Origin of the sequence: Candidatus Nebulibacter yamunensis (assembly GCF_024208055.1) — a bacterium.
Lineage (GTDB): Bacteria > Pseudomonadota > Gammaproteobacteria > Francisellales > Francisellaceae > Caedibacter > Caedibacter lacustris.
The window spans coordinates 1-57,671 of record NZ_JAMBMW010000010.1 but is presented as its reverse complement, the minus strand read 5'-3'; the positions used below and the strand labels follow the sequence as shown (position 1 = coordinate 57,671).

Sequence of the window (57,671 nt, the reverse complement as noted above, 5' to 3'; positions counted from 1 at the left end):
CCTCTTTAATCGCACGTTTTGCATCTACTTCTGCTGCAATATGTGCGCCACCAATAATATGAACGTTTTTTGCCTCTTTGCTCAATAACTCATCATAAAGCGATTTATCTGATTCTTGCCCTGCACAAACCACTATCTGATCCACACTCAATAATTGAGGTTTATCATCTATCATAATATGTAAACCTTCATCATCAATTTTTTGATAATCCACACCTTTTAACATCTTAACCTTGTAATGCTTTAACATTGTGCGATGAATCCAACCTGTTGTCTTGCCAAGGCGCTTGCCTAATTTTTCATCTTTTCGCTGTAATAAATAAATCTCACATTTTGGCACTGTTGTTTCTATGATATTGATATTTAAGCCCCCTCTATGCTTAAGTGTAACATCTATCCCCCATTCTTTGTAATAAGTTTCACAATCCGCACTCATTTTACGTCCCCCCAATACCAAGAAAGTCGAAACATCAAAACCAATACCCCCAGCGCCAATTACTGCCACTTTTTTACCAGGTGCGACGTCAGAATTGATCAACTGCACATAATTGACAACACTTTTATGGTCTATGCCCTTTATATTTGGGACTCTTGGCACAACACCCGAAGCAATGACAATTTCATCATATTTTTTAGCTAATAGCTCGTCACTTTGGACTTTATGATTCAAGAGACAATTAACCTGAAACTTATTTAATTGATAGTTAAAATAGCGCAAGGTTTCAGTAAACTCTTCCTTTCCTGGTATTTTAGCGCTGAGTTTGAACTGTCCACCAATCTTATCAGATGCTTCGTATAAATCAACTTTATGCCCTCGTTTAGCCAACTCAATCGCTGCTACCAAACCAGCAGGCCCTGCTCCCACTACAGCAATTTTTTTAGCATTTCGAGCAGGTATTGAAATCATAATTGTTTCATTGCAAGCATATGGATTAACCAAACACGATGCTTGTTTGCCAACAAAGACGTGATCTAAGCACGCTTGATTACAAGCAATACAAGTGTTTATCGCCTCACTTTCCCCATTTTGTGTTTTTTTCACAAAATCAGGGTCAGCCAATAAAGGACGTGCCATTGAGACCAAGTCTGCTTTATTTTTCTGCAGAATTTTTTCAGCAATTTCGGGGGTATTAATTCGGTTAACACAAACAATTGGAATATTAATATATTTGCGAACAATTTCAGTAATCGGAACAAATGCGGCTCGTGGCACTTGGGTGCTAATCGTTGGAATGCGAGCCTCATGCCAACCAATACCAGTATTAATAATCGTGACCCCTTTTTTTTCAAGCGCCTGAGCTAATGTAATAACTTCATCAAAAGAACTACCTTGATCAATTAAATCCAACATCGATAAGCGAAACATAATGATAAATTGCTCTCCCACTTTCTCACGAATTGCTCTTATAATTTCTAATGGTAATCGCATCCTATTTTCGAAGGTTCCACCCCACTGATCTTTGCGATTATTGGTGTGTTCAACCAAGAATTGATTAATTAAATATCCTTCTGAACCCATTACCTCAACACCATCATAACCAGCCTCTTTTGCAAGTTTGGCACAGCGAGCAAAGTGCTTAATTGTTCTTTTTATACCCCAATTCGTTAACATATGTGGTTTAAACTTATTCGTTGGTGCTTTGACATTTGAGGCGCTAACACAGAAAGGGTGATAACCATAACGCCCTGCATGCAAAATTTGCATCAAGATCTTACCATCTGCTTTATGTACGGCGTCAGTGATTAACTTGTGCTTTTTCACTTCAATTTTATTAGTTAATTTAATTGCAAAAGGATAAAGCCAACCTCGCATATTGGGTGATACTCCTCCAGTTACAATTAAACCCACGCCACCTTCAGCACGTTTTGCATAAAAAGCAGCCAAGCGCTTAAACCCACCTTTTTGCTCTTCTAAACCTGTGTGCATTGACCCCATAACAATACGATTTTTAAGTGTGGTAAAACCAAGATCTAAAGGAGTTGATATAAATGGATAGATACTTGTTTTATTCGTCATGAATGTAATTCCATAAAAGCTACTAGATAAAAAGTAGTGTAACGATTTTACGAGGATAAAGAAAGTGCGTTAAGAAATGAGTTTAGTGATGAAATAAATAATTCTCGGAATTACATCATATTTTTAAGAACAGTTTGCAAAATGCCACCATTTTTCAAGTAGTCAACGTCAACATCGGCATCTAGACGCGCCAATGCTTCAAATATGGTTTTATGTCCACTTGGATGGATGGCTTCAACAATCACATTTTGGCGTGGTTTAACATTGTCTAACCCCTTAATATTAAAGGTTTCTGTCCCATCTAACTCAAGTGATTTTGCACTTTGACCCTCAATGTATTGTAATGGTAATACACCCATACCGACTAAATTAGAACGGTGAATACGCTCATAGCTTTCAGCAATAACTGCCTTGACACCTAACAAGAAAGTGCCTTTTGCTGCCCAATCACGCGATGAGCCTGTACCATATTCTTTACCTGCTAACACAATAAGTGGTATGTCAAGTGCTTTATATTTCATGGCGGCATCAAACACATATTGAATCGAGCCATCCAGATGATACTTCGTAACGCCACCTTCTATACCTGGTGCTAATAAGTTACGAATGCGAATGTTGGCAAAGGTACCACGCATCATCACCTCATGATTACCGCGGCGAGAACCATAAGAATTGAAATCCTTCTTCTCTACACCATGTGCTTTTAGATATTGCCCTGCTGGATATTTTTCAGGAATGGATCCTGCTGGAGAGATGTGATCTGTTGTAACCGAATCACCCAACATAAGCAAGGTGCGCGCACCAAAGATATCTAAGGAATTTTTGCCAGAACTGGTAAAGTTCTCAAAGAAATTAGGACACTGGATATAAGTTGATTTCTTATCAAATTCATATAACTTACCTGAAGATGATGCCAGTCTCTTCCAATCTGGTGTCCCATCTAGAACAGTTGCATAAGATTTCTCAAACATCTCAGCGTTGATCACGCGAGATTGCAACTGTGCTATATCATGACTACTTGGCCAAATGTCTTTTAAGAATACATTTTTACCATGCTGATCTTGACCAATTGGATCATGCTCTGGATCAAAATTAACCGTACCTGTAATTGCATAGGCAACAACGTGAATAGGAGAAGCCAGATAATTTGCTTTCACATCGGGGTTAATACGCCCTTCAAAGTTACGGTTTCCAGAACCGACAGAAGTAACAACTAAGTTACCCTTGTTAATCGCATCAACAATTGGTTGGTCTAATGGACCTGAGTTACCAATACAGGTCGTACAGCCATAGCCAACTACATTAAATTTTAATTGTTCTAAATATTTTAATAAGCCAGACTTCTCAAGGTATTTTGTGACTACTTGTGATCCAGGGGCAAGCGAGGTTTTAACGTATGGCTTAACGGTTAAGCCTTTTTCTACCGCTTTTTTCGCTAATAATCCCGCCCCTAACAAGACTGAAGGGTTCGATGTATTGGTACATGAAGTAATCGCAGCAATCGCAACATCCCCATGCTTTAACTCACAATTCATGCCTGTGACCTTAACCGATTTTTTTACTTCTTCCGCACTTAAGCCAAAACCATGCAATCCTGCTTCATGCGTCAAACACTTTCCAAATGACGCCTTTAAGTCACGCATAGAAACACGATCTTGTGGACGCTTAGGTCCTGCTAAGGTAGAATCCACCGTTGACATGTCAAGTTCAATGACCGTGGTATATTCTGGTTCTTCTGCTGGATCATGGCGGAACAAATACTGTTCTTCGTAGACCTTTTTAGCCAAATCAACGTATTGAGCACGATTTGTTTGCTTAAAGAACTCTAATGTCACTTCATCAACAGGGAAAAAGCCCATCGTTGCACCATATTCTGGCGCCATGTTGGCAATGGTTGCTCGATCTGGTAAGGATAAATATCTTAAACCTGCCCCATAGTATTCAACAAATTTACCAACCACACCATGTTTACGAAGTAATTGGGTAATCGTCAACACAAGATCTGTTGCAGTCACACCTTCTCGTAATGCTCCTGTTAATTTAACGCCTATGACATCAGGCAAAACCATATAGTAAGGTTGTCCAAGCATCACAGCCTCAGCTTCAATACCACCAACACCCCAGCCCATTACACCAATACCATTGATCATAGTAGTATGTGAATCGGTTCCAACAAGCGTATCTGGATAGGCCACTTTTTCGCCATTTTGTGCTTTAATAAGAATACCTTTTGCTAAATACTCTAAATTAACCTGATGAATGATTCCCATACCAGGTGGTACCACAACAAAATCATCAAATGCTTTTTGTCCCCACTTAAGCAAAGAATAACGCTCACCATTGCGCTCAAATTCCTTGGCAACGTTTTTTTCTAACGAGTCTTTTGAGCCAAAATAATCGACTTGTACTGAGTGATCGATCACCATTGCTGTGTCGACAAGTGGATTTATCTTTTGTGGATTCCCACCTGCATCTTTAATTGCTTGACGCATTGCCGCTAAATCGACAACAGCTGGCACACCTGTAAAATCCTGCATCACTACACGAGCAGGCATATGAGGAATCTCAGGACGCACTTTTGCTTGAGGCTCCCAATTTAATACATTTTCAACGTCTGCAACTTTAACTTTATAGTTGTCGATATTACGTAATTGGTTTTCCACCAACACTCGAATTGAATAAGGTAAACGCGTGATATCTTTAGCCGTTTCTGCTGCCAGCTTCTGCAAACTATAAGCTGTATATTGCTGCCCTTTTGAGTCAATCAGCACTTTAGTTAAACGCTTTAAATCCACCATTAGGATAGCTCCTTCTTCTATGATTTATGAGGTTATTTCGGCGCTCATATTAGCGGAATTGATTACCTTTGTACAGCTGCACTCAAGCACTCATACGGCACTGGCATAAAAAGCTCATTACAGCTGTATTTTTTGGATTTACGATATTATCCTTTAAAAATCACTTTCTCACAAAATCATTTATCAAGTGTTATAGACGTAATCAAATACTCAGGTAACGGATGATTGGTTAGCAAAAAACGCTTAGGCGTTTCACCTAACAAATACCCCTGATACGGCTGACTCTTTTTAAAATAGAGGTTATAGTTATTGGCATCGGTAAAAACAAACACACGTTGATCACTCTTCCAAACGGACCAAAATTGCTCCGCTGTTCTTAGCGTTTTATCCGCACCTGAGTTAGACATTCTTGCTGTATTGGCAAGTTCACCTTCATTTGCCACAATCCAAGTTAAACGATCTAAGTAAAACTGAGCATCATAAAAATAACCATCATAGTTGGCAACAATAGCATTCGGATAGGCTTTTAATAGTGGTGCTACAATATTAGTCAACGGTTTTACTGTTTTTTGTGCAAAATATTGAGAACCTGACCATCCCAAGTTAAGAATAATCATCATTGCTGCAACAAACCATAACATGATTGTTTTCAGGTTATCGCGTTTAAGATAAATACAACCCATAATTGCTGTAATGATTGCCACTACAGCACCCAACCAATAATAAACTGCGATTTTCAAAAAGAACATTGAAAACTGTGGAATAAATGGCAAAATAACAAATGCAATTGCAATAGCTGCAAAAAAAACTAACGCCACAATAACACTTGCTTTAGTTGACTTTTTTAATTTAACGTCATTCAAAATCTTATCGAGTCTACGCGCAATTAAAATTGCAAATGGCACAACAATTGGAATCAAATATCCTATCAAGATGGATTTTGAGAATGCAAAAAACAGCAAAATACTCACCCCCCAAACAAATAAGAACCATTCATTTTCGTGTTCTCTACGTGTTCTCCATTTAGTTAGCACTGATTTAAAAACTTGTGGTAAAAAACCAAACCAAGGGAAAAAACCAATAATGAAAATTCCAAAATAAGCAAACTTGCTCATTTGCCTACCTTGCTCATCGGTGGCATATCTTAAGATCTGCTGCACAACAACATAGTAGTGAAAAAATTCAGGATGTTCGCTGTTAACTGCAATAATCCAAGGAATCGAAATCAAGACCACAATGACTAAGCCAAGGTACAAACGGTAATCTAAAAGTAATCGGAACTTACCAACAATAATTGCCCATAAACCAATAATCATCATAGGAAACACAATGCCAATAAGACCTTTGGTCATCACTGCTAAACCTGAAAAAATAAAGGCATTTAGCAACCACAGATTGTTTGTCCAGCTTTTTTGTTTATATTGCCTTGATGCCCAAAAAGACAACATAGTGACCGTAATAAAAAAAGCAACACCTGCATCTAGATTCAGATAACGCGCACCCCCCAAATACAAAATTGAAGTCCCAGAAACCAATGCTGACCATAATGCCACACGCCTTTTTTGATAGACAATCCGACAAACAACATATACAAATAACACACCAATTATCGATAATATCGGATTTGGCAATCTTGCTGCCCAAATATTAAAACCAAAAAACTTAAGCGATAAAGCCGTTAGCCAATAAATCATTGGCGGCTTTTCAAAATAAATCACGCCATCTAAATGCGGTACGACATATTCATTATTCACAATCATCTCACGTGCAATTTCAGCATATCTGCCTTCATCTGGGGTGAATAAAACAGGCACACCATAAAGGCACAGCGCAACTGCCATAATCAAACTCAATATTAATAAATCACACCCAAAAATACGATCCACTTGCATACGTAAGCGACAATGACTTCCGTGTTTTATCATAACTTTTACCACATTAAACGGGATAACATTAAAATAACCGAAATTATAACATCGAGAAATTATTTTGCGCCATTTTTTATCGGATAGGTTTCTGTGTACATGAAGAAAGGTTTGCAAAGTTTTGACGGAAGCGTTATTTTTTCTTAATTTTCAAAACATGAGAAAAATACTTCAATCAGCTATCGCAGTTAAAGGTTTCAAATTGTGTTTGATAATTATACAAAGATCAGTTTAAGTGCAATTCAAATGAAAAAATTCTACTGTACAGAAAGAAAAGACTAAAAAATAGGGGACAAGCGCTGTACAATGCAAAAGCTTAAATCACAGTAAATGGGGCACAAATCATGCAACATAATAATGAATTTCTTAAATTGGTTAATGACGCCAAAACACGTATTCAAGAATGTGATATTTTTCACATTAAATATTTAATGGACAATGGTACTTTAGATGGTGTATTGATTGATGTTCGCGAAGAATCTGAATATACACACGCACATTTACCAGGAGCCTATCATCTAAGCAAAGGTCTTATTGAAGTCAAAATAGAAACACTTATTCCCAATAAAGAACAAAAGCTTTACCTTTATTGCGGTGGTGGCTTTCGCTCTGCCTTAAGTGCAGATAATTTACAAAAAATGGGATATCACAACGTTATCTCTATTGATGGAGGATTTCGTGCTTGGATTGCTGAACAATTTCCAGTTGTCATTAAAGGTGAATAAGCCATGTTTCGTATTGGTCATGGTTATGATGTTCATAAAATCAGCACTCAAAACAAACCACTAATACTTGCTGGAATTGAGGTTCTCGCCCCTTTTTCGTTAGAAGCACACTCTGATGGTGATATCGTTTTACATGCCTTAACCGATGCACTTCTTGGTGCTGCTGCTTTAGGGGACATTGGACAACACTTCCCTGACACCGATCCAGCACATAAAAACAGAGCAAGCAAAGATTTTTTATTGCATGCGCAAAAGAACGTGGTTAGTTTAGGCTATCAAATTTCCAATATCGATATTACAGTTGTAGCACAAGTACCGAAGCTTGCTCCCTATATCAATGAAATGTGTCAATCGATTGCTTCACTGTTGCAGCTTAAATTAAATCAAGTTAACATCAAAGCCACTACAACTGAAAAGCTTGGGTTTATCGGCAGAAAAGAAGGTCTTGCCTGTTACGCCGTAGCTCTGATCTATCAACCTTAAGGAGAAGTTATGGTAATCGCTCTTATTTTAAGCATGGTTGCTGCTTTATTAATTGGAATCCTTATCGGTTTAAACTTGCGCAAAAACAGTAAAGCTTTAAACACCGAGCTGGAAGAGACAAAAAAATTATTAACGCATTATCAAAATACGGTTAACGAGCACGTCCATAAAACACATGAAATCATGGAAAGTATCTATCAACAGTTTGCTGAGCTCCAAAAGCACTCACAAGAATATAGTGTAAAACTGAATCTAGATCCTTCTAGACAATCTCTTTTGCAACCCAAAGTGTATATTGATAAAAAAACTAATCAGCCACTTTCCGCTCCAAATATACCAAAAGATTATGCAAACGGATCTGATGAAAAATAACGCAATATATAGGTACTCTCAAGCAGGTTTGAAGCTTTTATTTACCAGCTAGTGCCCCTTATACGACTTCTTTAATCAGCACACACGAGTGCAAGCAAAATTAAACGATGGAAAGAACATGGAATCACATTACAAAATTGCCATTATTGGAGGTGGTATTTCAGGAATAAGCTTTGCCCATTTTGCCGCTTGGAAAAATTATTCTTCTATTATCATAGAAGCAAGGGATAAAATCGGTGGCTGTATTGAAACTTATTACAGTACAAAGGCGCACGATTTTTGGTTAGAGCTTGGTACTCATACCGTCTACAACTCTTATCAACACCTAATTGATTATTGCAACCAAAAGGGGCTATTAGAACAACTCCAAAAACGAAATAAATATCCTTTTAAGCTTCTTATTAACAATAAAATCTGTTCGATTATACCTCAGCTTAACCTTATGCGTGCAGGATTGGGTTGGCCATTATTTAAATTCACCACTGCCAAAGATAAAAGTGTTAAGGAATACTTTAGTTTTGTATTTGGCAAACAAAACTATAATACAATCTTACGTTATTGCTTTGATGCCGTGTTATGCCAGAATAGTCGTGATTTTCCAGCTGATTTTTTATTTAAAACACGCAAAAAAAATAAAAATTTACCCAGAAGCTTTACTTTCAAAAATGGCATGTCCAGTTTGTTTAATAATTGCGAAAACGAGGTTTTCACGATTCGTACCAATACCACATGTAACGGTATTTACTATCAAAACAACACTTGGCATATTAAAACTAACCATAGCGAATTAACGGCAGATAAGCTTATCCTGGCAACACCTTGGCATATTACCCAGAAACTTCTTAAAGATATAAACCATCCACTTGCAGACTTGCCACACCAGCCAACATTATCAAACCTCATAACGGTAGCACTTATTGTCGATCAGGATAAAGTGAAACACATCAAGCCGCTTAATGGGTTAATTGGTGTGAATCAAAGCTTTTATTCAATAGTAAGTCGCGATGTTATTGATCATGAAAAATACCGTGGATTTACCATTCACTTTAAACCAGAAAATCACGACATAATAAGTTTGATAACGAAGTTTTTAGCCAAGCTAAATATCCCTAATGATGCACTTATTGATACTTATATCAAAACAAATAGCTTACCATGTTACCAGACTCACCATTCAAGGTTCTTAACCTCTCTTAACAAGCGTCTTGTTCAAGATAATAGCCTTTATCTTACAGGGAACTACTTAACTCGCCTGGCAGTAGAGGATTGTGTTAAGCGATCTTATGAAGAATTTTTGCGTTTAGTATCTAAAAGCTGATTATGTGTGTTTTCGAGATTTTCTTAACACTAGTCCAAATCTGTTGATGAAAATATTCAACAGACCTTTAAATCATCAAAATGTAAGCTATAAATCACGCATAAACCATGCTTCCAAAGCTGCAACCTGTTCTTTTGTCAACCACAAACCAAGCTTACTTCGCCGCCAAATGAGTGCATCAACATCAGTAACCCATTCTTCTTTTACTAAGTATTCCAGTTCCTTTTGGTAAAAGTTATAGCCAAAACATCGTCCCAAATCATCATATGATTTTGCATCTGTTAGCACATCAAAACTCTTCATCCCATAAGATGCGGCAAATCGATAAGCGTGCTTGGCTTCAAGCCACGGGTACGTTTTTTTGAGTTGTTGCATAATTTCGCTAAAAGAATGTGCATTTCCACCTGCTGTTGGAACGCGATCCGTTACACAAGAGCCCATATTAGGGAAATAGGGCTTTAATTTATCAACCACATGTTGTGATAAAGTGCGATAAGTTGTAACCTTACCACCAAAAACAGATAATACAGGTAGCTTACCGTTTTGATCTTCTAACTCAAGATGATACTCCCTTGTGATCTTTGATGGATCAACTGAGTGATCATCATACAGTGGACGCACACCCGCATAACTCCAAATGACATCTTGCGAAGAAATATGTTTTTTAAAATAACCATTAATTAATTTACATAAATAATCTGTTTCTTCTTCACTAATCTCAATATCTCTTGGATCGCCCTCATAATTTAAATCAGTTGTACCAATTAAAGTAAATTCGTTTTCGTGTTCAGAGACAAAACCATACGGCAAGGCAAACACAATTCTGCCATCTTTATTTTGCAAAATATACGCATGATCACCGTTATAAAGTTTAGGCACAACAATATGACTGCCTTTTATTAATCTTACTCCAGATTTTGAGTTCGTTTCCAGCACATCATCAATAATATTGGCAACCCATGGTCCACCTGCGTTAACAATTGCCTTTGCATTAACCAAAACTTCTTTGTTACTATTATCCAACAGCTTGACTTGCCATTTTTTACCTTGCCTTTTTGCTTCTACACAACGATAAGGCATTAAGATCTTCGCGCCATTGTCTTTTGCTTCAATAGTATTAAATACCACCATCCTGGAATCATCAATTCGGCAATCTGAATAAGCAAATCCAACTTTAAATTCATCAACTAATTGCTGACCTTCTTTGCTACCCACAAGCGAGATTTTTTGTGATTTTTTAAGTGACATTTTACCTGCTAGAAAATCATACAAGAACATGCCTATGCGAATCATCCATACTGGGCGCAAATGCTTAGCATGCGGTAAAATAAAGCGAAGCGGATGAATAATATGTGGTGCTTTTTTCAGCAGAATTTCTCGCTCCTTTAATGCCTCTTTAACGAGTTTAAATTCATATTGCTCAAGGTAGCGCAAGCCTCCATGTACAAGTTTACTACTTGCAGATGAAGTGGCTGAAGCTAAGTCTTTTGCTTCACATAGTACAACGCTTAACCCTCTTAAGCTTGCATCAAGCGCAATACCTGTTCCATTAATACCACCACCAATAACCAATAAATCTGTTTCCATCTCGTTATTTTCTTGCAATTGCATAATCACTTCATTAATTTAGACTGTAGACCGCGGTGTATTGTAGCTGATTCCAAATGATTTTTCTAATCATTAAAATCACGGTGTTGACATATCAGCCAAATCAGTTCAAAATGTGCTGCATTTTAAAATTTGACAGTCATTCCTATCCCAGAAAAGCGTGTCCATTTCTTGGTTTAGCGAACTGTAACCTAAAGAATTTAAGAAATAAAAAATAAGCTGGAGAACAACATTGGCTAATACTAAACAGGCTAAAAAGCGTATAAGACAAGCGGAAAAAAACCGTCAACATAACATGGCTCGTCGCTCAATGATGAGAACGTTTATGAAGAAAACCATTAAAGCAATTGAAGCACAAGATCTTTCTTTGGCGAAAGAATGCTTTGCTAAGCTTCAACCTGTACTAGATCGTTATGCGACAAAAGGTCTTATTCACAAGAACAAAGCGGCACGTCATAAAAGTCGTATCCATGCCAAAATAAAGGCTTTGTCACTTGCTGCTTAATAAAAATTTGCTCCTCAAGATTTAAATTAAGCCTAAAAGCTCCTATCATGGGGCTTTTTTTTTAAAATAAAATATAAGGTCTTTTATTGCAAAATAATTTGGTGATCAGCACCTATAACCTCATAAGGATGTAACATGTACTCACTAAAAAAAATTGCCCAAATTCTAGGCGGACATGTACACGGTGATGAAGCCATTACTGTATCTCGCCTTGCAACGCTCAAAAATGCACAACCTGGTCAGCTTTCTTTTCTTGCTAATAGCAAATACCTTTGTGAATTAAAAACTACCCAGGCCTCTGCAGTTTTACTCACTAAGGAAGCACTAGCACTTTGCCCAACTAATGCTGTCGTGCTTGATAACCCTTACCTTGCATTTGCAAAAGTAGCACAGTTATTTGATAAAGCTCCAAAGGCGCAACCTGGTATCCACTTATCCGCAGTGATTGCAAAAACAGCGATCATCGCAAATAATGTAAGTATTGGTGCAAACGTTTTGATTGGTGAGCATGTCGTGATTGCTGATGGAGCTATCATTGGTGCGAATTGTGTTGTTTTAGACAATTCTAGCATTGGTAAATACACCGAAATTAAACCAAACGTTACTATTTATCACGGCGTTGAGATAGGTGAAAAGTGTATTATTCATGCTAATTCTGTCATCGGTTCCGATGGCTTTGGTAACGCTAAAGATGAACAAGGCAACTGGGTCAAAATTCCTCAAATTGGTGGGGTCACCATTGGAAATAATGTAGAGATAGGCGCCAGTACTTCAATTGATCGTGGTGCGATAGATGACACGTTTATTGGCGATGGTGTTAAAATCGATAACCAGATTCAAATTGCGCACAACGTTGTCATTGGGGAAAATACAGCGATTGCAGGTTCATCGGGTATAGCAGGTTCTGTCACCATCGGCAAAAACTGTCTCATTGGCGGACAAGTTGGCATCAGTGGTCATTTGTCAATTTGTGATGATGTGATGCTTGCTGCTGCATCTAACGTTAGTAAAAGTATTGATACACCGGGCTTTTACACAGCAGCCTTCAATGCACGACCACACATGGAATGGAAACGTACCAGCGCACGCATTTTTAGGCTAGATAAACTTGAGAGTCGTGTTAAAATGCTCGAGAAAAAATTGCAAGACGACAAATAAAAAACTTTAAGGCACCTCACTCATGCAGCTTAATATTCAACAAATTAAAGAAATTTTACCCCACCGATATCCCTTTTTATTAGTCGATAAAATCATCGATATGGATATTGGCACAGGTACTGTTGTAGCACAAAAGAACGTCACTGCAAACGAAGAGTTCTTTAATGGTCATTTTCCAAATCAACCTATTATGCCAGGTGTACTAATTGTTGAAGCAATGGCACAAGCGATTGGTATTTTAGGTGTTAAAATGATGGTATCCAACCAAGAGCAACTTGACCATAAAAAGCTATTTGTTCTTGCTGGAATTGATAACGTTCGGATTAAGCGTCCTGTGGTGCCAGGAGACGTATTAAAACTTCATGCTTCTATAGGTAAAATTAAACGTGGCATGTGTAAAAGTCATGCCGAAGCTTATGTAGATAATGAACTTGTTGCTAGCGCTGATTTTATTGCTGCCTATAGGGAAGTGTGAAAGTGATCGACTCAAGAGCAGTTATTCATGAAACGGCAGAAATTGCCGAGAATGTCACCATTGGTCCTTATGCCATCATTGGTGAAAATGCCAAAATTGGAGAAGGGTGTAACATTTCTGCTCATGCAGTTATTGGTAAAAATGCCATTGTTGGCAAAAACAATCGCATATTTCAATTTGCCTCAGTTGGAGAAGAGCCAATCGACCATAGTTTTCATGGCGAATTTTCACAACTGATCTTAGGTGATAATAACATCATTCGAGAATGTGCAACCATCCACGCAGGTACTGCCAAAGAAGATGGAACTACCCGAATTGGTAACAACAACCTCATCATGAACTATGTCCACATTGGTCATGACTGTCAAGTTGGGAACAAGGTCACCTTGGTTAATAATGCTGCTCTTGCTGGACATGTTCGTGTGGATGATTTTGCCACTATCGGCGTCAATAGTGGGGTCCATCAATTTTGCCGAATAGGTGCTTACTCTTTTATTGCACATATGGCACTTATTACTCAAGATGTGCCTCCTTACCTCATGGTTGCTTCCTCTCCAACTTCTCCTTGCGGCATTAATATAGAAGGGCTTAAGCGGGCCAAGTTTTCTACACAAGAGATCCGAGCCATCCGAGAGGCTTATAAAATAATTTATCGCCAAGGTTTACGACTAGTTGACGCCATTGAAAAACTTAAAGTGATGCAAAAAGAAATATCTGCCATTGAACGTTTTGTTACTCTATTAGAAAACTCAAAACGTGGAATTATCCGTTAATGAGAATCATGCTCGTAGCAGGTGAGCTCTCAGGGGATCAACTAGGAGCAGGTGTCGTACGTCTATTAAGACAACATTATCCAAATGCAATTATTGAAGGCATTGGTGGCACTCAAATGCTTGGGGCTGGGCTAAACGGTCTATATCCTATTGAAACTTTATCGGTTATGGGTATTATCGAAGTCATTAAACATTTGCCTTCAATTTTGAAAGTTCGCCGTGGAATATTACAGCATTGTAAAAAGAACCCTCCTGACATTTATATTGGCATTGACGCACCTGATTTTAACTTACCTATTGAAGCAAAACTCAAGGTTTTAGGTGTCAAAACGGCTCACTATGTTAGTCCTTCTGTTTGGGCATGGCGTGAAAATCGTATCAAGAAAATTAAAAAAGCGACTGACATTGTATTTGCAATTTTACCATTTGAAGAAACCTTTTATCAGAAGCACCAGCATAAAGCCATTTTTGTCGGACATCCTTTAGCCAATAAAATCCTTCTCACAGAAGATACACAAAGCGCACGAACCTATCTTGACATTACAAGCGAACACAAAATTATCGCTCTTTTACCAGGTAGTCGCATCCAAGAGCTTATAAGGATTCTACCTATTTTCTTAGAAACATTATCCAAAATTAAACAAAAAGGATATCAATTTAATGCTTTACTCCCAGTTGCTAAAAAAAGTCTTTATACGGAACTAGACAGATATAAAGAACAATTTGATGTGCTAAACATAAGACTCCTTGATGGTCAGGCACACCACGTTTTGCAAGCTTGTGATTTTAGCTTAGTAGCTTCAGGTACCGCTACACTTGAAACGATGCTCTATAAAAAACCAATGGTTATTGGCTATAAAGTATCAAATATTACAGCTACTATTGTAAAGCATATGCTTAAAACGCCATTTTTTGGCTTACCAAACATCCTAGCCAATGAAGAAGTTGTTCCTGAATTTATTCAGCAAAATTTCACCTCTGAAAATTGTGCTGGTGCTTTACAGCGCTATTTTGACGATGAGCATAAAATCAATACAATCAAACAGCGGTTTACTGAACTTCATAAACTACTCATCCAAGATGCAGATTCAAAAGTAACTATTGAGATTATAAAATTATTAAATTCCTAGCGCTTTTGCCTTTTTAATTGAGCATTGATTGATTAGAATAAACTATCGTTGAAGATTGACCTATTAAAATAAAATGACCAAAGTCCAACTCATACTCCTTCTTAGCATCATCATCGTTATCCTGTTACTTATTGACACATTTAGACGAAGTAAGCGTAAAAGATATAAACGTGAAATGGCTGAGCTTACAGCTATACAAGAACAAGAAAAAACTGCCAAAGTAACCACTAAAGAAAAACATAAACAATCAACCAAACTTCATCAAAATCCCAAACAAGGTACTGCCGTTACAAAGGTTGAGTTAGAAGAAGACATCAAAGTCGATCCTAAATCTCCCTTAATCATCAGTGATTTTGAACAAATACAAACAACCTATCCTAAGCTTGAGAAAGGGATTGCTGTTTACTATATCAGTGCACCACGAGGTTATATTTTTAATGGCGAAGACTTAGCTTGGCTTTTCACCCAAAATGGACTCATATTTAACTCAGAACTTAAACGCTTTGAATTATTGACTGAAGATAAAGACGTGCTGTTTTTCATAGAGGCAGATGAAGAAACCCATGGTTTTGATCTAACAAACTATAAAACAACCGATTACACTTGTCTTTTATGTGCCTCAAACTTATTAGAATTATCGCAATACTACGATGTTCCTATGTGCTTTGAGTATTTTAGCAATAGCATTAATCAGATAAATCAACGTCTAGGTGGTACCTTACTAAATGAACACAAACGCCGTTTTACCAGCCATGATGAAAGCGGATATAAAAGCCATTTAAAAAATTTAAAGGTAACTGATCAAGTTACAAAGGATTCACAATAAAAGTAAAATACCTAGCTTAATATGATTTATAATCCACAACCATAATCCCAGCTACAGGTTTTGGCGAATTCATCGTAGTAATTATTGTTTTTTTCAAGGTTTTTAAGATAGTTTCTAAAATTTTGTTGAAACATCGTCTGCTTGAGTCTAGTTTCTAAATCGATAACCCTTGCAGTATCTATATCACTTAATGTCATAATATCCCGTTTAGTGAAATGAATACATGGCTGACATTCTAATGAACGATGCTTAAGTGGAGTTTGAAAGGGTGTTTTTGCAATGAGCTGATCACGCTGTTCTTCAGTCACATTTGCCAATAAATACTGTACTTGACGACTGTCATAACGATCAGATTCTTTGACTCTATCTGGTAAATCTGCTTGAACTTTACTCATGCTACGACGATTTGCCAATAAAATAATCGCATCTAACGTCTCATCGTGTTCTTCTAACCAATTTAATATTGTAATACCTTTTAAAAACCCAGCACACCAGTGAAATTGTTGTGACGGAAATTGTCTACGCGTTTCAACCAATTTACTAAAGCCATGCTCTGCTTTAAGCTTATGATGACTAAACCCTAAAGAAGTTATCCAAGCACTTGCTTTTTCAACGCGCGCTTGCCAACTTTGTGCCTGCCAAGCTGTATCAACTGACAATACTACAACGTCCTTAAACTTTAACTCATAGATTTTTTGAATTAAGGCTATGCTATCATCACCAAAGTTCGCAATAATGCAATACATCATTAAAGACCGCTTTGTTGTTTAAGCTTATTCAACAATGCTTTTGCTTGCAGTCTTGCTTTTTGTGCACCCAACTTAAGATGCTCATCAATAATTTTTTTATTTGCAAGTAGATATTCATATTTTTCGCGCATAGGAGTAAGCACTTCATCCATTTTCTCAAATAACAGCTGTTTAGCTTCACCCCAACTAATGCCTTCATGATAACGTTTTGCTAAAACGACAATTTCAGCTTCAGTTGCAAAATGGCGATATAGTGAGAATATCGTACAATTTTCTGTTGATTTCGGTTCTTCTGGTAATTGAGAATTGGTAATGACCTTCATCACTAATTTTCTAAGCTGTTTAGTTGTTGCAAAAAGCGGAATCGTATTATTATAACTTTTAGACATCTTGCGTCCATCTAAGCCTGGAATCGTTTGCGTTGATTCATCAAACATTGCCTCAGGTGCTTTAAGTAAATTACATTTATAGATATGATTAAAACGATTAGCAATATCACGCGCAATTTCAATATGCTGAATCTGATCTTTGCCAACTGGAACCAAATCAGCATTAAACATGATAATATCAGCAGCCATCAACATTGGATAATTAAAAAGCCCCATTGTAATCCCTGCATCATTATCTTTTTCACCATCTGCAATATTTCTATCTACCGCTGCTTTGTAAGCATGCGCACGATTTAACAGACCTTTTGCCGTCACTGAAGTCAAAATCCAATTAAGCTCCATAATCTCAGGAATATCAGACTGGCGATAAAACATAACTTTCTCTGGATCAAGCCCTAATGCAAGCCATGTTGCGGCAATTTGATAAATATATTGCTCACGCAATTTTTTATCCCAAAGTTTAATAAGAGAATGGTAGTCTGCAATAAAGAAGTAGGCATTAAAGTCTGGGTTTTTTGCCATTTCAAGTGCTGGTTTAATTGCACCAATATAGTTGCCCATGTGTGGCGTTCCAGAGGGTGTAATTCCAGTAAGCACAATTTTTCTATCTGCTTGTTTTATATTTTGCTGCATGATGAATTAGTTATAATTTTAAGAGAGCTATAAGTTTAACAGAAAGCATATATAAGCGTAAATCTTAAATACTTATCTACTTGATCAATAGCTTTTGACTATACTAACAGCGAATTCACAATAAAGGAGTATCAAACATGCCAGGAATTCTAATTACATTTATCTTACTGCTTATCAGCGTGATAAGCTCGTGGTTTTATCGTAAACTCAGCATAATTTTATTTTGTCTGACGCTAATTTTCATGGGGTTTGTATTCTTACATCACGCTACCGACAACCTTGGACTATATTTTTAAGGAGAAAACCATGCAACGTTCACAAATCAATAATGTTGTTAAATGCTTTAACGCCATTGAAATACTAGGAGTTACATTTATTATTGCTATTGCATTTGCGTTTCAATTTATTTTTAGAGAACTGCCTTGCCCACTTTGTTTATTGCAACGCCTTGGACTATTAGGAATTGCCTTTGGCTTTCTTTTAAATGTCCGTTATCATGTACGCCCTGCTCATTATAGCCTGTCTTTATTATCGGCTGTCCTGACTTCTTTTGTCGCATTGCGCCAAATTGCATTACACATCACTGATCCTGATGGCTATGGTTCTGCTATCTTAGGAATTCATATGTATACATGGGTATTCATATTTTGTATTGTTGCTATTATTTACATCGGACTTATTATGACCATCACCCAGCAATATGAAATTGAACAGGATAAAAAAGAAATTGCTGAAGCTAGAGGCAAAAAAATTCGCATTTTTAGCCACATTGCTTTCATTATCTTTGTATTGATCATTGCTGCCAACATCATTTCAACATTAACTGAATGCGGTTTGTCCGAGTGTCCAGATAATCCTGTATCCTATATTTTGCTCTCAAAAGTATAACTTGACTTGTAGCCAAGTAATGGGTCTTTCAATTTCTGATGCTCTTCACCTGCTTATGCTTAGGGTAGCCGATGAACACCGTTTGCTTTTGTTGATGATTTCCTTTGTTTTTAATGAATACCCAAAACAAAGCATTTGTTTCATCTTCACTCAACGTACTTCTCACCTGAATGTAGATAGTCTTTTCACTCTGAGGTACAGGATCAAGAAATATTGTATCGGACATTTTTGAGTTTACTTCAAGATTGCGATGTTTAATTGCCGTACCAATCGCAGCACAGCCTGAAAGCGCTAACAATGATGCTGCCATTGATGCAGTTATTGATAATTTTATGATTTTTCCTTTTTCTTTCATGTTTTTTCCTTATTGGTTGGTTGAGAAATGTATACAAAAACTTGCTAGTATCTCAATTGAGATATATAATAAGACGACACTGCTAAATTGAGATGTTTCTATGGCTAATACTTCGATGCTCCACGTTCGAGTTGATAATGAACTTAAAGCGGATGCAGCAAAAAAACTCGCTAATCTTGGTTTAACCGTTTCTGATGCGGTGCGTATTTTACTCACACGCATTACGAAAGAAGGAGGCATGCCAGCAGGGCTAACAATGGAACCGAAGGAGTATGACGCTTGGTTTCGTACTAAAGTTAAAGAGGCATTAACTGATCCAAATCATGTAATTTCTCATCAAGAAATTATGGATGAGGCTCAAACTTTGATTGATAAAAAACGCCGCCATGTCTGAGGTAAAATGGTCAACCCATGCACGTACCGATCTCTTGGCAATAGTGGACTATATTTCAGACGATAATCCAGATGCTGCACAACGTTTGAAAGACGACATTGAGTTAAAGGTAATAAGATTGCTGGATTTTCTGAAAATGAGACGATCTGGACGAGTAAAGGGAACCAGAGAGCTGGTTACATGGGCAAACTATATTATTGTTTATCAAGAGAATGACAATACTGTAAGAATACTTCGTATATTACACGCAGCACAGCAATGGTCTGAAATTAAGATTTGATTGTGTTTTAAACGCTTTTATGTTAGGTTGCTCAAAGAGCAAAAGTTAATAAAAACAAGGACAATGCTATGAACGATAATCAAAAAGAAAGACTTTTAAAAATCGCTGAAACTCACCCTGAATTGGCTAAGGAAATGTTAGATTTCATGAAAGAAGAAAAACGTTCATCTCAAGAACCCATTGCCGTTAAAATGGTGAAATCAGAAGACGATAAAATAGAAATTACCCCTGAGCAGAAGAAGTATGCAACGTATTTACTTCACACTTATATTATAGGGTTTATCGCTATTGCTGTTTTTTTTGTAACTTCCATTTTCGAAAGGGGAGTTGGAAGGGGACCAGGACCAGCATTTATATGTACATTTATTAGTGTAGCCCTTTTGATAGGCACTTCATGGTATTTTAGTTTAAAGGCTGGTTTGCCAACAGCTAAAGCATTAATGGCTAAACACTTTAAATTATAGACGATATAACCGCTTAGTTTTTGTCTTTACCAAATAAATTGCCCCACGCCTCTTTCCCCAGATCACCCTGCTCTACTGCGGCTTTTTTATGTAATTTATTAATATCGAAAGTTTTATCACTTTTTGGGAACATTGACGCGCCTTCATCAACTTTTTTCTGCATATCACTTGCTAAAATATTCTGATTGCTTATTAATTCACTACTTTGTTGCTGAACTTGCTGATGAATACCATCTATTACCGATATATCTGGTCGGTCAAGATCAAATGGATTCTTAGACTGATCAATCACAGACGCTTGATCAGCAGTTAAACCAAGTCTGCGCATTTCTACCAAGGTTGCCTGATTTAATTGCTCATAGGTGCTAATCGTCGATTGCATTCTTTCACCTCGCCTTTGATGAATATCATATTCAAAGTTACTTTGGTTTATGCTGTGTTCTTTATTAACTTGATGTTTATTAGCTTCATGTTCTGCATTAACCACAGTTTTACCGTGATCAAAGTTTTGACCACTGTTATTAATTTGCGTTTGAGCGCGTGAATCAATGCTTTGTGCATTTTCCTTGTACCAATCCAAGTAAACATCACTATTGGCTTGTACAAAGTCAGCTTGTGCTTGCTTAAACAGTGGATCATTCTGCTTACTTATATCACCCAACCAAGATGTTGCCTGATCTTTATAATTATTGTGAATATAGCTATTGAAATCAGGCATTTTATTTTGACTAAAACCAAAGTCATTATTTTTAGCATAGTTTGCCGCTTCACCTGCTTGTGTTGCTAACTCAAAGTTGCGTTGCGCGGATTCACTATAAGCCTTTGCTTTGTTAAAGTTAGCTTGTAGGGATTGACCATTGTCTAAGCCAATCACTTTATCAAGCGTGGCAAAATCAGTTTTGCTTCCACTCATGACAACGTCTTGTGCTTCACGATAAGCTTTTGCTTGATCTAAAGTTAAACCGACAGAATTATTAATGGTATCTGAACCACTCGAGTTCCATCCTGCCCTTAAGTAACCATTTAAAGAAGCAAACTTAAAAAGCTCTCCAGTACCTAATTTAGCCTCCCCACCCAGTTCGTTACTCCAACCTTCCATAGCACTATTAATCTGATCCTGACTAAACCGATTATGAGTATCCGTCATTGTCGACAGCGCCTTAGCTAACTGTACACTTGATACACTACTATTAGTTGAACCAATATGATCTTTTAAGGCTTTTGATACATTTTGCTGGCTAATATCCGAAATACCGGCTTGATAGGATTCATTAAATGCTTTGGCATCAGATTGACCGAGCTTCTCATACATTGCTTGTGTTTGCGACAACCCAGTAGACACCGTTTGCCCACTTCTAAAATCAAAAGGCTGTTGATCAACAACACCAGCATTATTGTAAGTTATGCCGTTAGCAGTTTGCATTCTTGATCCTCCTGCCATTAACGATTCACGCTCACCGCCATAAGTCGTTGTCGGTTGTAGCATCGTTTGATGACCTGTTACATTATTCATTTGATGTTGCGCAACCGTCGTATTAGCTAAATCAAAACTGCCCTCACTTAATCCTCTTGCACCTTTTTCAGCATCAGTAGACAACTGTGAAGTCATACTTGTCGCAACACCCATCATCGTAGCGCCTGCACCCATAATCAGCATCCTTGATAAATATGGCACAAACATCAGCATCCAGCCAGTCAATGCCGTATATCGCCATGCCAATGCACTTGCGCCATCAATGGTCGATAAGGTTAATCCACCTAAGCCACCTTCTTGCACCCCTAAATGTACAGCCATGATTGTTGTCATAATGAAATTAATGAAAACAAAAAACAAAGGCCATGTGCCTAACCAAATGAAGCTACCAATATATTTACCAATGAGTTTGAAGAAAAACCCTGGAAAGAAGCACATATACACCACAGGGATAAAAGCACAACAAACAATCAACATTAAAATAGTATGCAACATAGGCACATACTCTTGTGCCATAACACCAACTGAAATCCACGAAGCTGTACGAGACATTTCACTTTGTGTTTTTGCATAATTTAATGATGCCGCAGCAGGATTACGACTTATCTTGACATTATCCCAACCATCACGCATGGCATTGATTGCCAAGTTCTGCATCATGATATTTTGTGAGCTTGCCGACATGTTAAAAAAGTGACTATAGACATCTTGAACACTCTGCTGCATCTTAATAACGGTATCTGTCATTGCGTTTGCATTAAACTTATGTATATTAACAAAACTTAGCAGAGATTCTTTTTTAAATTGACTTTCTAGCCAATCAAACGCAGTACCACAACGCGGGTAATCTTCTGCTCCTGTTTCACCTAAATTTGCATTTGGAATGTGAACACGTGCAAAACCACCATTACTACGCCTAGAGCTTTCTTGTTGTTTTAAAAAAGCCAATATATCTGACTGTTGACTTAAATCTTCTAAAGTGTATTTTTTTCTCAACTTAATATCAGGCCACGTAGCAACCTATCCACCAGAAAATCATGCAGTAAAAACTGTCTGTCTATGCCGCTCCTCATGGGCAAGCTCAGGCAAGTAGTGTGGCATAGTCCAAAGATCAAGGCAAAGAGTGCGAGCGTGGATGTTAATGATATATAGAAACTATTGCCCCAAACACAAAGCTAAATAATAGACTACACCATAAACCATTGCGTTGAGACTTAGATCAAAAGTTGGCTCATGTACCATAGAAGTATAGCCTTGAGACTCATTACGTACGCCTAAAAATACGTAGCAAGCGGGGATCTTATGGGCAAAATAAGAGAAATCTTCAGATGCCATCCAAGGAATATTGGAAACAAGAACGTTGCCTTTTCCAAGTGCCGATTGTGCAGCTTGAAATGATTTTTGTGCGCAGGTGCCATTATTACGCGTTTCAGGGTAACCATTATGATAGCGTATTTCCACTTTACCAGCGTAAGTTACGGCAATCCCATTAGCAATTTCATAGAGTCGCTTTCTTACAATTTCGCGAGCATCTTGGCTTAGATAACGAATGCAGCCTTTAAGTTCTGCTTTATCTGTAATGACATTATAAACACTACCAGCGTTTAGAGCAGTGACTGATACAACCGCCGGATCAAAGCTGGATAAGTTACGCGAGACAATGCTTTGCACTTGGTTGACAAATTGTGTTGCCATGATGATAGGATCATTAGTGGTAAAAGGTGTACTAGCATGTCCACCTTTACCTAAAAAGTGGATATCAAACAGATCAACCCCCGATAGCGCAACAGGTTGGCAGATTTGGATCTTCCCTTCATCAATTGTAGGCAATACATGAATGCCATATATTTCAGATACCCCATCAAGAGCGCCATCTTGAATCATGATCGAGGCTCCACCTGGGAGCACTTCCTCAGAAGGTTGAAATAGAAAGCGTATGTTTACTTTAAGCTGATTTTTTATTCTTACTAGAGTATGTGCTGTAGTTAAAACGATTGCACAATGTGCGTCATGTCCACACATATGGGCTTTGCCATCAATGGTGGATCTATACTTACAGCTGTTTTGCTCATGAATGGGTAAAGCATCCATATCTGCGCGTAAGGCGATCATTTTATAGTTTGGATTGATGATTAAATCAGCAATTAATCCTGTTTTACCGATATTGCGTTTCACGCTTAAGCCTAATTTTTCAAGCTTAGAAGCAATAAAGGTAGCTGTATTATACACGTCAAAACCAAGCTCAGGATACATATGAATATGTTCGCGTACCTGTTGCAGATAGTTAGTATCGATTTGATCTATAATAGAGTCTGCTAACATGAAGTTATCCTTATTTCGTAAATTGGTTTAATGTTCTTGCAGTAACGGTTGACGAGACCAAGCAACTAACTAAAATCAACAGAATTGTACTGTTTAAAATGGCATTATCTAGAATTTCGGTTTTATATCCCACTAAAATGATGGCTAACGTTGCAGCTGCATGCGCACTACTTAAACCAAAGATAAGTTTGCCATCAATGGTGCTCAAGCGTAAGCACCATTGAGTAAGTTTGGCTGCTAACCATTTTGATACCAATGCAACAGTAATCAAAGTAATTGCTATGGTAGCAACATTATGGATGTCTGTGAGAACGTGCAAGTTAACAATCATACCAACGCTGATCAGGAAAACAGGGATAAAAAGTGTATTACCAATAAAATGAATCTCAGTTTTTAATTTCTGCTTTTTGGTTACAAAACGATTTAAGGCGAGTCCTGCAAAAAATGCACCAATAATGGCATCAACGCCAATGATTTCGGCAAAAACGGCAAGGACAAAAACGGTTAATAGTACAAAAGTGTAGTGGAGACTTGTTTTGCGTGCAAAAGCATAGAAAAACCTTTTAGCGATATAAGGAATGATGATAAAGGCAATAAAACTAAAAACAATAAAACTAAAGATAAGGGTAATAAACATCGCAATATCATTTTTATCATGGTGTATGCCTGTGATAATTGCTAAAATAAGTAATACTAAGGTATCTGTTATAATTGTTCCACCAACGGCAATAGCCACTGCTGGGCGCGTAGCATAGCCTTTGATACTCACCATTGGATAAGCAACAAGCGTATGCGTTGAGAACATGATCGAAATTAGAATGCTAGCACTTATGCTGTAATCAAAGCCATAATGGAATACTATAAAACCAATACAAAACGGGATAAGGAAAGTAAGTGTCCCAAACAACAAACTTTTGTTTTTGTGTAACTTAAATTCCTTCATCTCTAATTCTAGACCAGCCATAAACATAATGTACAAAAGCCCAGTTGTTGCAAAAATAGTTACAGCCAAATTTTGATCAAGAATATTGAGTGCATGGGGACCTGCTATGACACCAGCAACAATTAGACCAACAATGCTCGGAATACGAAGGTAATGGCAGATGATTTTAGTTGCAATAATCAGGAGTAATACAAAAGTAAATATACTAACAGGGGTGTTTAAAGGTAACTCAGCAATATGTTTTATATTCTCTAATATGTGCATTTATTTCCCTTAGAAGAAACTTGACTTATATAAGTTTTTCGCTTATGTCGTTTTTACCATTTAGCCTTGTTCTTTTTTCTGAGGATTGTTCTATGTGAAGAATATATTACACATAGGTTTTATACTTACCACTTAATTTTACATAAAAGTATAAAGTTATCCCAATACATCAACTCCTTGAGGAGGTGTGAACTCAAAGACACTTTGAGGAATAAGTTGAGTTGATATATTTAAGAGTTCAATGTTGGTAGATTGCCCAGTTTCTGTTTCAATAACCATATGTGTAGGAATATTGCCTTTAAAAGTCATATTGATGTATTTTATTAAGGATTGATCTTTGACTTTTGGCGTTAAGCGATAGGTTTTATCGTTAAGTCGTTCAATAGTAAAAAGCTGATTAAGTGTTTTGCTATCACCTGTTAAAAGTAGAAGATAAGGTGCTTGAGAGATGCTTTTAGGAACTTCGTTAATAGTGATTTGTTCAAGTTCTTCGTCGTAATTCCAAAGTTGTTTACCGTTGGACAATAGCATTTGTTTTTGTGGGCTTAGCACCTGCCATTTAAAGAAGCTAGGTTTACTGACCCAAAGTTCACCTTGGCTTTGTTGTTTAAGCTTTTGTTGTGGGTTAAGTAGAGTTTGATTGAAGCTTGCGTGCATGTTCTTAAGCTTGGCAAGTTTATCAAAAAGGCTTTGTTCAGAATAATTTATCTCAGATGGCTGCGAGACGGTATTATTGTTAGCAAAGCATAAATCAATAGCAAAAATGCTAAATATGATAAAGAGCGTGTCTTTGAGAATATTTTCAAATTTTTGCCTCATTGTTATGACCTTTTGATTAAAACTTCACGCATGCCATTAGACTGCATTTCACTCACAATACCCGCAACTTCCATTTCTTCAATCAGTCGTGCGGAGCGGTTATAACCGATACGTAAGCGTCGTTGGATGTTTGAGATCGACGCGCGTTGTGTCTCAAGCACAATCTTAACGGCCTCATCGTAGAGTGGATCATTACTATCACCTTCAACTTCACCACCTTCAACCTCTTCGTCACTTGCGGTTATATCATCAATATATTCAGGTTCACCCATTTCTTTCCAAGCAGCTACTACGCGATGTACTTCGTCATCATCAACAAAAGCACCATGAACACGTGTTGGCACTCCAGACCCAGGTGGAAGATAAAGCATATCACCATGACCTAATAATTGCTCAGCACCTTGTTGATCTAAGATCGTGCGAGAGTCAATTTTTGAAGAGACCTGAAAGGCAATTCGCGTAGGGATGTTTGCTTTGATTAAGCCTGTGACTACGTCGACGGATGGACGTTGAGTTGCAAGGATCAAGTGAATTCCTGCGGCACGTGCTTTTTGTGCTAAGCGCGCAATAAGCTCTTCAACCTTTTTACCAACAACCATCATCATATCGGCAAACTCATCAGCAATCACGACAATGTAAGGTAGTTTCTCAAGTATTGGTGCATCTTCTTTTGGATCTGGGCGAAGTTTTAACCATAGTGGATCTTTTATTGATTCGCCTGATTTTTCAGCTTCTTGAATTTTCTCATTTAATCCTGCGATATTTCTAACTCCTGCTGCTGCCATGAGTTCATAACGGCGATCCATTTCTTTCACACACCAACGAAGTGCATTAGCTGCTTCGTTCATATCAGTTACCACAGGAGTTAATAAATGTGGAATGCCTTCGTAAATAGAAAGCTCAAGCATCTTAGGATCGATCATAATAAAGCGCAGATCATCGGGTGCAGATTTATATAACATGCTAATAATCATCGCATTAACACCCACTGATTTACCTGATCCAGTGGTACCAGCGACAAGCAAATGTGGCATTTTAGCAAGGTTAACGGTTTCGGGAATCCCAGCAATATCCACTCCAAGCCCCATCGTAAGGGGTGAGCTAGAGTCGATGAATTTTTTATGTGATAACACTTCTTTTAAGCGCACGATTTCACGTTTTTGGTTTGGTAATTCAATACCAACATAAGGTTTGCCTGGAATAACTTCAACCACACGCACACGTGCCGCCGAAAGTGAGCGTGCCAAGTCCTGAGCAAGTCCGCTTAACTTACTCACCTTAACACCAGGAGCAAGTTCAATTTCAAAGCGCGTAATTACAGGACCTGGATAGCTAGCAATAACCTTGACTTGAATACCAAAGTCGGCAAGTTTTTCTTCAACAAGGGTTGCCATTTTTTGTAAAAATTCTTTTGATATCTGCTCCTTTTGGTTTTTGGGATCATCCAAAAGGTCTAAAGAAGGGAGACCTGTGATTTTATCAGTTTTATGTTTTATTTTTTTAGATTTGGAGGGTTTAGTAATAGATGGGGTGGTAATAGGTAGCTCTTCTTCCTCATAAAAATTATCGTCCAAATTTGAAACAAGGGTGAATTGATTATCATGTAGTGTGTATGGTAACGCTATCTTAGGGTCATCTTGGATCAGATTAGGGTCGTTGAATGCTAAAATGTTGATATTATCATCGATATCAAGTTTTTGCTGTTTGTCAGCTTCCTTTTGCTCTTTTTGCAGTTGTTTTTGTTCCTGCTTTTGAGCTCTTAAGACTTCTTTTTCTATTTTTCTTTGAGCACGTTCTTTTGCTTTTTGTGCTTTTTCTTCGGGTGTAGAGGTGAAAAAATTTTTAATCTGTAATGCTAAAAAGCGAATAAGTGCCGCAATAGACCTTAGCCAAAAACCACCCGAGAATAAAGTTAAGCCAAGTGCAAATGCAGCAATTAATGCAAATACACCACCTGTGGTGCTAAGATATAAAACCGTATATTTTGCAACTTCTTGACCTAGAATACCTCCTGAGCCTTCAGGCATATAAACGGTAAAAACAGATAATGTAATTTCGGCGATACCACTACCAGAACCAATTAGTAAAATGATGCCAACAAAGCGAGCAAGCATCAAAAGTGTACTACTTTCAGAAAAATTTTTGCGTTCCAAAAATAGCTGCCATACACCATATACCAGAATAAATGGGATCAGAAAGCCAAATACACCACAAATAGCTAAAATAACATTGGCGGTGTAGGCACCAACAATACCAGCATAGTTGTAAATATGAAGTTGTGATTGAACGATTGTCCAGCCTGGATCGCTACTGTTGTATGAAAAGAGTGATAATAGTAAAAACAAGGCAATAGCCCCCATTAGTATCAACCATGCAATACGTAAACGATCGACTAATAATTGATTAATTTCTTTTTTAGGCTTTGCCTGGTTAGCAGCTTGTTTAGTTGCCTTTTTATCTATTTTTGGAGTATTAGCTTTTTTACTACGCTTAAGCACCACTATTTTTCCTCGTATGTAAAACGTATCAAACCTATGATAACAGGGAAAAGCAAGCGATCAACTCGTTTTGCCAGATTGTTTTGTTCTAAAAGGGTCAAGGTTTAATCTACTTTTTTACTCTAAAGCCGTTGACATTTCTTGTTTATCTGTAAAAACGCCAATAAGATAAATTGGTAAGCCAGGACGTTTGGACTTGTGACTATATTGCTTTGCTTCTACCAAGCGCTTGAGCATCGTTGCCATGCTTTTCATAAAAAGTAATTCAGAGCTTTCATGCGTACGCTTACCAAAATAATAGGCAACAATTTGACTTATCTTATGGCAGATAGCTAACCAAAGCTATCGTTGGTTCTTTTTGTTTCCAAAATATGACCATTACTCATCAAGCTCAAGCATAAGTGGCATCACAACAACTGAGCTTATATTCATTAATAAGTTCCAGTTACATTTCAACAATCTACAGGCTTTTTTTATCGTATTAATCACGGTTTTTGTGCTAACTTTTAAAACACGTACTGTATCTCGTATACCACTACCATTGCTACACATATCAATAATTCTTTCTTTTATCTTGGGCAGCCGACCTAGTGCTTTATATTTCAAGTTGAAAGTATTTGCCACAATCTAGGCAACGGTACCTTTGCGCACCACTTGGACTAGATTTCAATTGGTTTTTACCTGCTTTAACTGTTTTTATTGAGTTGCAATTCCTGCAACATACATCAATTTTCGCCATTTTTGATTGAATATCTTACATATTTTTATGACAAAATAAAACACTATCCATAATAATGAGCCTCTGTAAAGCAGCGAATATTATTTAGCTTGAGAAGTCTAACATGAATATACCATATTTTTTAATTTTGGCTTTGAGCGTAGCACTGCTAATACCTAACACTTCAGCGGTATTAGTAAGATGAAAGCCAGTATAAGCAAGAGTTGCTTCAATTAAGCCACGTTCGACTTCTTCTGTAACAATACTTAATGTAAAGCGTGGTTGATCAGTTGGGTCTTTTCTTGCATTTTCGTAACGTGCTTCAGCTGTAGCGTAGATGAATTTTTCTATGTGACTCATGATAAATATCCTTATTTTCCCTTTTGGTATTTTTAGCATAGTTATTTATTGCATTTTTCTATATGGAGAAAAACGTTTTTTTAATGTAAAAAATACTGAAATAATGTAATCAAATCGCCATGATGATTTTTTAATCAATAAAATGACAAAAATGTAAAAGCTTGGTAATCCAAGCTCAGGAAGCTATAAAATACTTACTAATGTGTTTATTATGATCTGTTTAATATGATTAATTAGATTGTAATGGTACGAAAGAATGGAAGAAGATATAAAAAAAGTATTTAAATTAGTAGCAACTTATCCACCTGCTGGTGATCAACCTAAAGCGATTGCCTCATTAACAAAAGGGTTACAAAATGGTTTGAGGCACCAAACGTTGTTAGGGGTAACCGGTTCAGGTAAAACCTATACCATTGCGAATGTTATTCAAAATGTACAGCGACCTACTTTGATTTTGGCACACAATAAAACATTAGCTGCTCAGCTTTATGCTGAAATGAGACAGTTTTTTCCCCATAATGCTGTGGAGTACTTTGTGTCATATTATGACTATTATCAGCCAGAAGCCTATGTTGCAACATCAGATACCTATATTGAAAAAGACTCATCAATCAATGAACATGTTGAGCAAATGCGCTTGTCGGCAACTAAGTCAATCTTGGAGCGTCAAGATGTGATTATTGTCGCAACAGTTTCAGCTATATATGGATTAGGTGATCCTGAGCAATATATGCAAATGTTATTGCATTTAAAATTGGGGGTGGAAATTGATCAACGTAGTATTTTAAGGCGTTTGAGCGATATGCAGTATCAGCGTAGTGATATGGATTTTACGCGTGGAACTTATCGTGTGCGAGGCGATGTGATCGATATTTTCCCAGCGGATTCAGATAAAGAAGCCGTGCGTGTTGAATTATTTGATGATGAAATTGAGAGCTTAACGATTATTGATCCGCTAACAGGCAAGAAAATTCATTCAGTCTATCGAACAACGATTTTTCCAGGTACACACTATGTCAGTTCAAAAGACAGACAAAAGAGTATGGTTGAAGAAATAAAAGAAGAGCTAAGAGAGCGTATTGCCTATTTTCAAAAGGAAAATCGTTTGATTGAAGCACAAAGAATTGAACAACGTACACTTTATGACATAGAAATGATCAATGAATTGGGTTATTGCACGGGGATTGAAAATTACTCGCGTTTACTCTCAGGGCGTGCGTCAGGTGAACCCCCACCGACGCTGTTGGATTATTTACCTGAAAATGCTTTTATTGTAATCGATGAGTCACATGTGACAATTCCACAATTTGGTGGCATGTATAAAGGTGATCGCTCACGTAAGGAAAATTTGGTAAATTATGGTTTTCGATTACCATCAGCCTTAGATAATCGACCGTTAAAATTTCATGAATTTGAAGCTTTAGTGCGACAGGCGATATATGTCTCAGCAACACCTGCGGATTATGAACAAAAGCATCAGCAAAATATTGTTGAGCAAGTGGTGCGCCCAACGGGTTTATTGGATCCTACGGTTGAAGTACGACCTGTTGCGATTCAAGTAGAAGATGCGTTATCAGAAATCAATAAGGCAGTTGTTCAAGGCGAGCGTATACTGATTACGACCTTGACTAAGCGCATGGCAGAGGATCTAACCGATTATTTAGCCGAGCATGGCATAAATGTGCGCTATTTACATGCGGATGTAGATACGGTTGAGAGAGTTGAAATTATTCGCGATCTACGAATAGGAGTTTTCGATGTTTTAGTTGGAATTAATTTATTGCGTGAAGGTTTAGATATGCCTGAAGTTAGTACAGTACTCATCTTTGATGCTGATAAAGAAGGATTTTTGCGTTCAGAACGCTCATTGATTCAAACCATAGGACGCACGGCAAGAAACGTATCTGGCAAAGCCATTCTCTATGCTGATGTGATTACATGCTCAATGCAGCGTGCAATGGAAGAAACGCAGCGACGGCGTAATAAGCAGCAAGCATACAATCAACAGCACAATATAATACCAACGACTATTCGTAAAGGTGTTAGTGATATGCTGGGGTTCTCTCCTGAAATAAACAAGAAAACAGCTGAAAGTAGTATGCGTAAGAAAGTCAAAGATCTCCTATTAGATGAGGTGCTAGGAGTTAAAGAAGCCTTGAGTCTTGTTAAAAAACTTGAGCGTGTGATGAAAGAGCATGCCCGTAATTTAGAATTTGAGCAAGCAGGTGAAGTGCGTGACCAAATTAAGTCAATTAAAGATAAATACTTGTTTTAATCATTAAGTTGAATGCTTCTTACAATAAATTCATATTATTTCAGTTCTGTATTGGCTGTTAAAGAATCAGAAAAATAATGCTTTAAGGTCATTTTTAAGCTATTATCTATCCATAATTAAGAAAAAGTGTATGTGATTGTGGTTAATCTCTCACAAGATTGTGATACAATCGCCTGTGTCATCAAAACAGCTTGATTTAGGGCAAATATGAAATTGAAGGTTTGGCTTTTTCTAGTCATAGGGTTTTATGCAAATATGGTTTTTGCGGTTGAAAGACTGATTACAGAGGTGTGTGTTCCAAGCACATTATCCTTTGTTCCACAAATTGTAGAGGACCATCCATTTATTTCAGTTGCTATTATCGGTATTGTCGTATGGTACTTAATTATACGGATTCGTCAATTCCTTAAAAGCAAGTGAAAGTCTTTTTTAGTATATGCTTTAGTGCCTTATCCCTTAAATGGGCAATATATTATGATAATTGAAATTAAGGAAGATTTCTTTGTGCTTCGCCGATATATAGCTGGCGTGGACGACCAATTTTCATTTTTGGATCATTGTACATCTCAAGGTATTGAGCTATCCAGCCAGATGCGCGAGCTAAGGCAAAAATAGACGTATACATATAAGTTGGAATGTGTAGTGTTTTTAAGATAATACCAGAGTAGAAATCAACATTAGGGAAAAGCTTCCTATCGATAAAGTACCTATCATTAAGTGCGATTTCCTCTAATTTTTTAGCAATCACCAATAGTGGATTATCGCTATCGCCCAGTTGATTTAAAATACTTTCACAGGCTTTTTTCATAGAAATGGCACGTGGATCAGTATTTTTATATACACGATGACCAAAGCCCATTAATCTAAAAGAATCATCTTTGTTTTTAGCGCGTTCAATAAACTTATCAATATTACTTACATCACCGATTTGTTCAAGCATTTTGACAACAGCTTCGTTTGCACCACCATGTGCAGGTCCCCAAAGGGCGGCAATACCAGCAACAATAGCAGCATATGGATCAGTGCCAGTTGAACCAGCAAGGCGCACGGTTGATGTGGACGCATTTTGTTCGTGATCTGCATGCAGAATAAAAATTGTATCCATCGCACGTGCGGCAATTGAATCAGGTTGGTAATTTTCATTATCTGCAAACATCATGTATAAGAAGTTCTCAGCGTAAGAAAGCGATTTTTTGGGTGCCATAAACGGCAACCCGTTGCGATGACGGTAAGTCATTGCAACGATAGTTGGCATTTGAGCAATCAGTTTTTCAGCCATTTGAGTTTGCTGAGTAAGATCTTTTTTATTCATCGTTTTTTGGTTTTCACCTGCCATTACACTTACCGCTGCCATAAGTGGTGCCATTGGATACACATCTTGTGGAAAAGCTTTGATAGTCTCTTGAATGTGTGTGCATACAGGCATATCATTTAGAATTCGAGTTGAAAATTCAGTAATTTCATTTGTTAAGGCAAGTTTATCATTTAAAAGTGCATAGCATAAATTCATATAATGAGATTTTTCAACCCACTGCTCAATAGGATAACCACGGTGTAATAAAACGCCTTTACCACCATTGATATAGGTGATTTTTGACCAGCATGCTGCTGTGGATAAAAATCCTGGGTCGTAGGTAAATAAGCCTTCTTTAACTAAAGAAGAAACGTCAATAGTTTGTTGTCCTAAAACAGGGGTATAAATAGGTAGCTCTAGCAATAAATTTTTATCTGGAAGGGTTAAGATTGCAGTTTCAGACATGTTGTTCTCCATGATTATCGCACTCTAAAATTTATAAAAAATATCACTCTAAACTAAATAGACCTTAAGTTTTATAAAGTGACTTAAACCCCGTTGAGTGCGGGTAGCTAAAATTAATGTGGCATATTTAAGCCTATATCCCCAGCATTGTCAAACGTAGATAGCCTCGCCTAGAAAAAAGAAGATAAAAGCACGTAAAATACAAACTTAAGGAAACCTGTAAAATGATTTAATTATTGATATATAAAAAATTTTAGTAGTTCTATTTAACGAATAAAACACAGTTAGTGGATAGATGCTAAAGCTATGGTATACTCAACTAACTTTAGTTATAGAACATGAAGTTTTTATGCACACAAATGAAATTGACTCACGCTTAAAGCTTATTTTATCTGCACAAGTAGATACATTGGATGAGCTTGAAAAAATTTGGATGTTTGGTTACGTCCATGGCAAAAAAAACAAGTCAGAAACACTTAACCCTTTTCCAGTAAACACGATTGAACATAACTATTGGGCAGAAGGGTTTGAAGCGGGTGAATTTAATGAGCCACCCTTATTTCCACAATACATCTCCATATTAAGCGAGATTGCCGAAAGTGATGACGCTTTAGAAGTGCAAACACGTAAAAAGTATCACCTGGACAAGGTTGATCGCTTACTTGCCACAGCGGGTGTGAGTGTAGCAACTGCATCTATGGTAGCAGCGGCCTTAATTAACTTTATGGCGTAGTAAGGCATGCATAGAACTAAAATTAAAATTTGTGGTATCCGTAACCTTGAAGATGCCCTTTTTGCGCTTGAATGTGGAGTCGAAGGATTAGGCTTTGTTTTTTATACCAAATCACCTCGCTTTATTACTATTAATGAGGCACATAAAATTATTCAAAAGCTACCACCTTTTGTGACGATTTGTGGACTCTTCGTTAATGCTATGCCAGATGAAATTAAAACTGCAATTGCAGCTGGTATTAGTATGATTCAATTCCATGGTGACGAACAACTTGAATTTTGTAACAGTTTTCAGTTTCCATATATACGCGCTTTACGCATTGAGGACCGCTTAACGCTCAACAAAGCTAAACAATATTATCAAAGCGCGCGTGCCATATTGCTAGATGCTTATGATCGAAATTTCTATGGTGGCTTAGGTAAAACATTTGATTGGTCAATCATTCCTAACGAAATACGAAACAGTATCATTTTAGCAGGTGGATTAACGGTTGAAAATGTAACTCATGCGATTGCTGAAATTCAACCCTATGCGGTTGATGTCAGCGGCGGTGTTGAGTCGCAAAAAGGCATTAAGTCTCATGCCAAAATTAAAGCGTTTTGTGATGCTGTTAAAAGTACATATTAAGGAAATTCATGCGCTATCCTGAAATTCTTGAACATTCAATTGAAAAACGACAAAAGTCTTCAGTTGTGAAGCTTAAGCTGCTGTTTGATGAAAAATTGATTTTTTTTAAAGGTCATTTTACCGATAATCCTATTCTGCCAGGGATTGCCCAAACAGATTTTGTTATTGAGTTTAGCTCTTGTTTTTTAATGCTTGACAAGAAGCAAGTACGTCATATCCCGCAGCTTAAATTCAGCCAAGTGATTTTACCTAATAAGGTGCTCAATTTGCAGATAGAATTATCTGAACATCAGCTGCAATTTGAATATACTGATGATGATCAAAATCGCTATTCAAGTGGAAAAATCCAGTTATGACCAAACCTTGTTTTCTTATTCCAATTTATAATCATGGTGAGACACTTGTGAGTGTTGTTTCTGAGCTTGCAGTTTATGGTATCAATTGCTTAATTGTTGATGATGGTAGTGATCAAAAAACCAAAGCCGTAATTAACCATATATGCCAGCAATACTCATGGGTCAAGTCTATTTCGTTGGCACTTAACTCTGGCAAAGGTGCAGCGATTATGAATGGCTTTCAGTATTTGTATCATCATCACTATACACATGCAATTCAAGTCGATGCCGATCACCAACATGATTTAAACGACTTATCAAAGTTTCTGACACTATTTCAATATCACCCCAATAGCCTTATTTCTGGCAAGTCAATTTATGATAAAAGTGTGCCTAAAGCTCGCTTACACGGTCGCAAAATCACTAACTTTTGGGTGGCGATTGAAACGTGGAGCACAAGACTTGTTGAATCAATGTGTGGCTTTCGCATCTACCCCTTAAATCCTTTACAAAGCGTATTACCAAAAGTATCTGGTAGGCGAATGGAGTTTGATATTGAAATCATGGTAAAAGCTTATTGGCAAGCGATTGATGTGAAATATATTCCAACGCAAATTAACTACCCTAAATCTGGGCAATCTCACTTTCGTCTATGGAAAGATAACGTTCGGATCTCATGGTTGCATACTCGACTTTTTTTTGCGATGTTTTACTATATGCCACGCCTCCATCTAAAAAAATTAATAAATAGACATGACAAATAATCAAGGTCGTAGCCAGCATAAACACTGGTCAAAGTTACCTGAAAAAGGAAGCATAATAGGACTTAAATTCATGCTTATCTGTTTTAAACTGCTTGGTAGACGGGTAACTTATGTATTGATGTTCCCTGCTATAGTTTATTTCTATCTTTTTTCACGTGGTGCGCGTAAAGCTTCTTGGCAATATTTTATACATTTACAACGTTACGCTGCACAAAAAAATATAGTCATAAAACCACAGCCTTTTCGCCATTTTATGAGTTTTGGTAAAAGCTTAATTGACAAGGTTGCAGTATGGAATAAAATCATCACGCGTCATGACTTACACTTTCCAAATCGTGAGCTTTTACTTGATCTGGTTAATAAAAAACAAGGGGCTATTATTTTTAGTGCGCACCTAGGCAATATTGAAGTGATGCGCGCATTGTCTGGTTTGATACCTAAACTTAAAGTTAATGCCTTAATCTTTAATCAGCATGCTCAGAAATTCAATACGTTGTTGACCCAAGTTAACGCTGATTCGCAATTGAGTTTAATTTCAATTGAGCATATCGATCTTGTTTTTGCCATTCAGTTACAACAAAAAATTGACCAAGGTGAGTTTATTATCATAGCCTGTGATCGCATCTCTGTTAATCATCCTAATCACACTATTTGGGTTGAGTTTTTAGGTGAAAAGTGCATTTTGCCACAAGGACCTTTCATACTTTCAGCGATTTTACAAGCACCGGTCTATACGATGCTATGCTTAAAACAAAAAAAGCGTTTTAATGTTGTTTTTGAGTCATTTGCTCAAAGCATTAAGCTTCCTCGTCACAATCGCCAGCTTATATTAAACCAATATGCACAACAATATAGTGATTTTATTGCTTGGCATTGCATACAATATCCAACACAATGGTTCAATTTTTTTGACTTTTGGGGTAGGAATGATCAGTAGCAAAACCATTTCACATTTAACTGAGATACGTGTTCCATTTTATGATATTGATAGCTTACATATTGCTTGGCATGGTCATTATGTAAAGTACTTTGAAGTCGCTCGATGCGAACTTTTGAATGAAATAGGTTATAACTATAATGATATGGCAGCAAGTGGTTATATGTGGCCAATCGTCGATTTACAGATTAAATATATTCGACCTGCTGTATTTGGGCAAACTATTCAAGTTGTAAGTAGTATTATTGAGTATCAGAATCGCCTGAAAATTGCCTATCTTATTGTCGATAAATCAAGCCAACAAAAACTCACCAAGGGACATACTACTCAACTTGCTATTGATCTTAAAACCCAACAACTACAATTTGTTTCACCCTTGTGTTTAATCGAAAAAATAAAGAGTTTTTAACATGCAATTCCGTATACACATCACTTTCCCTACTTTAATTTTTATTTTTTTCTTTAATGGGAGCTTGGCTGCAAGCAAAAACAGTATTTTTTATCATCCTTTATCTGCGAAAAATGAAGTTGCTTTTATGAAAGTGCAAAATGCCCAGGCTAAAATTGATAATGTTTATGGTGATTTTACCCAAACACGTTATATGAAGCTTTTATCAAAGCCACTTATTTCCAGTGGTGTTTTCCATCTTTCCAAAACTGATGGTTTACAATGGTTGCAACAAAAACCCTTTAAATCAATACTGATGATCACAGAAGATAAAATTCAACAATCAATTGAAGGGAAACAGGCAATGGTCATTACTAAAAAAGAACAACCGATTGTATTTTCTTTTACCCATATTTTTTTATCGATTTTTAAAGGCAATACAGAAGCATTAAAACAATATTTTGATATCTACTTTATCGAATGTAATAATAATTGGCACTTGGGCTTAAAACCCATTGACTCACCTTTAAATAAAGCTATTGATAGCATTGAGATTATAGGTGAGAAGTACGTCACGCGTATATTAGTCAATGAAGCACAAGGCAATCACATGTTAATTCAATTTTCGAATATCTCTGACAAGCAAAAGTAAAGTTTATTTTATCGCTCACAAACTATTTTTGCTATACTCCTTACATCAAGGACAGGCGGTATAGGAGTGTGTGTCATCATGCACACAATATATATTTATTTTGGATACAGCTATCGCGCAATAAGTTATGGTATTCGCTGGGTAACGCGCTCTCATTTTTCGCATGTTGAAGTACAAATCGATGGTGAATGCTATAGTAGTAGCGGCTCACTCGGTGTCTATAAACGTTCGTATGAGAAGCTAAGAAAATCACAAGATGTGCTTGAAACATGGGTGACTCAAATTAACGATCAGCAAAAAGCGGCTTTAATTGATTTTCTTATTAGACAGTGGGGTAAAAAATATGACTATATTTCTGCTTTAGGACTTGGGCTTTGGCGACGTAATTGGTTGAATGACCATAATAAATGGTTTTGTTCTGAACTGATTGATGCTGCTTTTAAAAGTGCACAAGCACCATTAACCAACAATGATTTTGCTTCCCATCGTTTAACTCCGAATGACTTAAGGACATCGTTAGCTATTAAACGTGAAAAAGTTGAAAAAACATTCATAACAAGGCTTGGTGGCGCAAGCTTATTTTGTTTGGCTAACTCAAAAGTAACTTTGCCCACTACCACAAAATAATTCGAGATATCCCTGGGCTTGGTATATCTTCTTAAATTTACATAGAAAATTCGATAGTTTATGCCTATACTGAAGCATAAATGGACCATTGATAATACCTATGAGTCAGCACGGAATTAGTAGTTTTCTATTGAGTCAAAATCTTATTGCAAGTGAGGTGCTTGATGAAGTAATCAAGGCTGCCGATAAAGCAGATGAGCGCCTGATTAGTCATTTGGTCAGCAATAAGTTACTAGATAGTAAATTGTTTGCGATTGAAGCTGCTAAGTTTTTCAATCTTACTTTATTTGATTTAAATGCTTATGACTTGGAATTCTTCCCGCGCAAGTATCTAAATGAACGATTAATCACCGAATGTCATTGCTTGCCGCTGTATAAGCATAAAAAAATGCTATTATTGGCCACTAGTGATCCATTAAATTTAAATGCAATAAGAGAATATCGTTTCTTTAGCAATTTGGATATCGAGCAAGTCATCGTTGAAGAAGGCATGTTGAGTAAATTAATTAAAGAGGTCACAGAAAATACAACTGATGATGCGCTTAAAACTCTTGAAGGTATGGAGCTTGAAGAAATTGACCTTGATATTGTCGAAGGGGATGAGTTTAAAGAAGACGATGATTTTGGCGATAATGATGAACCCGTTATCAAGTACGTTAATAAAATTATTGTTGATGCTATCAATAAAGGTGCATCAGATATTCACTTTGAACCTTACGCTACGAATTTTCGCATTCGCTACCGTATCGATGGGATGTTACAGGAAATTGCTTTTCCACCACTTAAAATCTCTGCCCGTACGGCCTCTAGAATCAAGATTATGGCTCAGCTGAATATTGCTGAGAGACGCATTCCACAAGATGGGCGCTTTAAACTCAAAATTTCAAAAACACATGTGATTGATTTTAGAGTCAGTGTTTGTCCAACTGCTTTTGGTGAAAAAATTGTACTTAGGATTCTTGATCAAGCCAAGACATATTTGAGTATAGATAAACTTGGTCTTGAGTCTCATCAACAAAAGATCTATTTATCTGCGCTTAACCAATCTCAGGGTATGATTCTCGTTACAGGACCAACTGGAAGTGGTAAAACGATAACGCTTTATACAGGCTTACATATCATCAACACGGTAGAAAAAAATATCTCAACTGCAGAAGATCCAGTCGAGATTAACGTCAATGGTATCAATCAAGTGCAAATCAATAACAAACAAGGTTTGACTTTTGCACGTGCCTTGAAAGCATTTTTACGTCAAGATCCTGATATTATCATGATCGGTGAGATTCGAGACTTCGAAACGGCTGATATAGCAATTAAAGCTGCACAAACAGGTCATTTAGTGCTATCAACCATTCATACTAATAGTGCTCCTGAAACCCTTAATCGCTTATTAGATATGGGAATCCCGCATTATAATATTATTTCTTCAGTCTCACTCATCATTGCTCAACGCTTGGCTAGAAAACTTTGTCCCCATTGCAAAAGACCAGCCCCTGATGTTACACGTCAGTTACTGCTTGATATGGGTATTCGCCCACAACATCTTGAAAAAGACTTTACTGCTTATCGCAGTAATCCTAATGGTTGTACACGTTGCTTTAAAGGTTATAGAGGACGTATTGCTATTTACGAAGTGATGCCACTGAGTTTGGCCATGAGTCGCTCGATTGTTGAAGGGCGAAGCACACTAACACTAGCTGAGCAAGCACAACGTGAAGGTATCGATAACTTACAGCAATCTGCTTTAATAAAAGTTGTTCACGGTATTACTTCGATAGAAGAAGCGCATCGTGTGACCTCAACCTAGGTTAAAAATAAAATGCAATAAAGGGTTATAATTATGAAGGCAGGTGTTAAATTAAAGAAAAAAACTTTTCTATGGACAGGTTATGATAAGCGTAATATCAAAACTAACGGTATTATTGAAGCCATTAATATTGATCTTGCCAAGGCTCAAGTTGAACGCAATGGATTTAAGGTTTTAAAAATCAAAAAACAACCACTCGAACTTTTTCCACAACGGATTAAAAGTGAAGAGGTCACCCTTTTTTCACGTCAGCTTGCTACAATGTCGCAAGCTGGTGTTCCTATTATTCGTGCGCTTGACACTATTATGGAATCAAGCAATAACAAAAGCTTTAAAAAACTGTTAATTCAGATTAAACAAAGTGTTGAAAGTGGTAATTACTTTAGTGATACATTACGCAATCACCCTAAGTATTTCGATAAATTATTCTGTAGCTTATGTGCAGTGGGAGAGGAATCTGGGACTTTAGACGTTATGTTAGATCGTGTTGCTAGCCACAGGGAATCGTTGCACACTATCAAAAAAAAGGTGAAAAAAGCCTTAACATATCCAGCGATGGTGATTGGCGTTGCTATTTTAGTGACTTGGATTTTACTGAATTATGCAGTGCCTGCTTTTGCCAATATTTTTATATCATCGGGAACACCCTTGCCAAAGATCACCAAGATCACCATTGATTTATCCGAATTTAGCCAGAAATATTGGTGGGTGCTTGTTTCGTTTATTATTGTATTCATAGTTGGATTTAAATTTTCCAAGAAACGTTATCCAAAAATCAATGTTTGGCAAGACTATTTGCTATTGAAGTTGCCTGTTATCGGTAAGGTGATCCAAAAGTCTTCATTGGCAAGGTTTGCACGTACATTAGAGACGACTTCCGCAGCAGGAATGCCTTTGCTTGATGCTTTAACTACTGTTGCCAACGCTACAGGGAATACCAAATATGAAAAAGCGACGTTATTTATTCGTGATGAAGTTTCAAAAGGGCGTTCGATGCTATATGCTGCTTCTGAAACGGGGGCTTTCCCAGGGATGATGTTACAGATGATTTCTGTTGGTGAAGAATCTGGTCAAATAGAAGAGATGCTGGCAAATATTGCTAAAATTTACGAAGAGGATGTTGATGTGTTGGTTACCAATTTAAGCAGTGCACTTGAACCTGTTATCATGATTGTACTTGGCTGTATTGTAGGTTTCTTAGTTGTTAGCATGTATATTCCAATGTTCAAGCTTGGTGAAGCACTGTAATTAATCTAAATATGTAAGAGTGCTATTGAACAGGGAAATCAAAATAGATCTTTGGATAAGGTTCCTCTTTTAACGTGAAATGCCACCATTCTGTTTCTAGTGGTTTAAATCCTGCCTCTATCATAAGCGTACGAAGTAATAGTCTATTTGCTTTAATTTGAGGAGACAAATTTTGATAGCTAGGATGAGACATTGGACTGAAACAATCAAAACCTGTTCCAAAATCTAAACTATTATCAGGTGAACGTAAATGTTGAGCTGAGGTACAAGGAGCTTGTTTTTTCTTAGGATCGTATATGGGGATTTTTGAATCTAACGGAATTATAGTCAAATCCACTGTACTTCCTCTACTATGACCAGAGTGATAATCGATATATCCCTCTTTGAATAAATTAGATTTATCTACTGTTGGATAATATTCGGTTCTCATTTGTGTTTCATTAAGGTTTTCTGCCCAATCAGCAAAATCATTAACAGCAGTTTGAGGTCGATAGCAATCATATACTTTTAATGAAAGCCCCATTGGAAGGAGTTGATCTTGAACTTTTTTAAGTGCTAAAGTGGCTTTTTTTGTTAAAAGACACACGGGAGTCTCATAACCTTTTATTCTTCTTCCAACAAAATTATTATCAGTATAATATCTTACTGATACTTGAATAGTTGGTATAACACTCTTAATATTGATAAAGTCACTAGGCTTTTCTTTGATGATTGTAGTCTGATTTGCAGAAGTTTGATGATAGAAAAAACCACCTCCCAATGCTACTAACAAAAATATTATTTTCCTTGTTTGGTTCATTTTATATAACCCATTACTAAACATATTCCATAACGTCTATTTACATAATTTTAATGTTTTTCGCTATAGCTATTAAGTTTTTTTTGGTTGCGTTTTTTTTATTTTTGTAAATGATTATATTGTTTAAATTGATCTATCTGAATAATTATGCCTAGACACAATCACATTTCGTACGTATAAGACAGATTGTTGTTTTGTATATCACAACCAAAAATTCCAAAAATAATTCAGTATTAACTTTTTTGCACGCCTGCTGTAATTTTACTTTCTAGTCTATTTTTAATCTTTAAAATGCTAGACATAAATTACCCATTTATTCTGAAGTAAAGTATTTTCCAATTAATTCAGGAGGTTTCACCATGAAACAAAAGCTACGCTATGTTGCCGATACTATTTTCTTTCTTTCCTGCATTGCCTTTATTGCAACGCTAACGATCGTTTTTTATTTCAATAACTTCAGCATTATTGTCAAAGGACATGCCATTTATTGGGTATATCTTGCACCACTTATCATGGTGTTATATACCTTCTTACGCAACTTGCTATTTACCAATAAACCAAAATCGACAAATTCTGAAAATACCCTTGAACCAAACCATAAAACCAGCTAACGTAAGCATACTTATTGCCTTTTTGACAAATCAATTATGAGAGTCTCACAAACCCTACTTGCAACCGAGAAAGAAATACCTAAAGATGCTGAATTGATTAGCCATCAATACATGTTAAGAGCAGGTTTAATTCGTAGACTTGCTTCGGGGATTTACCAATGGTTACCCACCGGCGTGAAAGTACTACAAAAAGTACAAACCATTATTCGTGAAGAAATGAACAAAGCAGGCGCTAGTGAGATTTTAATGCCGAGTATCTTACCTGCGGAGCTTTTACAAGAAACGCATCGTTGGCAAAAATTTGGTCCTGAGCTTTTGAAAATGCAAGATCGTCATAATCGTGATTTCTGCTATGGCCCTACACACGAAGAGCCTATTGTTGATATTGCCCGCAAAGAAATCAAAAGCTATAAGCAACTCCCTCTTAATCTCTACCAAATACAAACTAAGTTTCGTGATGAAATTCGTCCACGCTTTGGGGTTATGCGTGCACGTGAGTTTATTATGAAAGATGCCTATTCTTTTCACAACAGCTATAAATGCCTAGAGGAAACTTATCAAAAAATGCACACTGCTTACTGCAATATCTTGAAGCGTATTAACCTTGAGTTTCGTGTCGTTAATGCCGATGCAGGTGCCATTGGAGGAAGTAAGACTCATGAGTTTCAGGTACTAGCTAGAGTGGGTGAAGATATTGTCTGCTATAGTGATCAAAGCGATTATGCGGCAAATATTGAAATGGCAGAATATTTAAAGCCAGATTTAACAAAGCGAGCAAAGTCAGCAGAAGAGTTAACAAAAAAAGCGACACCAAATTTAAAAACAATCACTCAACTATGCGAAGCTTTTTCTATTTCAGCAGCACAAGTAGTTAAAACAATCGTGATAAAGGATAGCCGTAACAAATTCTTTGCTTTAGTGCTCTGTGGCGATCATGATCTCAATGAAATTAAAGTAAGCAAACTTCCGCAAATCACGGCACCTTTTAATTTTGCAACTGATGCTGATATCCAGCATGTATATGGTGCAACTACAGGTTCACTTGGTCCTGTTAACTCGCCTATTACTGTTATCGTTGATTATAGCGCGGCTATGTTAAGCGATTTTGTTTGTGGTGCAAATGAAGATGGTTTTCACTTATTTGGCGCAAATTGGCAACGCGACGTCAACGATTATGTGGTAGAAGATATTCGTAACGTTGTGATAGGAGATCTCTCTCCTGATGGGAATGGTAGGTTACAGCAAACAAATGGCATTGAAGTGGGTCATATTTTTCAATTAGGCGAGCATTATTCCAAAGTAATGAATGCAAGCATTTTAGATGAAAATGGCAAAAAGCAAGATTTGATTATGGGATGTTACGGCTTTGGTATTTCACGCGTAATTGCTGCTGCTATCGAACAATCACATGATGAAAATGGAATTATCTGGCCACGAGAGATTGCCCCATACGATATTGTTATCATTCCTATGAATATGCACAAATCAGGACGCGTATTTGAAGAGGCAAACAAATTGTATAATGATCTAAGAGCAGCAGGTTTTGAGGTTTTGTTTGATGATCGCAAAGAACGCGCGGGGATTATGTTTGCTGATGCGGATTTAATTGGTATTCCGCATCAGCTTATTATCGGTGAGCGTGGCCTTGAAAACAACGTAATTGAATACAAATGCCGCAAAACGCAAATAAAAGAAGAAATTTCATGTGCAATTGAAAGTATTCTACAAAAAGTTTGTATTAAGCAAAGTAGTATTTTTCAAAAGGCTCCTTGTTACTGAGTACTGTTAGTTACTTTCTTTCTTTAGTTTTGATATGCCTATAGGTTTGTGGTTATCATCAATTCTCACAAAAACAATATTAGCAGTAACCGCTAATTCATTTATACTTGTTCGACTACTTACAAAAACATAAACATCGAAAGTTACAGAAGTGTTACCAACTTTTGATAATTTTGCATAAATATCAACTTGGTTATGAACGTGGATAGGTTTAATAAAGGTAACCTTTTCTACAGCCTTCGTAACAACACGCCCACTACTGTAATGAATTGCCGCAAGGCTTGCGCCTATGTCTATTTGACTGAGTATCCAACCACCAAAAATAGTGCCACCATGATTACAATCAGATGGCATTGGTACAGTTCTAATAACTAAATTCCCATAATTTTCCAACACTTTGAATGCAGTTGTATGATCATTCATGCTTTATATCCTTCGTTACCTTATTTTGGGTTAACCTTTCTAATTTTTTTCTGGTTCTTAAAATCAAGAGGTGGTTTTGTACAGAAACAACCCTGATACCAAAACATGAGTCAACCATCTCAAAACCAATATGCTGTTCAATACTAGTATGGTAGCTACTTTATGCAAAGCAAACAACAACAAGCATGGCTAAAAAATATTAAGTATTTGACTATAGTTTTATTACATAATGTGCAATACGTTGTCCAAATAATTCAGCCGTACGCTTATCTCCAATTGGAGGGGTTACTTCTGGTGAGTCATTTTCAGATTGTGTCATGAGTCCCAAAGATCCTCCCATGCGATTTAGTGCCTCGATATGACCTGTACTAAACTCATTTTGTCCTGAAGTATTGTCAATACCTAGCGATAACCAAAGCATGCCATGTTGGCAAGCAAAGGTGCAAAGCTGCATCAAAACGTTAAATTTATCACCACTTAAAGCACCAGAATTGGTGAATCCTGCGGCAAGTTTATCTTTCCACGCCTTCTTAAGCCATACTTTAGAAGCATCATCCATAAATTTCTTAAATTGATAAGGCACAGAACCCATATAAGTTGGCGCACCAAAAACAATCGCTTCATAGTCATTTAATGCATCCACATCTTGTAACTCATCCACATTTATTAAGCTTGCATATACTTTTGTACTTTGTTCAATGCCAATTTTAATATGCTCTGCTATCTTTTTGGTATGACCATAACCACTAAAATAAACAATTGCCACATTCTTCATCAAACAAATGAGACTCATTCTTAACAAAATTAAGCTCATTGTAACATGAGTTAATTTAAAACTAAGCATACAAACACAATAAAAAGTGTTTCCAGCGTTTAGCTATAAATGTTTGTACTATGACGTGCATCCCAGCATTTGTACATTATCACATGCAATTGTAACACGCTGTGTCTTGCAGGAAATTATTAACAAAATAATGACTGTTGTTAGATCCAGCATAAGGTCCATACACAAAGATCTATTGTCGAAGATCTCGTATTATCCCTTAATAACGTGTAATCCACCCATATATTTACGCAGTACTTCTGGTACAACCACTGAGCCATCTTTTTGTTGATAGTTCTCAAGCACAGCAACTAATGTGCGTCCAACGGCAAGTCCTGAACCATTTAAAGTATGCAAAAGCTCTGGCTTAGTCATATCTTTTAATTTAAATCTTGCCTGCATTCGTCGAGCCTGAAAATCTCCACACCAACTACATGAAGAAATTTCACGATAGATATTTTGTGACGGAATCCACACTTCTAAGTCATAGGTTTTGCGTGCACAAAAGCTCATATCTCCTGTACATAGCGCAAGCACGCGATAAGGGAGTTCTAATTTTTGTAATACCGTTTCTGCATGTGAAGTTAACTCTTCAAGAGCATGTAAGCCTTGTTCTGGAGCGACAATTTGTACTAACTCAACTTTTTCAAACTGATGTTGGCGAATAAGTCCACGTGTGTCACGCCCATATGAGCCAGCTTCACTTCTAAAGCAGGGCGTATGTCCAACAAACTTAAGTGGTAAGCATTCACCATCGATAATTTCATCGCGCACCATATTGGTAATTGGCACTTCTGCTGTTGGAATCAAGCTAAATGGGAATTGCCCTTGAGTATGAAACAAATCTTCTGAGAATTTAGGAAGCTGACCTGTGCCAAATAAAGACTCTTTATTAACAAGATAAGGAACGTAAACCTCCGTATAACCATGTTCACTAATATGCAAATCAATCATAAACTGTGTCAAAGCTCGTTGTAAGTGAGCAATTTCCTTACGCATAACCACAAAACGGCTACCAGTTAACTTTGATGCCATCTGAAAGTCCATACCACCTATTCGCTCACCAAGGTCGACATGGTCTTTAATCTCAAAATCAAACCCTCTTGGTTCCCCCCATTTTCTGATTTCAATGTTTTGTGTTTCATTATTACCGATTGGAGTGTCATCTGCTGGTAAATTTGGCATTTCCGCGATGATTGCTGTGATTTTATGTTGCAGTATTTTTAATGCTTCTTCTGACGTTTTTAGCTCATCACCTAAATTTGCTACTTCTTCTAGTAACTCACTTGCATCTTGTTTTTGTGCTTTAAGCATACCGATTTTTTTTGAGGCTACATTGCGCTGTGCTTGTAAGTCTTGAGTTCTTTGCTGAATGGTTTTTCGCTCTTCCTCTAGTGCATTAAATGCTGAGATATCGAGTATATAACCTCTTGTTGCCAACTTTTGAGCCGTTTGTACAATATTGCTTCTTAATAGTTTTGGATCAATCATTTCTCTACCCTTTACTCAATTTGCAAACTTAAAAATTGCTCTGCCAGTCATCTCTTTTGGTTGAGAAATCCCCATTACCGCTAAAATCGTAGGTGCAATATCCGATAATTTCCCTTCTTTAATTGTAACTTCCGCATGGTGTCTACCTTGATAAATAAAAGGAACAGGATTAGTAGTATGCGCAGTATGTATTTTGCCCGTTTCAGGATCAACCATTTGATCAGCATTACCATGATCAGCTGTGATAAACAAGTTACCATTTATTTCTTTAACTGCTTGTGATACCTGCCCTAAGCAAATATCTAAAGCTTCAATAGCTTTTACTGTGGCATCGTAATTGCCAGTGTGTCCAACCATATCTGAATTGGCGTAGTTACAAATAATCACATCATACTTTTGGGATTTGATAGCACTAACTAACTTATCAGTAACTTCATAAGCACTCATTTCAGGCTTAAGGTCATAGGTTGCCACTTTTGGGGATGGTACTAAAATACGATCTTCTCCTTTAAAGGGTCGTTCTTGACCTCCATTAAAGAAAAAGGTCACATGTGCATATTTTTCTGTCTCAGCAATGCGCAATTGGGTAAGTCCCTTTTGCTCTAGCACATCTCCTAGTATATGTGTTAACTTTTCAGACTCAAAGGCAACTGACGCCTTAATATCGTCGGCATATTTTGTTAAGCTCACAAAATGAGTTTTTGGAAAGCGTTTACGCACAAACCCTACAAAATACTCATCTGTAAAAGCATAACTCATTTGCCTTGCACGATCTGCTCTGAAATTCATAAAAATAACTGTATCACCATCTTCAATCGTTACTTTATGCTTATTTTTTTGAATGGCTGTGGGCTGTACAAATTCATCACTTTCATTACGATAGTATGCCATCTCTAATGCTGCCTGCGCACTATTTGCGTAAAATTCTGCCTGACCATTAATTATTGCATTGTAAGCTTTCTCCACTCTATCCCAACGGTTATCACGATCCATAGCGAAGTAACGTCCACTGATTGTGGCAATATAACCCACACCTAAATCTGATAACAATTTGTCCATCTTTTTAATCGATAACTCAGCTGAGCGTGGTGGCATGTCCCTACCATCTAAAAAAGCATGAACATATACTTTTTTAGCACCTTTTTGTTCAGCAAGTTTCACCATTGCTTGAATATGACTTTCGTGTGAGTGAACGCCACCTGGTGATAACAATCCCATAATATGAACAGCTTTATTTGCCATAACAGCTGAACTTACTGTGTAATTCAATACCTTATTGTGATAAAAAGATTTATCTTCAATTGCTTTATCAATCCGCGTTAACTCTTGATATACCACTCTTCCTGAACCGATATTGATGTGTCCTACTTCAGAATTACCCATTTGCCCTTGAGGTAAGCCAACCATTAATCCGGATGCATTAATTAAGGTGTGTGTTGAATGCTGCCAAATATTATTCCAGTTTGGTTTGTTTGCATTATTAATTGCGTTATGTTTGTTTTCTTCACGATATCCCCAACCATCCAAGATAACAAGCACCGTTGTGTTTTTTGCCATTACTATCTCCACAAAAATCAATGCTAACATTGTATACTCATCACAAACCATTTTACAGACTTTCTGCTATCTGAAATCTCAGGAATTTTGCACACTTTTGGTGCATACACTTATTGACTTCTGCTAAAGCAATCCCTAGGATGTGTTGTCCTAATAATTTAATTTTAAAAGCGCTGATAAATTTTTTAAGGAGATAGTATGAAAAAAATTATTGCTTTAACAACTGCAATGTTTCTAGCTGGTTCGATGACAACTTATGCTGCTGATCAAGTCGCAAACTCTGCAACAAAAAACAAGCCAGTTGCTGAAAAGAAAGCTGAACTCGCTAAAGTCGATATGGATGATGTTAGTTATATCATCGGTTATGAAATGGGTAAAGGCTTTAAATCTCAAGACATTAAGTTGAATATCAAAGATCTTAACTTAGGATTAAAAGCTGGTTTATCTGGAAAAGAGTCGAAAATTAGTGAAGACAAATCTAAAGAAACCATGCAAGCTTTCCAAATGGAAATGATTGAAAAAGCACAAGCTAAAATGAAAGCTGAAAGTGAAGCAAACTTAAAAACATCTGATACGTTTATGGCTGACATTGCTAAAATGGCAACCGTCAAGAAAGCTGCTGATGGTATTTATTATCAAATTATTACTAAAGGTAAAGGTGAAATTCCTTCTAAAACTGATGTAGTGACTGTTAATTATACTGGTACTACTCCTGCTACTGACTACGCTAAAGATACTAAAGATGCTGCTGCTAAGCTTGTCAAAGGCGAGCTTCTAGGTAAAGTGTTTGACAGTTCTGAGAAGGCAGGTAAGTCTGTTACTTTCCCCTTAAATCAAGTTATTCCATGCTGGACAGATGCACTTAGTCAAATTCCAGTTGGTTCTACAGTTATCTTATACTGTGCGCCAGCACAAGCTTATGGTGAAATGGCACCACCACAAATCGGACCGAACCAAGTATTAAGTTTTAAAGTTGAACTAATTAAAACTGAAAAAGCAGATACTGATAAAAAAGTAGAAGACAGTTACGACTCCAAGGAAAACACAAGTAAATAGTTGAATATTCACTTATTTATAGCTCGCATTGCGGGCTTTTTTGTTTTATTTGGGGACAGAAATATGAAAGTAATATCATTTAATGCTAATGGTATCCGTTCTGCTATCAGAAAAGGCTTTTTAAACTGGTTCAATTACCAAGGTGCTGATTTCTTATGTATCCAAGAAACTAAAGCTCAATTCCACCAACTAGCAAATGAGTCAATTTATTTTCCTAAAGGTTACCATTATGCTTTTACGGATGCGATCAAAAAAGGTTACAGTGGTGTAGCTATCTATGCCAAACGTAAACCTAATAAGGTCATTCAGCAACTTGGTATTGATTGGGCTGATGATGAAGGGCGTTATATCCAATTTGACTATGACAATTTAAGTATTGCTTCAATTTATATACCTTCTGGGTCTAGTGGTGATGAGCGCCAAGCTTATAAGATGGATTTTTTGAACAAATACCAAGATATACTTATCACACAGATTAATCAAAAAAAGCCTTTTATTATCTGTGGTGACATTAATATCGTTCATAAAGAAATTGACATTAAAAACTGGAAGCAAAACCAACAAACATCAGGTGTACTACCTGAAGAACGTGCTTGGCTTGATCATGTTTTTAACAACATTGGTTGGGTAGATGCATTTAGGGTTATTAACCAAAAACCTGATCAATATACCTGGTGGTCAAATCGCGGTCAAGCACGTGCTAAAAATGTGGGTTGGCGCATCGATTATCAATTTATTTCACCTTGTTTGAAAGAAAAGGTTATAAGTGAATACATCTACACGGATGAATGGTTTTCAGATCACGCACCTCTTGCGATTTGTTATCGTTAAGTTTTAAAGTTGCCCCATTAGCTTGAGATGGTTTTGAGTTGAGACGTATCCAATTTCTTAACTGCATAATAACGCGATCGTTAATATTAAAAATTCTAAGAGACTTTCTTTTTCGTTAGCCCAAATGGTAATCCAACGTTCTTTGTAAAGCTTCTTCCATTGATACTTTTGGTGACCAATCAAGGTATTTTCTTGCATTTTTAATTGAAGGTACACGGCGCTCGACATCCTGATAACCATTCCCATAATAATTACCTGCGGTTGTGGCAGTGATTTTTACTGATGCTGCAAGTGCCTTATATTCAGGATAACGCTTCATTGCTTCTATAGTCATTTCTGCCAATACTTTAATCGAATACTCATTATCTGGATTGCCAATGTTAAAAATACGTCTATGTGCTTCATTATTACGTTTTTTTACAATCTTAATCAAAGCATCGATCCCATCATCGATATAGGTAAAACAACGACGTTGATTCCCTCCATCGACAAGTTGTAAATCTTTACCATCAATAATATTCGAAACGAATTGTGCCAATACACGAGCACTACCTTTTTGGGATGACTTGATTTCATCCTGCTTGGGTCCAATCCAATTAAATGGTCTAAATAGGGTATAATTTAAGTTTTCTTGCATACCATAGGCATAAATTACACGATCTAAAAGCTGCTTAACACAAGAATAAATCCAACGTTGTTTATTGATTGGACCAGTTACTAACGAGCTTGTCTCTTCATCAAAAGGAATATCTTTACTCATACCATAAACCTCAGAGGTAGATGGAAAAACAAGATGCTTTTTATGCTTAACACAAAGCTTAACGATATCGATATTTGATTCATAATCTAGTTTATAAACAAATAATGGATCAGACACATACAATGCAGGATTTGCAACAGCAACTAATGGAAAAATTACATCACACTTTTTGATATGCTCTTCCACCCATGGCATATTCTCTAACACATTGTCTTTAACAAAATGTAGACGTGAATGACCAAGAAATGCCTTAACTTTATGATCGGATAAATCCATACCATAAATTTCCCAATCCGTTTCTTTCAAGATTTTTTCTACCATACTACTGCCAATAAAACCATTGACACCTAAAACTAATAACTTTGTCGACATTTATTCTACCTTGCTTTATTTAACAGTATTTTTGCTTGTTTATTCGTGCTCATTTTTTAAAGAAATTGATTTTTCTTCAGCTGGATCAGATTTTGGCATTAAGTATTCCTTAATAATGAAGCGAGGGCGTTTACGTACTTCCTCATAAATTCGCCCGATATATTCGCCAATGATACCAAGTCCCATCAAGAGTATACCAATTAAAAAGTACATGATCGCAAAAAGCGTAAACACTCCATCCGCATCAGGTCCTACAATCAAACGCTTTATAATCAAGTAAACAAAAAGCAAGATACTTAAAAGTGAAACAAGGAGTCCTGATATTGTGAAAAATTCAAGTGGTGCTTTTGAAAAGTTAGCAAAAAAGTCGAAATTATAGCGAATAAGTTTATATAGATTGTAGTTTGATTTGCCTTCTGTGCGAGCAGCATGACGTACCCCTACATCAGTTGGGTTAGATGAAAAACTATGTGCCAATGCTGGCAAGAAAGTAGAATTTTCGCCTGTGGCAACCACACGATCAATTACTTCACGCGTATAGGCTCTTAACATACAACCTTCATCCACCATATCGATACCGGTTAGTTTTAAGCGTAATAAGTTATGCAATTTAGATACAAATAGACGCCATTTTTTATCTTGGCGATCCATACGATAACCGCCAACTACATCATGTCCTTGATCAATCTTTTCAAGCAATAAAGGAATGTCTTCAGGATAGTTTTGTAAATCAGCATCCATCGTAACAATTACTTCTCCATCGACATGTTCAAAGCCCGCCATAATTGCCATATGCTGACCAAAGTTACGATTAAAGTTAATCACTTTTACCTGAGATGGTCGTTCACTATGTATTTTACGGAGTAGCTCTATTGATTTATCTTTACTGCCATCATTGGTAAAAATCACCTCATAGCTTTTACCAATGCTATCCAATGCTGAAAATAAGCGCGAAAACAACGTTGGTAGCACTTCCTCCTCGTTATATATTGGAATAACTACACTTAAATAGGGTTTTATCATCGCGCTTCTCCTTCGACTTTAATTAAATATTGTATATAAAGCTTCTAAAACATCATCTTGTTCACGCTCTGTCATGTCAGGAAACAAAGGTAAACTAACTACATTTTCACCAATGGCTTCTGCATTTGGAAAATCACCTTTCTTGAACCCATATTTATTAGCGTAATAGGGATATAAATGTACAGCTTCATAATGAACACTACAGCCAATATTCATCTGTTTTAATTTGCTCATGAACTCATCACGTGAGATTTTGGCAACATCTGAATTTAAAGTTGGTGCAAATAAGTGCCACGCATGTTTATGCACATATTGAGGTTGCTTAGGCAAAATAAGTGGATCAAAACCAGCAAGCTTTCGGTAATAACGCTTGACTAGCTTAGTACGTTTTTCAATAAATACATCTAAAAATGGTAATTGATGAAGACCAAGGGCGGCTTGTAAATCCATCATATTGTATTTATAGCCAGGATAGACAATTTGATAATGGGCACTACCTTCTTTGCCAAAACGATTCCAGGCTTCACGATCCATTCCATGAAAGCGCGTTAACGAAATATGTTTAGCAACATCATTATCTCTTGTTACCACACAGCCACCTTCACCAGTGGTCATATTTTTATTTGGATGAAAACTAAAGACCTGTATATCACCGAAACTACCAATTTTTCGCCCTTTATATTCAGCTCCAATTGAATGTGCTGCATCCTCTATAACGGTTAAATTATACTTTTGAGCTAATGAATAAATCGGATCTAAATCAACAGGGAGTCCTGCAAAATGCACTGGCATGATTACGCGAGTTTTATCCGTAATTGCCGCCTCAATGTTATTGATGTCAATATTGTAAGTTCCTCTATCAACATCAACAAGTTTGACTGTTGCACCAACGATTTCGATCACATTTAAAGTCGCTGCAAAGGTCATCGGTGTGGTAATAACTTCATCACCCGGTTTGAGCTCTAATGCCATTAAAGCTAACTGTAACCCCGCTGTGGCAGAGCTTAGACATAGCGCATACTGTACCTTATGATATTCCCGCAGCATGGCTTCAAATTTTTTAAGCTTAGGACCTGTGGTCAACCAGCCTGAGCGTAAGCTATCAACCACCTCTGAAATTGCTTCTTCTGACAAGCTTGGCTTGGCAAACGGTAAAAAGGTTTCTCTCATTTTTTATCTCGTTTTTTTTTACAAACACTTGGCCACTTTCTATCTATGGTTTTGCAACCAAATAAACACCCAAAATAATTACAAAAATACCCGCTATGCGTGTTGCAGTTAATGGCTCCCCTAATAAAAAGTATCCTGCTATGGCCGTGATAATATAACCAATTGAAACCATTGGATAAGCTAGTCCAACCGGCACGCGAGATAAAACCATAAGCCACACGATTACACTTATGACATAACACGCTAATCCTAAAATGACAAAATAGTTTGTTGCTACTTTCCAACCAATTGGCCAAACGTTAGCAAGTGTAAAACTAAATGTACCAATACGCTCCATGCCAAATTTCAAAAATAGCTGTGCGCACGCATTTAAAAACACGCCAAACAACAGCAAGCACCAAATAATGATTGTCATGTCCTACCTAATCATGAACTTTTAGAGTATCTAAGTCTAGCATTGTAATGTCTTTCACTTTTAAAGACAAATGGCGTCACAAAGTTTCTTTGGTTTTGGCTTGTTCTTTTACAATTATAACACTCCTTGTATTACTAACTCGGGCAACCTCCACTGCCTTTGCATTTGTGGTCAAGTGTTTGTTTGATTTCTATTAACAATTCGGAGGATAAGTGAGGTTTTTTCTGTTTTAGTGGCTGATTTTCTTAAGACAAAATTACCTTTAAGGTTTTAAGTACTTGAATAAATCATATTCTTACACGTTTCTATTTTCTTAACTTCAGTTCAGCATAAATGTTTACAATACGATCAACTAATTGGTCTTTTTAACCCGCATAATTATTTGTAATCCATGTTCAAATAATGCTTCTGACGGTGCTTTTTGATATAGCCTTTATCCCCCCAATAAATTTACCAATTAAATCTTGCGTTAAATCCTCGACAGGCCCCTTATCACTTGTTATTGCTTCAGTCAGTTTAAATGCCATTATTTCCCCTTTGCCGTTAATCACCAACTTAAACCCACAAAGCCAGCCCGTAGTAGACTTCGATTTCTTAGCCAATCCATCAAAAACTTTATGCTGCTTCTCACGTTTAATATGACAAACTTTAATCAAAGTAGAATCAATAAAATAGATACCTGTTTTTTTCACCTTTTAGCAGTTGAATGATAAAACACAGGAGGACTAATACTACTTTTTGCAACTCAACAAATCGGTTGTAGTTGACTGTATTTGGAAAGGCATCTTTCATATGTGTCATGCATAATCCATGTAAAAGTGTTTCAAATTCCGATAATGGCTTTGATGAAACAATCTCATTATCGTCATCACTTTGCTATATGACATTATCGATCTATGGTGGCGTTTATATTACTTTGTTTCTATTTAAATGTTATTGCTCAGTAGGTATAAATTTTTTACAAAAATCATCGACAAAGCAAAAGGTAAATTCTAACATTATTTCCGAGGTTGTTTGTTTATCACATCTCTAGAGATACCGTCTAGAGTAAACATTTATGCCGAACTGACGTTAAACAGGCCTATGCTTTATGCAACACGTAATACAGATGCTACTTTAATGCTCCTGTGATTTTGGTAGCTGGGATTGACCATATTATCTTTGCAGGAATATTCAAAACACATATGAAGGTATTATTACTGATGAGATGAGTCCTCGCATTCGAAATGCTAGGGTGTATAAGTTAGACCTTATAGAATCTGATTATTTATCAGTATGACCAGCAGGTAAGTTTCTGGTTGATAATGATTGATGTCGCTATGGTTGTAGTGGTTTTGCTTATTATACTCATCTATTTGAAAGTTGTAAACTTTTAGTGCAGGTTATCTCAATTTCCCGTTAGTGCCAACAGAAGTAATAAAAGGCTATCAAACGTTAATTTTTCCTTTAGAAAATTTAGAGAATCACATATACCTCAAAAATACAGGAAAAGTAAGCATAGCGTCCGCATATGACGACCTGTAAAATAAGGCTTGATATAGTAGCGATGTAACTCTGCTTATGCTATACCTTCACGGATAAGGTCGTGCATATGTATCACTCCAGCAATATGTTGATCATCATCAACGGCAGCGAGCGTTGTAATTTTTAACTGGTTCATCAGTTCAAGTGCTTCAGTTGCCATTGCGTGTTGATGGATCGTTTTGGGATTTTTGCTCATGACCTCGGAGATGGGAATATCTTTTTGATATAAAGAATGTTGAAAAACACGCCGTAAATCGCCATCGGTAAAGATGCCTTGCAGCTTTTTGCCATCTTGAGAAATTAAACACATACCCAAACCTTTGCTGCTTATTTCTAAGATAGCATCTTCAAGTCCACTTGAAGGGTCAACAATTGGAAGGTTTTTTCCTACTTTCATCAGATCTGAAACTTTGAGGAATAAACGTTTTCCTAATGAACCGCTAGGGTGAGAAATAGCAAAGTCTTCAGCAGTAAAGTTTTTGGCATTTAATAAAGCAATTGCAAGCGCGTCTCCAAGTACGAGTGCTGCGGTTGTGCTTGAGGTTGGTGCAAGGTTGTGTGGACATGCTTCCTTGGTAACCCCTAGGTTTAATGAAATATCAGCAGCTTGTGCAAGTGGTGAATGAGTTTTGCTTGAAATTGAAATAAGAGGAATATGTAAACGCTTAATCATAGGAATTAGTGCAGTTAATTCAGGAGTGGAGCCTGAGTTAGAGATACCAATGACGATGTCTTCTTTGGTAATCATGCCGAAATCGCCGTGACCTGCTTCAGCTGGGTGAACAAAAAAGGAAGGGGTCCCTGTACTGGCTAGGGTGGCTGCAATTTTAGAGGCAATGTGACCAGATTTGCCCATACCAATGATGATTACACGCCCCTTGCATTTAAGTATTGTTTCACAGGCCTTAATAAAGTTATCATCAATATATTGTTTTAGGTGACATAGACTTTCTATTTCCAAAGAAATCGTTTGCAGTGCGTCAATAACAAAAGGGTGGTTTAGAGTCATAACGTTATAAGTTAGTATGGAAAATCAAATGCCTGTATTGTATGGAAGTTTTTAAACAAAGTAAAAATGAAAACAGCTGTATGACGATTTTTCAAACACGATTAAACAAAATTAAAAAAAAGTTAAAAAAAGCGCTTGCGGGGAACTGATGTGTGTGTATAATGGCGACTCGTTGTCACTGAGAGTGTTTGGTGAGAGGGCTCTGGATAAGGG

General features: G+C 36.9%; 57 protein-coding genes and 1 pseudogene (1 of these 58 running past the window's edge). 30 read left to right on the top strand and 28 right to left on the bottom strand.

What is annotated here, in order from left to right:
* From M1V25_RS05860 to M1V25_RS05850, 3 genes are all read right to left on the bottom strand, one after another.
* A protein-coding gene (locus tag M1V25_RS05860) for an FAD-dependent oxidoreductase (RefSeq protein WP_498842702.1) crosses the window boundary here: on the bottom strand, positions 1-2,017 show its 5' portion. Its footprint begins 26 nt before the window's first position; 2,017 of the gene's 2,043 nt are visible here — the first part of the coding sequence; the start codon lies at positions 2,015-2,017; its stop codon lies off the left edge, out of view.
* 110 nt (positions 2,018-2,127) lie between these two features.
* Positions 2,128-4,815, bottom strand: coding sequence for an aconitate hydratase AcnA (acnA, locus tag M1V25_RS05855; protein ID WP_116964543.1), 2,688 nt, complete (start codon positions 4,813-4,815; stop codon positions 2,128-2,130).
* A gap of 176 nt (positions 4,816-4,991) precedes the next feature.
* The gene (locus M1V25_RS05850) at positions 4,992-6,740 is read right to left on the bottom strand and encodes a phospholipid carrier-dependent glycosyltransferase (RefSeq protein WP_498842701.1); all 1,749 of its coding nucleotides are present in this window, start codon (positions 6,738-6,740) and stop codon (positions 4,992-4,994) included.
* A gap of 344 nt (positions 6,741-7,084) precedes the next feature.
* Between M1V25_RS05850 and M1V25_RS05845 the strand changes: the two genes are divergently transcribed.
* From M1V25_RS05845 to M1V25_RS05830, 4 genes are all read left to right on the top strand, one after another.
* A complete protein-coding gene (locus M1V25_RS05845) occupies positions 7,085-7,465 on the top strand; it encodes a rhodanese-like domain-containing protein (protein ID WP_116964545.1) in 381 nt (126 codons plus the stop codon).
* A 3-nt stretch (positions 7,466-7,468) separates the two neighbouring features.
* Complete coding sequence (gene ispF / locus M1V25_RS05840) at positions 7,469-7,948, top strand: 2-C-methyl-D-erythritol 2,4-cyclodiphosphate synthase (protein WP_116964546.1); 480 nt, start codon at positions 7,469-7,471, stop codon at positions 7,946-7,948.
* Positions 7,949-7,957: 9 nt separating this feature from the next.
* Positions 7,958-8,320: a ZapG family protein gene (locus M1V25_RS05835; RefSeq protein ID WP_116964547.1), complete on the top strand. Its 363-nt coding sequence runs from the start codon at positions 7,958-7,960 to the stop codon at positions 8,318-8,320.
* A gap of 118 nt (positions 8,321-8,438) precedes the next feature.
* Entirely contained in the window at positions 8,439-9,638 is a 1,200-nt protein-coding gene (locus M1V25_RS05830; RefSeq protein ID WP_498842700.1) for an NAD(P)-binding protein, read from the top strand.
* A gap of 87 nt (positions 9,639-9,725) precedes the next feature.
* On the opposite strand, the gene glpD is transcribed toward M1V25_RS05830, so the two are convergent.
* Positions 9,726-11,249 carry a glycerol-3-phosphate dehydrogenase gene (gene glpD / locus M1V25_RS05825; RefSeq protein ID WP_498842699.1) on the bottom strand — a complete coding sequence of 508 codons (1,524 nt, stop codon included), beginning with the start codon at positions 11,247-11,249 and terminating at the stop codon, positions 9,726-9,728.
* A 229-nt stretch (positions 11,250-11,478) separates the two neighbouring features.
* On the opposite strand from glpD, the gene rpsT reads away from it, so the two are divergent.
* The 6 genes from rpsT to M1V25_RS05795 all read left to right on the top strand — a co-directional run bounded on the left by rpsT (position 11,479) and on the right by M1V25_RS05795 (position 16,113).
* On the top strand, positions 11,479-11,751 hold the full coding sequence (gene rpsT / locus M1V25_RS05820) for a 30S ribosomal protein S20 (protein WP_116964549.1): 273 nt from the start codon (positions 11,479-11,481) through the stop codon (positions 11,749-11,751).
* A 135-nt stretch (positions 11,752-11,886) separates the two neighbouring features.
* On the top strand, positions 11,887-12,909 hold the full coding sequence (gene lpxD / locus M1V25_RS05815) for a UDP-3-O-(3-hydroxymyristoyl)glucosamine N-acyltransferase (protein WP_116964550.1): 1,023 nt from the start codon (positions 11,887-11,889) through the stop codon (positions 12,907-12,909).
* Positions 12,910-12,931: 22 nt separating this feature from the next.
* The gene (gene fabZ / locus M1V25_RS05810) at positions 12,932-13,384 is read left to right on the top strand and encodes a 3-hydroxyacyl-ACP dehydratase FabZ (protein WP_116964551.1); all 453 of its coding nucleotides are present in this window, start codon (positions 12,932-12,934) and stop codon (positions 13,382-13,384) included.
* Between the two features lie 2 nt (positions 13,385-13,386).
* Positions 13,387-14,157, top strand: a complete 771-nt coding sequence (gene lpxA / locus M1V25_RS05805; protein ID WP_116964552.1) for an acyl-ACP--UDP-N-acetylglucosamine O-acyltransferase — start codon at positions 13,387-13,389, stop codon at positions 14,155-14,157.
* Positions 14,157-15,287: a lipid-A-disaccharide synthase gene (gene lpxB, locus M1V25_RS05800; protein ID WP_498842698.1), complete on the top strand. Its 1,131-nt coding sequence runs from the start codon at positions 14,157-14,159 to the stop codon at positions 15,285-15,287. Before lpxA ends, lpxB begins: the two co-directional genes overlap by 1 nt.
* Before the next feature lie 73 nt (positions 15,288-15,360).
* A complete protein-coding gene (locus M1V25_RS05795; protein WP_116964554.1) occupies positions 15,361-16,113 on the top strand; it encodes a cell division protein ZipA C-terminal FtsZ-binding domain-containing protein in 753 nt (250 codons plus the stop codon).
* 26 nt (positions 16,114-16,139) lie between these two features.
* Here M1V25_RS05795 and M1V25_RS05790 read toward each other — a convergent pair whose 3' ends face one another.
* Both M1V25_RS05790 and M1V25_RS05785 read right to left on the bottom strand, forming a co-directional pair.
* Positions 16,140-16,862, bottom strand: coding sequence for a hypothetical protein (locus M1V25_RS05790; RefSeq protein WP_116964555.1), 723 nt, complete (start codon positions 16,860-16,862; stop codon positions 16,140-16,142).
* Positions 16,862-17,884, bottom strand: a complete 1,023-nt coding sequence (locus M1V25_RS05785) for a tryptophan--tRNA ligase (RefSeq protein WP_116964556.1) — start codon at positions 17,882-17,884, stop codon at positions 16,862-16,864. Before M1V25_RS05785 ends, M1V25_RS05790 begins: the two co-directional genes overlap by 1 nt.
* A 137-nt stretch (positions 17,885-18,021) precedes the next feature.
* Between M1V25_RS05785 and M1V25_RS05780 the strand changes: the two genes are divergently transcribed.
* Together M1V25_RS05780 and M1V25_RS05775 are read left to right on the top strand one after the other, a co-directional pair.
* On the top strand, positions 18,022-18,180 hold the full coding sequence (locus M1V25_RS05780; RefSeq protein ID WP_239986779.1) for a DUF5993 family protein: 159 nt from the start codon (positions 18,022-18,024) through the stop codon (positions 18,178-18,180).
* Positions 18,181-18,190: 10 nt separating this feature from the next.
* Positions 18,191-18,772, top strand: a complete 582-nt coding sequence (locus M1V25_RS05775; protein WP_116964557.1) for a disulfide bond formation protein B — start codon at positions 18,191-18,193, stop codon at positions 18,770-18,772.
* Between the two features lie 28 nt (positions 18,773-18,800).
* Here the strand turns inward: M1V25_RS05775 and traT are convergent, their stop codons facing one another.
* Positions 18,801-19,127, bottom strand: a complete 327-nt coding sequence (gene traT, locus M1V25_RS05770; RefSeq protein ID WP_498842697.1) for a complement resistance protein TraT — start codon at positions 19,125-19,127, stop codon at positions 18,801-18,803.
* A 100-nt stretch (positions 19,128-19,227) separates the two neighbouring features.
* On the opposite strand from traT, the gene M1V25_RS05765 reads away from it, so the two are divergent.
* From M1V25_RS05765 to M1V25_RS05755, 3 genes are all read left to right on the top strand, one after another.
* On the top strand, positions 19,228-19,521 hold the full coding sequence (locus tag M1V25_RS05765; RefSeq protein ID WP_116964559.1) for a type II toxin-antitoxin system RelB/DinJ family antitoxin: 294 nt from the start codon (positions 19,228-19,230) through the stop codon (positions 19,519-19,521).
* A complete protein-coding gene (locus tag M1V25_RS05760) occupies positions 19,514-19,801 on the top strand; it encodes a type II toxin-antitoxin system RelE/ParE family toxin (RefSeq protein WP_498842696.1) in 288 nt (95 codons plus the stop codon). Before M1V25_RS05765 ends, M1V25_RS05760 begins: the two co-directional genes overlap by 8 nt.
* A gap of 68 nt (positions 19,802-19,869) precedes the next feature.
* Positions 19,870-20,265: a hypothetical protein gene (locus M1V25_RS05755; protein WP_498842695.1), complete on the top strand. Its 396-nt coding sequence runs from the start codon at positions 19,870-19,872 to the stop codon at positions 20,263-20,265.
* 13 nt (positions 20,266-20,278) lie between these two features.
* Here the strand turns inward: M1V25_RS05755 and M1V25_RS05750 are convergent, their stop codons facing one another.
* The 9 genes from M1V25_RS05750 to M1V25_RS05710 form a co-directional block, all read right to left on the bottom strand.
* Positions 20,279-22,735 (bottom strand): conjugal transfer protein TraG N-terminal domain-containing protein, encoded by a 2,457-nt coding sequence (locus M1V25_RS05750; RefSeq protein ID WP_498842694.1) that lies wholly within the window; start codon positions 22,733-22,735, stop codon positions 20,279-20,281.
* 159 nt (positions 22,736-22,894) lie between these two features.
* Positions 22,895-24,061, bottom strand: a complete 1,167-nt coding sequence (locus M1V25_RS05745; protein ID WP_498842693.1) for a M20 metallopeptidase family protein — start codon at positions 24,059-24,061, stop codon at positions 22,895-22,897.
* Positions 24,062-24,071: 10 nt separating this feature from the next.
* Positions 24,072-25,268 carry a cation:proton antiporter gene (locus tag M1V25_RS05740; protein WP_116964289.1) on the bottom strand — a complete coding sequence of 399 codons (1,197 nt, stop codon included), beginning with the start codon at positions 25,266-25,268 and terminating at the stop codon, positions 24,072-24,074.
* Between the two features lie 156 nt (positions 25,269-25,424).
* Entirely contained in the window at positions 25,425-26,087 is a 663-nt protein-coding gene (gene lolA / locus M1V25_RS05735; protein ID WP_498842692.1) for an outer membrane lipoprotein periplasmic chaperone LolA, read from the bottom strand.
* A gap of 2 nt (positions 26,088-26,089) precedes the next feature.
* Entirely contained in the window at positions 26,090-28,588 is a 2,499-nt protein-coding gene (locus M1V25_RS05730) for a DNA translocase FtsK (RefSeq protein ID WP_498842691.1), read from the bottom strand.
* Positions 28,589-28,702: 114 nt separating this feature from the next.
* Positions 28,703-28,831: a hypothetical protein gene (locus M1V25_RS05725; protein ID WP_275667774.1), complete on the bottom strand. Its 129-nt coding sequence runs from the start codon at positions 28,829-28,831 to the stop codon at positions 28,703-28,705.
* Positions 28,832-28,963: 132 nt separating this feature from the next.
* Entirely contained in the window at positions 28,964-29,209 is a 246-nt protein-coding gene (locus M1V25_RS05720) for an IS1-like element transposase (protein WP_498842690.1), read from the bottom strand.
* Positions 29,181-29,324, bottom strand: a complete 144-nt coding sequence (locus M1V25_RS05715; RefSeq protein WP_498842689.1) for an IS1/IS1595 family N-terminal zinc-binding domain-containing protein — start codon at positions 29,322-29,324, stop codon at positions 29,181-29,183. Before M1V25_RS05715 ends, M1V25_RS05720 begins: the two co-directional genes overlap by 29 nt.
* Before the next feature lie 84 nt (positions 29,325-29,408).
* Positions 29,409-29,663: a helix-turn-helix domain-containing protein gene (locus M1V25_RS05710; protein WP_157966635.1), complete on the bottom strand. Its 255-nt coding sequence runs from the start codon at positions 29,661-29,663 to the stop codon at positions 29,409-29,411.
* 256 nt (positions 29,664-29,919) lie between these two features.
* Between M1V25_RS05710 and uvrB the strand changes: the two genes are divergently transcribed.
* Complete coding sequence (gene uvrB / locus M1V25_RS05705) at positions 29,920-31,938, top strand: excinuclease ABC subunit UvrB (protein ID WP_498842688.1); 2,019 nt, start codon at positions 29,920-29,922, stop codon at positions 31,936-31,938.
* A gap of 487 nt (positions 31,939-32,425) precedes the next feature.
* On the opposite strand, the gene M1V25_RS05700 is transcribed toward uvrB, so the two are convergent.
* Positions 32,426-33,697 (bottom strand): citrate synthase, encoded by a 1,272-nt coding sequence (locus M1V25_RS05700; RefSeq protein WP_498842687.1) that lies wholly within the window; start codon positions 33,695-33,697, stop codon positions 32,426-32,428.
* 349 nt (positions 33,698-34,046) lie between these two features.
* Between M1V25_RS05700 and M1V25_RS05695 the strand changes: the two genes are divergently transcribed.
* From M1V25_RS05695 to M1V25_RS05650, 10 genes are all read left to right on the top strand, one after another.
* The gene (locus M1V25_RS05695) at positions 34,047-34,430 is read left to right on the top strand and encodes a hypothetical protein (RefSeq protein WP_157966634.1); all 384 of its coding nucleotides are present in this window, start codon (positions 34,047-34,049) and stop codon (positions 34,428-34,430) included.
* Between the two features lie 6 nt (positions 34,431-34,436).
* Positions 34,437-35,057, top strand: coding sequence for a phosphoribosylanthranilate isomerase (locus M1V25_RS05690; RefSeq protein ID WP_498842686.1), 621 nt, complete (start codon positions 34,437-34,439; stop codon positions 35,055-35,057).
* Positions 35,058-35,065: 8 nt separating this feature from the next.
* Positions 35,066-35,413 carry an ApeI family dehydratase gene (locus M1V25_RS05685; RefSeq protein WP_116964279.1) on the top strand — a complete coding sequence of 116 codons (348 nt, stop codon included), beginning with the start codon at positions 35,066-35,068 and terminating at the stop codon, positions 35,411-35,413.
* Positions 35,410-36,156, top strand: a complete 747-nt coding sequence (locus tag M1V25_RS05680) for a glycosyltransferase family 2 protein (RefSeq protein WP_116964278.1) — start codon at positions 35,410-35,412, stop codon at positions 36,154-36,156. Before M1V25_RS05685 ends, M1V25_RS05680 begins: the two co-directional genes overlap by 4 nt.
* On the top strand, positions 36,146-37,093 hold the full coding sequence (locus M1V25_RS05675; protein ID WP_116964277.1) for a lysophospholipid acyltransferase family protein: 948 nt from the start codon (positions 36,146-36,148) through the stop codon (positions 37,091-37,093). The genes M1V25_RS05680 and M1V25_RS05675 overlap by 11 nt, the downstream gene beginning before the upstream one ends.
* Entirely contained in the window at positions 37,083-37,502 is a 420-nt protein-coding gene (locus M1V25_RS05670; RefSeq protein ID WP_192877946.1) for an acyl-CoA thioesterase, read from the top strand. Before M1V25_RS05675 ends, M1V25_RS05670 begins: the two co-directional genes overlap by 11 nt.
* Before the next feature lies 1 nt (position 37,503).
* Complete coding sequence (locus tag M1V25_RS05665) at positions 37,504-38,133, top strand: outer membrane lipoprotein carrier protein LolA (RefSeq protein WP_116964276.1); 630 nt, start codon at positions 37,504-37,506, stop codon at positions 38,131-38,133.
* Positions 38,134-38,211: 78 nt separating this feature from the next.
* A complete protein-coding gene (locus M1V25_RS05660; RefSeq protein ID WP_498842685.1) occupies positions 38,212-38,760 on the top strand; it encodes a hypothetical protein in 549 nt (182 codons plus the stop codon).
* A gap of 100 nt (positions 38,761-38,860) precedes the next feature.
* A complete protein-coding gene (gene pilB / locus M1V25_RS05655; RefSeq protein ID WP_498842684.1) occupies positions 38,861-40,567 on the top strand; it encodes a type IV-A pilus assembly ATPase PilB in 1,707 nt (568 codons plus the stop codon).
* A gap of 33 nt (positions 40,568-40,600) precedes the next feature.
* Positions 40,601-41,815: a type II secretion system F family protein gene (locus M1V25_RS05650; RefSeq protein ID WP_116964274.1), complete on the top strand. Its 1,215-nt coding sequence runs from the start codon at positions 40,601-40,603 to the stop codon at positions 41,813-41,815.
* 22 nt (positions 41,816-41,837) lie between these two features.
* On the opposite strand, the gene M1V25_RS05645 is transcribed toward M1V25_RS05650, so the two are convergent.
* Positions 41,838-42,587, bottom strand: coding sequence for a M15 family metallopeptidase (locus M1V25_RS05645; RefSeq protein WP_498842683.1), 750 nt, complete (start codon positions 42,585-42,587; stop codon positions 41,838-41,840).
* A 386-nt stretch (positions 42,588-42,973) separates the two neighbouring features.
* On the opposite strand from M1V25_RS05645, the gene M1V25_RS05640 reads away from it, so the two are divergent.
* Together M1V25_RS05640 and M1V25_RS05635 are read left to right on the top strand one after the other, a co-directional pair.
* Positions 42,974-43,225 carry a hypothetical protein gene (locus M1V25_RS05640; RefSeq protein WP_498842682.1) on the top strand — a complete coding sequence of 84 codons (252 nt, stop codon included), beginning with the start codon at positions 42,974-42,976 and terminating at the stop codon, positions 43,223-43,225.
* 36 nt (positions 43,226-43,261) lie between these two features.
* Positions 43,262-45,004, top strand: a complete 1,743-nt coding sequence (locus tag M1V25_RS05635) for a proline--tRNA ligase (protein WP_498842681.1) — start codon at positions 43,262-43,264, stop codon at positions 45,002-45,004.
* Positions 45,005-45,010: 6 nt separating this feature from the next.
* Here the strand turns inward: M1V25_RS05635 and M1V25_RS05630 are convergent, their stop codons facing one another.
* The 4 genes from M1V25_RS05630 to gpmI all read right to left on the bottom strand — a co-directional run bounded on the left by M1V25_RS05630 (position 45,011) and on the right by gpmI (position 49,298).
* Positions 45,011-45,427, bottom strand: a complete 417-nt coding sequence (locus M1V25_RS05630) for an acyl-CoA thioesterase (RefSeq protein ID WP_116964271.1) — start codon at positions 45,425-45,427, stop codon at positions 45,011-45,013.
* 211 nt (positions 45,428-45,638) lie between these two features.
* Positions 45,639-46,271 (bottom strand): flavodoxin family protein, encoded by a 633-nt coding sequence (locus M1V25_RS05625; RefSeq protein WP_239986770.1) that lies wholly within the window; start codon positions 46,269-46,271, stop codon positions 45,639-45,641.
* 192 nt (positions 46,272-46,463) lie between these two features.
* Positions 46,464-47,741 (bottom strand): serine--tRNA ligase, encoded by a 1,278-nt coding sequence (gene serS / locus M1V25_RS05620; RefSeq protein WP_498842680.1) that lies wholly within the window; start codon positions 47,739-47,741, stop codon positions 46,464-46,466.
* A gap of 15 nt (positions 47,742-47,756) precedes the next feature.
* Positions 47,757-49,298, bottom strand: coding sequence for a 2,3-bisphosphoglycerate-independent phosphoglycerate mutase (gene gpmI / locus M1V25_RS05615; RefSeq protein WP_498842679.1), 1,542 nt, complete (start codon positions 49,296-49,298; stop codon positions 47,757-47,759).
* Positions 49,299-49,496: 198 nt separating this feature from the next.
* On the opposite strand from gpmI, the gene M1V25_RS05610 reads away from it, so the two are divergent.
* Positions 49,497-50,354, top strand: coding sequence for an FKBP-type peptidyl-prolyl cis-trans isomerase (locus M1V25_RS05610; RefSeq protein WP_116964269.1), 858 nt, complete (start codon positions 49,497-49,499; stop codon positions 50,352-50,354).
* A gap of 63 nt (positions 50,355-50,417) precedes the next feature.
* Positions 50,418-51,185, top strand: a complete 768-nt coding sequence (locus M1V25_RS05605; protein WP_498842678.1) for an exodeoxyribonuclease III — start codon at positions 50,418-50,420, stop codon at positions 51,183-51,185.
* Between the two features lie 115 nt (positions 51,186-51,300).
* On the opposite strand, the gene M1V25_RS05600 is transcribed toward M1V25_RS05605, so the two are convergent.
* From M1V25_RS05600 to M1V25_RS05575, 6 genes and pseudogenes are all read right to left on the bottom strand, one after another.
* Entirely contained in the window at positions 51,301-52,317 is a 1,017-nt protein-coding gene (locus M1V25_RS05600) for a bifunctional UDP-4-keto-pentose/UDP-xylose synthase (RefSeq protein ID WP_116964268.1), read from the bottom strand.
* 39 nt (positions 52,318-52,356) lie between these two features.
* Positions 52,357-53,340: a glycosyltransferase gene (locus M1V25_RS05595; RefSeq protein WP_116964267.1), complete on the bottom strand. Its 984-nt coding sequence runs from the start codon at positions 53,338-53,340 to the stop codon at positions 52,357-52,359.
* An 18-nt stretch (positions 53,341-53,358) separates the two neighbouring features.
* Entirely contained in the window at positions 53,359-54,510 is a 1,152-nt protein-coding gene (locus M1V25_RS05590) for a DegT/DnrJ/EryC1/StrS family aminotransferase (protein WP_116964266.1), read from the bottom strand.
* Between the two features lie 43 nt (positions 54,511-54,553).
* Positions 54,554-54,925, bottom strand: a complete 372-nt coding sequence (locus M1V25_RS05585) for an EamA family transporter (protein WP_116964265.1) — start codon at positions 54,923-54,925, stop codon at positions 54,554-54,556.
* A 361-nt stretch (positions 54,926-55,286) separates the two neighbouring features.
* Positions 55,287-55,924, bottom strand: a pseudogene (locus tag M1V25_RS05580) (IS982 family transposase); the annotation flags it as partial.
* 559 nt (positions 55,925-56,483) lie between these two features.
* Positions 56,484-57,458: a KpsF/GutQ family sugar-phosphate isomerase gene (locus tag M1V25_RS05575; protein ID WP_116964264.1), complete on the bottom strand. Its 975-nt coding sequence runs from the start codon at positions 57,456-57,458 to the stop codon at positions 56,484-56,486.
* Positions 57,459-57,671: the final 213 nt, after the last annotated feature.

Coding starts and splice junctions, on each gene's coding strand:
- acnA (WP_116964543.1), bottom strand. CDS start 4,815: ATGGTGGATTTAAAGCGTTTAACTAAAGTGCTGATTGACTCAAAAGGG.
- M1V25_RS05850 (WP_498842701.1), bottom strand. CDS start 6,740: ATGATAAAACACGGAAGTCATTGTCGCTTACGTATGCAAGTGGATCGT.
- M1V25_RS05845 (WP_116964545.1), top strand. CDS start 7,085: ATGCAACATAATAATGAATTTCTTAAATTGGTTAATGACGCCAAAACA.
- ispF (WP_116964546.1), top strand. CDS start 7,469: ATGTTTCGTATTGGTCATGGTTATGATGTTCATAAAATCAGCACTCAA.
- M1V25_RS05835 (WP_116964547.1), top strand. CDS start 7,958: ATGGTAATCGCTCTTATTTTAAGCATGGTTGCTGCTTTATTAATTGGA.
- M1V25_RS05830 (WP_498842700.1), top strand. CDS start 8,439: ATGGAATCACATTACAAAATTGCCATTATTGGAGGTGGTATTTCAGGA.
- glpD (WP_498842699.1), bottom strand. CDS start 11,249: ATGCAATTGCAAGAAAATAACGAGATGGAAACAGATTTATTGGTTATT.
- lpxD (WP_116964550.1), top strand. CDS start 11,887: ATGTACTCACTAAAAAAAATTGCCCAAATTCTAGGCGGACATGTACAC.
- fabZ (WP_116964551.1), top strand. CDS start 12,932: ATGCAGCTTAATATTCAACAAATTAAAGAAATTTTACCCCACCGATAT.
- lpxB (WP_498842698.1), top strand. CDS start 14,157: ATGAGAATCATGCTCGTAGCAGGTGAGCTCTCAGGGGATCAACTAGGA.
- M1V25_RS05795 (WP_116964554.1), top strand. CDS start 15,361: ATGACCAAAGTCCAACTCATACTCCTTCTTAGCATCATCATCGTTATC.
- M1V25_RS05790 (WP_116964555.1), bottom strand. CDS start 16,862: ATGATGTATTGCATTATTGCGAACTTTGGTGATGATAGCATAGCCTTA.
- M1V25_RS05785 (WP_116964556.1), bottom strand. CDS start 17,884: ATGCAGCAAAATATAAAACAAGCAGATAGAAAAATTGTGCTTACTGGA.
- M1V25_RS05780 (WP_239986779.1), top strand. CDS start 18,022: ATGCCAGGAATTCTAATTACATTTATCTTACTGCTTATCAGCGTGATA.
- M1V25_RS05775 (WP_116964557.1), top strand. CDS start 18,191: ATGCAACGTTCACAAATCAATAATGTTGTTAAATGCTTTAACGCCATT.
- traT (WP_498842697.1), bottom strand. CDS start 19,127: ATGAAAGAAAAAGGAAAAATCATAAAATTATCAATAACTGCATCAATG.
- M1V25_RS05765 (WP_116964559.1), top strand. CDS start 19,228: ATGGCTAATACTTCGATGCTCCACGTTCGAGTTGATAATGAACTTAAA.
- M1V25_RS05760 (WP_498842696.1), top strand. CDS start 19,514: ATGTCTGAGGTAAAATGGTCAACCCATGCACGTACCGATCTCTTGGCA.
- M1V25_RS05755 (WP_498842695.1), top strand. CDS start 19,870: ATGAACGATAATCAAAAAGAAAGACTTTTAAAAATCGCTGAAACTCAC.
- M1V25_RS05745 (WP_498842693.1), bottom strand. CDS start 24,061: ATGTTAGCAGACTCTATTATAGATCAAATCGATACTAACTATCTGCAA.
- M1V25_RS05740 (WP_116964289.1), bottom strand. CDS start 25,268: ATGCACATATTAGAGAATATAAAACATATTGCTGAGTTACCTTTAAAC.
- lolA (WP_498842692.1), bottom strand. CDS start 26,087: ATGAGGCAAAAATTTGAAAATATTCTCAAAGACACGCTCTTTATCATA.
- M1V25_RS05725 (WP_275667774.1), bottom strand. CDS start 28,831: ATGGCAACGATGCTCAAGCGCTTGGTAGAAGCAAAGCAATATAGTCAC.
- M1V25_RS05715 (WP_498842689.1), bottom strand. CDS start 29,324: ATGGCGAAAATTGATGTATGTTGCAGGAATTGCAACTCAATAAAAACA.
- M1V25_RS05710 (WP_157966635.1), bottom strand. CDS start 29,663: ATGAGTCACATAGAAAAATTCATCTACGCTACAGCTGAAGCACGTTAC.
- uvrB (WP_498842688.1), top strand. CDS start 29,920: ATGGAAGAAGATATAAAAAAAGTATTTAAATTAGTAGCAACTTATCCA.
- M1V25_RS05700 (WP_498842687.1), bottom strand. CDS start 33,697: ATGTCTGAAACTGCAATCTTAACCCTTCCAGATAAAAATTTATTGCTA.
- M1V25_RS05695 (WP_157966634.1), top strand. CDS start 34,047: ATGCACACAAATGAAATTGACTCACGCTTAAAGCTTATTTTATCTGCA.
- M1V25_RS05690 (WP_498842686.1), top strand. CDS start 34,437: ATGCATAGAACTAAAATTAAAATTTGTGGTATCCGTAACCTTGAAGAT.
- M1V25_RS05685 (WP_116964279.1), top strand. CDS start 35,066: ATGCGCTATCCTGAAATTCTTGAACATTCAATTGAAAAACGACAAAAG.
- M1V25_RS05680 (WP_116964278.1), top strand. CDS start 35,410: ATGACCAAACCTTGTTTTCTTATTCCAATTTATAATCATGGTGAGACA.
- M1V25_RS05675 (WP_116964277.1), top strand. CDS start 36,146: ATGACAAATAATCAAGGTCGTAGCCAGCATAAACACTGGTCAAAGTTA.
- M1V25_RS05670 (WP_192877946.1), top strand. CDS start 37,083: ATGATCAGTAGCAAAACCATTTCACATTTAACTGAGATACGTGTTCCA.
- M1V25_RS05665 (WP_116964276.1), top strand. CDS start 37,504: ATGCAATTCCGTATACACATCACTTTCCCTACTTTAATTTTTATTTTT.
- M1V25_RS05660 (WP_498842685.1), top strand. CDS start 38,212: ATGCACACAATATATATTTATTTTGGATACAGCTATCGCGCAATAAGT.
- pilB (WP_498842684.1), top strand. CDS start 38,861: ATGAGTCAGCACGGAATTAGTAGTTTTCTATTGAGTCAAAATCTTATT.
- M1V25_RS05650 (WP_116964274.1), top strand. CDS start 40,601: ATGAAGGCAGGTGTTAAATTAAAGAAAAAAACTTTTCTATGGACAGGT.
- M1V25_RS05640 (WP_498842682.1), top strand. CDS start 42,974: ATGAAACAAAAGCTACGCTATGTTGCCGATACTATTTTCTTTCTTTCC.
- M1V25_RS05635 (WP_498842681.1), top strand. CDS start 43,262: ATGAGAGTCTCACAAACCCTACTTGCAACCGAGAAAGAAATACCTAAA.
- M1V25_RS05630 (WP_116964271.1), bottom strand. CDS start 45,427: ATGAATGATCATACAACTGCATTCAAAGTGTTGGAAAATTATGGGAAT.
- M1V25_RS05625 (WP_239986770.1), bottom strand. CDS start 46,271: ATGCTTAGTTTTAAATTAACTCATGTTACAATGAGCTTAATTTTGTTA.
- serS (WP_498842680.1), bottom strand. CDS start 47,741: ATGATTGATCCAAAACTATTAAGAAGCAATATTGTACAAACGGCTCAA.
- gpmI (WP_498842679.1), bottom strand. CDS start 49,298: ATGGCAAAAAACACAACGGTGCTTGTTATCTTGGATGGTTGGGGATAT.
- M1V25_RS05610 (WP_116964269.1), top strand. CDS start 49,497: ATGAAAAAAATTATTGCTTTAACAACTGCAATGTTTCTAGCTGGTTCG.
- M1V25_RS05605 (WP_498842678.1), top strand. CDS start 50,418: ATGAAAGTAATATCATTTAATGCTAATGGTATCCGTTCTGCTATCAGA.
- M1V25_RS05600 (WP_116964268.1), bottom strand. CDS start 52,317: ATGTCGACAAAGTTATTAGTTTTAGGTGTCAATGGTTTTATTGGCAGT.
- M1V25_RS05595 (WP_116964267.1), bottom strand. CDS start 53,340: ATGATAAAACCCTATTTAAGTGTAGTTATTCCAATATATAACGAGGAG.
- M1V25_RS05590 (WP_116964266.1), bottom strand. CDS start 54,510: ATGAGAGAAACCTTTTTACCGTTTGCCAAGCCAAGCTTGTCAGAAGAA.
- M1V25_RS05585 (WP_116964265.1), bottom strand. CDS start 54,925: ATGACAATCATTATTTGGTGCTTGCTGTTGTTTGGCGTGTTTTTAAAT.
- M1V25_RS05575 (WP_116964264.1), bottom strand. CDS start 57,458: ATGACTCTAAACCACCCTTTTGTTATTGACGCACTGCAAACGATTTCT.